The sequence below is a fragment of the Peijinzhouia sedimentorum genome (assembly GCF_049340005.1).
Lineage (GTDB): Bacteria > Bacteroidota > Bacteroidia > Cytophagales > Cyclobacteriaceae > CAXBDP01.
The window spans coordinates 1-57671 of record NZ_JBMPIY010000017.1; the positions used below are offsets into that span (position 1 = coordinate 1).

The 57671-nt window shown below is 38.4% G+C and carries 36 protein-coding genes (1 of these 36 running past the window's edge); 19 read left to right on the forward strand and 17 right to left on the reverse strand.

What is annotated here, in order from left to right:
• The 3 genes from ACOXY8_RS16555 to ACOXY8_RS16565 all read left to right on the forward strand — a co-directional run.
• A partial coding sequence (locus ACOXY8_RS16555) for a T9SS type A sorting domain-containing protein (protein WP_458332730.1) occupies positions 1–2178 on the forward strand: 2178 nt, incomplete at its 5' end.
• Positions 2179–2199: 21 nt separating this feature from the next.
• The gene (locus ACOXY8_RS16560; protein WP_458332731.1) at positions 2200–2469 is read left to right on the forward strand and encodes a PID-CTERM protein-sorting domain-containing protein; all 270 of its coding nucleotides are present in this window, start codon (positions 2200–2202) and stop codon (positions 2467–2469) included.
• A gap of 186 nt (positions 2470–2655) precedes the next feature.
• The gene (locus ACOXY8_RS16565) at positions 2656–2976 is read left to right on the forward strand and encodes a hypothetical protein (protein WP_458332732.1); all 321 of its coding nucleotides are present in this window, start codon (positions 2656–2658) and stop codon (positions 2974–2976) included.
• Here the strand turns inward: ACOXY8_RS16565 and ACOXY8_RS16570 are convergent, their stop codons facing one another.
• From ACOXY8_RS16570 to ACOXY8_RS16595, 6 genes are all read right to left on the reverse strand, one after another.
• Positions 2977–3537, reverse strand: a complete 561-nt coding sequence (locus ACOXY8_RS16570; protein WP_458332733.1) for a helix-turn-helix domain-containing protein — start codon at positions 3535–3537, stop codon at positions 2977–2979.
• Between the two features lie 386 nt (positions 3538–3923).
• On the reverse strand, positions 3924–5969 hold the full coding sequence (locus tag ACOXY8_RS16575; RefSeq protein ID WP_458332734.1) for an OmpA family protein: 2046 nt from the start codon (positions 5967–5969) through the stop codon (positions 3924–3926).
• A 5-nt stretch (positions 5970–5974) separates the two neighbouring features.
• Positions 5975–11710, reverse strand: a complete 5736-nt coding sequence (locus ACOXY8_RS16580; RefSeq protein WP_458332735.1) for an Ig-like domain-containing protein — start codon at positions 11708–11710, stop codon at positions 5975–5977.
• A gap of 439 nt (positions 11711–12149) precedes the next feature.
• Complete coding sequence (gene rluF / locus ACOXY8_RS16585) at positions 12150–12875, reverse strand: 23S rRNA pseudouridine(2604) synthase RluF (protein WP_458332736.1); 726 nt, start codon at positions 12873–12875, stop codon at positions 12150–12152.
• A 76-nt stretch (positions 12876–12951) separates the two neighbouring features.
• Positions 12952–15444 carry a heavy metal translocating P-type ATPase gene (locus ACOXY8_RS16590; protein WP_458332737.1) on the reverse strand — a complete coding sequence of 831 codons (2493 nt, stop codon included), beginning with the start codon at positions 15442–15444 and terminating at the stop codon, positions 12952–12954.
• Positions 15445–15538: 94 nt separating this feature from the next.
• Positions 15539–16099, reverse strand: coding sequence for an AraC family transcriptional regulator (locus ACOXY8_RS16595; RefSeq protein WP_458332738.1), 561 nt, complete (start codon positions 16097–16099; stop codon positions 15539–15541).
• Between the two features lie 405 nt (positions 16100–16504).
• Here ACOXY8_RS16595 and ACOXY8_RS16600 point away from each other — a divergent pair, with 405 nt between their 5' ends.
• The 5 genes from ACOXY8_RS16600 (at position 16505) to ACOXY8_RS16620 (ending at position 26202) form a co-directional block, all read left to right on the forward strand.
• A complete protein-coding gene (locus tag ACOXY8_RS16600; RefSeq protein ID WP_458332739.1) occupies positions 16505–21148 on the forward strand; it encodes a DUF7149 domain-containing protein in 4644 nt (1547 codons plus the stop codon).
• 825 nt (positions 21149–21973) lie between these two features.
• The gene (locus ACOXY8_RS16605) at positions 21974–22753 is read left to right on the forward strand and encodes a hypothetical protein (RefSeq protein WP_458332740.1); all 780 of its coding nucleotides are present in this window, start codon (positions 21974–21976) and stop codon (positions 22751–22753) included.
• An 81-nt stretch (positions 22754–22834) separates the two neighbouring features.
• Positions 22835–23107: a hypothetical protein gene (locus ACOXY8_RS16610; protein ID WP_458332741.1), complete on the forward strand. Its 273-nt coding sequence runs from the start codon at positions 22835–22837 to the stop codon at positions 23105–23107.
• A 537-nt stretch (positions 23108–23644) separates the two neighbouring features.
• Positions 23645–24661 (forward strand): hypothetical protein, encoded by a 1017-nt coding sequence (locus tag ACOXY8_RS16615; RefSeq protein ID WP_458332742.1) that lies wholly within the window; start codon positions 23645–23647, stop codon positions 24659–24661.
• Positions 24662–24813: 152 nt separating this feature from the next.
• Positions 24814–26202 carry a hypothetical protein gene (locus ACOXY8_RS16620; RefSeq protein ID WP_458332743.1) on the forward strand — a complete coding sequence of 463 codons (1389 nt, stop codon included), beginning with the start codon at positions 24814–24816 and terminating at the stop codon, positions 26200–26202.
• Between the two features lie 112 nt (positions 26203–26314).
• Here the strand turns inward: ACOXY8_RS16620 and ACOXY8_RS16625 are convergent, their stop codons facing one another.
• The gene (locus tag ACOXY8_RS16625; RefSeq protein ID WP_458332744.1) at positions 26315–28462 is read right to left on the reverse strand and encodes a DPP IV N-terminal domain-containing protein; all 2148 of its coding nucleotides are present in this window, start codon (positions 28460–28462) and stop codon (positions 26315–26317) included.
• 286 nt (positions 28463–28748) lie between these two features.
• Here ACOXY8_RS16625 and ACOXY8_RS16630 point away from each other — a divergent pair, with 286 nt between their 5' ends.
• The 7 genes from ACOXY8_RS16630 to mnhG are packed head-to-tail and all read left to right on the forward strand — an operon-like array spanning position 28749 to position 34471.
• Positions 28749–31073, forward strand: coding sequence for a putative monovalent cation/H+ antiporter subunit A (locus ACOXY8_RS16630; RefSeq protein ID WP_458332745.1), 2325 nt, complete (start codon positions 28749–28751; stop codon positions 31071–31073).
• Positions 31074–31090: 17 nt separating this feature from the next.
• Positions 31091–31501 (forward strand): Na+/H+ antiporter subunit B, encoded by a 411-nt coding sequence (locus tag ACOXY8_RS16635; protein ID WP_458332746.1) that lies wholly within the window; start codon positions 31091–31093, stop codon positions 31499–31501.
• A 1-nt stretch (position 31502) separates the two neighbouring features.
• Positions 31503–31856 (forward strand): Na+/H+ antiporter subunit C, encoded by a 354-nt coding sequence (locus ACOXY8_RS16640; protein WP_458332747.1) that lies wholly within the window; start codon positions 31503–31505, stop codon positions 31854–31856.
• Positions 31856–33379, forward strand: coding sequence for a proton-conducting transporter transmembrane domain-containing protein (locus ACOXY8_RS16645; protein WP_458332748.1), 1524 nt, complete (start codon positions 31856–31858; stop codon positions 33377–33379). The genes ACOXY8_RS16640 and ACOXY8_RS16645 overlap by 1 nt, the downstream gene beginning before the upstream one ends.
• Positions 33380–33381: 2 nt before the next feature.
• The gene (locus ACOXY8_RS16650) at positions 33382–33861 is read left to right on the forward strand and encodes a Na+/H+ antiporter subunit E (RefSeq protein WP_458332749.1); all 480 of its coding nucleotides are present in this window, start codon (positions 33382–33384) and stop codon (positions 33859–33861) included.
• Positions 33858–34133, forward strand: a complete 276-nt coding sequence (locus tag ACOXY8_RS16655; protein WP_458332750.1) for a cation:proton antiporter — start codon at positions 33858–33860, stop codon at positions 34131–34133. Before ACOXY8_RS16650 ends, ACOXY8_RS16655 begins: the two co-directional genes overlap by 4 nt.
• Complete coding sequence (mnhG, locus tag ACOXY8_RS16660; RefSeq protein ID WP_458332751.1) at positions 34130–34471, forward strand: monovalent cation/H(+) antiporter subunit G; 342 nt, start codon at positions 34130–34132, stop codon at positions 34469–34471. Before ACOXY8_RS16655 ends, mnhG begins: the two co-directional genes overlap by 4 nt.
• Before the next feature lie 295 nt (positions 34472–34766).
• Here mnhG and ACOXY8_RS16665 read toward each other — a convergent pair whose 3' ends face one another.
• Complete coding sequence (locus tag ACOXY8_RS16665; protein ID WP_458332752.1) at positions 34767–35663, reverse strand: IS982 family transposase; 897 nt, start codon at positions 35661–35663, stop codon at positions 34767–34769.
• A 331-nt stretch (positions 35664–35994) separates the two neighbouring features.
• On the opposite strand from ACOXY8_RS16665, the gene ACOXY8_RS16670 reads away from it, so the two are divergent.
• Complete coding sequence (locus tag ACOXY8_RS16670) at positions 35995–37935, forward strand: hypothetical protein (protein WP_458332753.1); 1941 nt, start codon at positions 35995–35997, stop codon at positions 37933–37935.
• A 66-nt stretch (positions 37936–38001) separates the two neighbouring features.
• Here ACOXY8_RS16670 and ACOXY8_RS16675 read toward each other — a convergent pair whose 3' ends face one another.
• From ACOXY8_RS16675 to ACOXY8_RS16700, 6 genes are read right to left on the reverse strand one after another with little or no spacing between them, the layout of a single operon-like run.
• Positions 38002–38502 carry a cupin domain-containing protein gene (locus ACOXY8_RS16675; RefSeq protein WP_458332754.1) on the reverse strand — a complete coding sequence of 167 codons (501 nt, stop codon included), beginning with the start codon at positions 38500–38502 and terminating at the stop codon, positions 38002–38004.
• A gap of 4 nt (positions 38503–38506) precedes the next feature.
• The gene (locus ACOXY8_RS16680; RefSeq protein WP_458332755.1) at positions 38507–39778 is read right to left on the reverse strand and encodes a M16 family metallopeptidase; all 1272 of its coding nucleotides are present in this window, start codon (positions 39776–39778) and stop codon (positions 38507–38509) included.
• Between the two features lie 2 nt (positions 39779–39780).
• Positions 39781–41022: a type IX secretion system outer membrane channel protein PorV gene (porV, locus tag ACOXY8_RS16685; RefSeq protein ID WP_458332756.1), complete on the reverse strand. Its 1242-nt coding sequence runs from the start codon at positions 41020–41022 to the stop codon at positions 39781–39783.
• A gap of 27 nt (positions 41023–41049) precedes the next feature.
• Positions 41050–44445, reverse strand: a complete 3396-nt coding sequence (porU, locus tag ACOXY8_RS16690; RefSeq protein WP_458332757.1) for a type IX secretion system sortase PorU — start codon at positions 44443–44445, stop codon at positions 41050–41052.
• A gap of 40 nt (positions 44446–44485) precedes the next feature.
• Entirely contained in the window at positions 44486–45199 is a 714-nt protein-coding gene (locus ACOXY8_RS16695; RefSeq protein ID WP_458332758.1) for a CDP-alcohol phosphatidyltransferase family protein, read from the reverse strand.
• Positions 45184–45828 (reverse strand): MBL fold metallo-hydrolase, encoded by a 645-nt coding sequence (locus tag ACOXY8_RS16700; RefSeq protein ID WP_458332759.1) that lies wholly within the window; start codon positions 45826–45828, stop codon positions 45184–45186. Before ACOXY8_RS16700 ends, ACOXY8_RS16695 begins: the two co-directional genes overlap by 16 nt.
• Before the next feature lie 121 nt (positions 45829–45949).
• Here ACOXY8_RS16700 and ACOXY8_RS16705 point away from each other — a divergent pair, with 121 nt between their 5' ends.
• The 3 genes from ACOXY8_RS16705 to ACOXY8_RS16715 are packed head-to-tail and all read left to right on the forward strand — an operon-like array spanning position 45950 to position 51154.
• Positions 45950–47035 (forward strand): NAD(P)/FAD-dependent oxidoreductase, encoded by a 1086-nt coding sequence (locus ACOXY8_RS16705; RefSeq protein ID WP_458332760.1) that lies wholly within the window; start codon positions 45950–45952, stop codon positions 47033–47035.
• The gene (locus ACOXY8_RS16710) at positions 47025–50240 is read left to right on the forward strand and encodes a hypothetical protein (protein ID WP_458332761.1); all 3216 of its coding nucleotides are present in this window, start codon (positions 47025–47027) and stop codon (positions 50238–50240) included. The genes ACOXY8_RS16705 and ACOXY8_RS16710 overlap by 11 nt, the downstream gene beginning before the upstream one ends.
• A gap of 32 nt (positions 50241–50272) precedes the next feature.
• The gene (locus ACOXY8_RS16715; RefSeq protein ID WP_458332762.1) at positions 50273–51154 is read left to right on the forward strand and encodes a YicC/YloC family endoribonuclease; all 882 of its coding nucleotides are present in this window, start codon (positions 50273–50275) and stop codon (positions 51152–51154) included.
• 77 nt (positions 51155–51231) lie between these two features.
• On the opposite strand, the gene ACOXY8_RS16720 is transcribed toward ACOXY8_RS16715, so the two are convergent.
• From ACOXY8_RS16720 to sov, 3 genes are all read right to left on the reverse strand, one after another.
• Complete coding sequence (locus tag ACOXY8_RS16720) at positions 51232–51912, reverse strand: energy transducer TonB (protein WP_458332763.1); 681 nt, start codon at positions 51910–51912, stop codon at positions 51232–51234.
• A gap of 221 nt (positions 51913–52133) precedes the next feature.
• A complete protein-coding gene (gene gcvH / locus ACOXY8_RS16725) occupies positions 52134–52514 on the reverse strand; it encodes a glycine cleavage system protein GcvH (protein ID WP_458332764.1) in 381 nt (126 codons plus the stop codon).
• 52 nt (positions 52515–52566) lie between these two features.
• Positions 52567–57671 carry the 3' portion of a T9SS outer membrane translocon Sov/SprA gene (gene sov / locus ACOXY8_RS16730; protein ID WP_458332765.1) on the reverse strand. 2011 nt of this gene lie beyond the right edge of the window, so only the last 5105 of its 7116 coding nucleotides appear in the window; its start codon lies beyond the right edge, outside the window; its stop codon occupies positions 52567–52569.

Below are 57671 nucleotides of genomic sequence, written 5' to 3' on the forward strand. Positions count from 1 at the left end.
TATCAATCGGCTGTACAGTCAATTTATGATTGTAATCCAGAGATAGTGGTGACCCATGAGGTAGATAAAACGGTAGCACAAGAGGGCGAAACGGTCACTTTTTCGATTTCCGTGAGGAATTTGGGTTTTGATCCCGTAACGAATATTGAAGTCAGCCAAAGTTTACCAGCCGGACTCACACTAGTAAGTGCCGTGCCTTCATTTGGCACATGGACAGCTCCTAACTGGACGATTGGTACTATGTTTAGTGGTGAGAACCATGTGCTTACGGTAACAGCTACGGTAGATGCAGTAGTGACAGAAGGTTTACTTACCAATACGGTAAGCATTACGCAAGATCAAGTGGATACGAATTCCATTCCAGATGTTCTTTCAGCTTCTGTGAATACAATATTTAATGCCATTAGCTGGACGGGCGTGAGTTCAGATGATGGAGAAGTAGGTGGAAATTGGAATGGCGGAAGTGTTCCCAACCCGGGTGATAATATATTGATTCCGGACTTAGGTCCAGGAGCTAATTACCCAGTATTTGAGCAGGATGTTTCTTTAGGAAGTGTAACCATAGAAGACAATGCAACTTTAACCATTGCTCCTGGTTATGGCTTAACCGTCTCCTCGGGCAGTACTATAACGATCGGTGAGGGAGGAAGATTGATATTAAAGAGTGATGCGACAGGCACCGCATATATTGGCACCTTAACGGGTGGCTGTACGATTACAGGTACTGTACGCCAAGAGCGCCACATTATAGGGAGCAATAGGACTTTCCGTTTTATGGGCCACCCGTTTAGCAGTGCTGTTCCATTGAGTGTGCTAGGCGACAAGATTGACATTACTGGTAGCGGAGCAGGCTTTACACCCACTTCTACAAACAATCCATCCGCCTTCTACTATGATCCAAGCACAGGCGATGCCGATGCAGAAGAAGATGGCGGCTGGAAAGCCTTTACAGGAATGGCAGATAATTGGAATCGCCATCAAGGGATTCGAGTATTAGTAAGAGGGCCAAAAGGACAGGAAAATAGTTTGCTTGATGTGGAGTATACGCCAGACCCGGTGACTTTTGAGTGGGAAGGAGAGGTAAACACTTGTGATCAAATCATTAATTTAGCCTATTACGAACCATTTGGGGGTGTCAGTGACTTCAATTTGGTGGGCAATCCATTTCCTGCGGCAATCAATCTGCGTAATATTGGTCGGACGGCTCAGGTCGGAACGAGCTATTGGGTATGGTTGCCTAGAGAAAGTAATGTAGGTGTTTCCGGAAGAGGAGGAAGGTATATAAATACGCCATTTACTGCTGGAACCGATGAAGCTATTTTACCAGTTGGCGGAGCCTTCTTTGTACGAGCCGGTGCGGCAGGTCAAAGTTTGACCATTAGAGAAACCGATAAGACCAATGCGAATGAGCCCTTACAATCTGTAGCTGGAACGACGTTGAGAAGAGATACGGATGTGAAAAGTCTATATGGTTCCAATTCACTACAATTATCACTAAGCTCAAGTGAAGATGAATGGGATAGAGTACTTGTGTTCTTTGATGAAAGTACCACCTCTACTGTAGAGCAAGCCGATGGAACCAAACTGGTAAATCCAGAGGTAAACTTATTCACGGTGAGTGAAGATGATTTTGCCTTAAGTATAGATAGCCGTCCCTACCAAGAAGCCGAAGGAGCAGAAACGAACACCAACCGTATTCCCTTGCATATCCTCAGTCCGGCGCGAGCCTACACACTTAGCTTACCAGACTTCGACCTTGAAGAAGGCCGAACGCTAAGACTGTATGATCGCTTTATGGAAGAATACATCACCCTCCAAAAAGGCACGACGTACGACTTTGAGGTAACGGATGATCCGAGCACCAAAGGCCACCGATTCGACATTGTAATGGGCATAGAAGTGATTAACAGCATCCACCCGAGCAACCATCGCTTCCAAGCGTACTTACTACCGAATCCGGCACAGGAGCAGGTGAGGATCAGCATCCAAAAGCCGGATAATGTAGCGGAGACCACCGTAAAAATAATCTCAATGGCTGGCGTAGAAGTAAGAAGCGAGCAGATCAATACAGCAACCACGGAACTAGATATCAACCTGAGCCAATTGAGCAAGGGGATCTACTTAGTAGAGATCACACATGGCACTGAGCGAATTGTAAAACGCCTGATTGTAAACTAAACGCCACAAAACTAAAAGACAGTGGGAGGCAAAGAGAACCTCCCGCTGATTTATTCAAAACACAAAGCAACTGAAGAATCGATGAAATATATCCTACTTACCAGCCTATTGTTTTTATCCGCAGTGAGCTATGCGCAAACCTTTGGCGGACCACCGAGCTTTACGCCTGACGTGTTGGACAACCCGATAGATGGCGGCTTAAGCTTACTTCTTGGTGCAGGAGCCGCTTATGGGGCTAAGAAGTTGCGGGATAGAAGGAGGAGAAGTGAAAAAAGAAATGATAAAGCGTAATCAAACTGTATAAGTATTAGATGTTTTTTTAAAGTATTTATAAAATTGTGATTAAATTTTATCCGTATTAAATAAAGATAAATTAAGTACTTCCAACTCATGAATATTTTGATAATTCCTGACAATTGTTAATATTTGGTAGAGTTAGATTTTACATTTAATTTTATAGGAAATAAGGATTGAATTTTGAATTTTTTAGCGAGAGTACTTTCATTTTTTAATAAGTCCAAATCGAAAAGAGTATCAAAAAGTACTCATTTCAAGCAGTTAATATCCAATGCAGAAAATGCTGAAAGGAAAGGTGAATTTAGTAAAGCCTTACAACTCTATGAAGATGCGATGAATGAACTAGAAACCTCACTTAAGCATAAGATGGATGGAAAATACTATAGGTCAAAGTATTCAGAAATTCGATTTAGCATAGATAAGCTCAAAAGGCAAATTGATGATTCAGCTGATCGAGCTATCAAATTACCATTCGATTCCAAAAACTCTGAAGCTAGTTAATTAAACCATTTCTAAATTCATTTTCCTTTTCTGATTCAATTTTTTATAAAAAGATGGGGACAAACCAGTTTCCTTTTTGAATTGGTTGGACAAATGAGAGACACTACTGTAGTGAAGTCGAAAGGCTATTTCGGTAAGATTTAGTTCCTTATATAGAATAAGTTCCTTTACCTTTTCAACCTTATGCTTAATTATAAACTGTTGAATGGTGATGCCTTGAGTCTCAGCAAAGATGTTTGCCAGATACGTGTAGTTGTATTTTATCTTCTGACTTAAATAATCAGAGTAATTTGTCTTTGGGAGTTCATCTTCATTATGAATCATTTCTATAATAGCGGTCTTCACTTTCTCTATTAGAATGCTTTTTTTATCATCTATAAGCTCAAGACCAGTTTTGAGCAAATGTCGTTGCAAAAGCTCAAGCTCTTGATCGTTTAAATCCTTTACGGTCTCAACACTACCTAAATCTAAGTAAGTATAATGCAAGCCGAGTCTTCTGAGAGTTTCAGCAACCATCATTTTGCATCTTTGACTTACCATATATTTAATATATAATGTCATAAGTTTTATTTAGGAATTGTAAATTGAATTGTGTATTAAATAATATACAAAATCAAAGCCAGTTCCAATGATTTTAGAAAGGGAATGTATTTACATTAAAAACGTTCAAAATATTTTAATAGTTTGAAAATCAGCTAAAAGGGCATTTTCAAGGTTATGGAAGTACTTTTGCAGGATTTTTTTACCAAGTAAAAATTGATACTATCTTATAGCTAATATGATTATTAACGTTATATAAGAAATATATAAAATTAAAAATGTTTGTGGCATGAAATAAGATTTTATATTGTCGCTATTTCGAATTTACAAAGGCGAATTCAAAAAAAAAGGCAGGATCGTGAAATCCTGCCTGATATTCTTAAAAAATGCTAATTGAGAGAGAACCTCTACTTGTTAGTCGGGAGAATATCGATTAAAACGGTTCTATTATAAAATCTTTCCTCGGGCAATACATTTGCAAAAGGAGTAAGGCTCTCATTTTCACCAAAGCCTTTTACTTCGAATTTCACGTTAGATATGCCTAACCTCGAAACTGCTGCAGAAAGAATATTTCTAACTTCATTAGCTCTAGCAGTAGATAGCTGTTGATTATTAGCTGTTTCGCCAATTACATCTGTATAGCCATGTACGATAACAGTTGCGTCTGATGAGATACTTGGAGCAACTACATCGGTCAAGTATTTCTCATACCTGTCAATTGCTTCAGAATCGTCAAATTCAAACAAAATGCTAAATCTCAATGCTTCGCTGGTAGTAGAAGGTTGCCAAAGCACCAATCGAGTAGTAGTTTCTTTTCTGATAATACCACCATCTTTAGTTTGGCCAATCATAGTTACTTTGTAATTACCTTCCTCAACATTACCCAAAATGGTTTTTCCTGGTATGTTCACAGATTCAGAGTAGTATGGTCCAAAGCTCTTTAGTGAGCCATTATCATCTCTAATTTCCATTCTCCAAGAATCTAAAGCTTTATTAGCTCCTGTATTGTTGAATGTAACATAGCTATCAACTGGAGCTTCATGATTAGTCATAAATTCTATTGATTTCAATGGGCCATCAGTGCCAGGCTGAAATTGTACTAGCATTGCGGGAGTGTTACTCTCAATAGAAACTCTTTGATCATCCTCGCGGAGTAACTCAAGTTCACGTGTACCTCCAGGCTGCTCTGAAGAAACTTTCGGTTTCTCACGACCTTCTGTTGCAATTCTAGATGGCGTTATAGAAAATACATCTACCAAATAGGTTTTCACCGACTCGGCCATCAATTTAGCATTTACTACACCGTCTTCAGAAGAACCTACAAGTGTAATATTAGCCGATGGATTCTTATTCATCCTATCACCTAAAATATTTAAGATGTTATGATAAATATACAGTGCACGGTCTGAGCGACTGCTTGTTGCATCTGGAGCCGTATCTTCAAGTTGATTTTCTTTAAAGTCAACAACCTCATCTTTGTCGATACGGACATATCGGTTAGGAATATCTGTTGACCCTTGGTTAAAGAAAATGTAATTACGAAGCGGGAAGATTTCTCTAACGACTCTGTTTGTTGGGATATTAGCTGGAGAAATAACGCTAAACCTTACATCCACTGGGTTAATAGCGGGAGGTGTTACATTATTGTCCGTTCTAGGCCTAGGTATTTTCGATCCTATTCCCAATTTAAGTGCCGCACCTACCCTTATTGTGGTTAAATTCCAATTTTCGGTTTTTCTTGGAGTCTGACCAAAATAAGGATGGAATGAAGCAAAAGGAGAAAGGATAAATTGTGCAGCATTGTTCTGAGATGACAATGGAATATCATAGCCAGCGCCAACTTGCATAGACAATTGCACCTTTTCTACTTCACTGAAATTGCTATTAACATCTCTTGGAGCCACTTGATCAGGAAAATTTGGATTAGTCCCTTGCTCAAAAGTGAAGCTTTTATTAGTGTTTACAGCTATTCTTGGTCCTACAAAAATATAGAATGGAGATCTGCCAGGAGCAATTCTCAAAGTAGGTTCAATAGTCAAATAGCTCAAGTTTGTTGATAAGTCTAAAGGACAATCACAAGGAGAGAATACTTGATCGAATGTGCCTTGACGATCATCCAGCCCTATTTGAAGAGCCACACCAAATATTGAGTTTGGATTGTGGTATTCCAGCATAGGTGCTAGAAAAAGTCCAACACCATCACCATGACGGAAAGCCGTTGGTGAAATCACTCTACTATTCAATTGCTGAGTCGTGCCTCTGAAATAGTTGAAATTTGCACCTGCAGCAACTCCAAATCTAAATGCTGGCTTAGTATATACCGCATCCTGTGCCATTGCTGGCAATTGCAGTCCAGCTATTACCAAAGTAAGCGTAAAGCCGACTTTCATAGCTTGATTAAATAGGAACCACGCTGAGCGTGATTCCTTATTGAATATGTTGTTCGTTTTCATTTTTCTTAAGGTTTATTGATGGTGTTAGTACCTGTAAGCACAACTGCACCGTTGAGTGCAATCATTCTACCTGTTGCAACTGCACCAGTGTTCATTGTAATGGAAGTGTAGGCTAATACATTGCCGTAGAAAATTGTGTTATTTCCAATAGTGGCAGATGTGCCAACTTGCCAGAAAATATTCTTAGCTTGTGCTCCACCAGTTAAGATGATATTTCCTCCTGTACCACCTACCGTTGTAAGAGTGCTTGCAATTTGGAAGATCCAAACTGCATTAGCATCGCCTTGAGCATCAAGAGTTAAATTTCCTCCCGCTACAGAAAGTGAAGATGTAGATTTGTATATACCTGGAGCTAGTGTTAAGCCTCCTTGGTCGCCTGATACTGTCGATGGAGCTGGATTAGTAGCACCTTCAGCTTGAAGGTATGCAGCTGTTGCCTCATTTTTGGCCAATAATAGCCTAGCATCAACTCCGGCTGGTGATAGATCCCCCATTGCAAAGATTGCTCCTCCAACTACAAGTCCCGGAGGGAAACCCGTTACTGATGAGCGGACACCTGGATAAATACCTACATCCAAATTATTGATTACACTTGGGCCTGCATTATTGCTAATTCCTGTAGCTGCAAATATTCCAAATTCATCCATACTACCTATGTCAATGAAATTTGGACCTAGTGGGCTTACTGTACTGAAAGTCCAAACATGGTTGTTTGCTAAGCTTGTTCCAGCAAGGTTCTTGGCACCAGTAGTAATAGTAGCCGTATATGTAGTTCCAGATTGCAATCCACCTATTGGGGTAAAAGTAGCTGTTGAACCTACTAAGCTTATACTACCAGGAACAATGTTAGCACCTACTTTTACAGTGAATGTAGTGCCATTAATGGTTAACATATCCATTGGTACGCTGAATGTCGCACTCACTAAAGTGTTAAGACTAACATTCATCGCATTATTCAAAGGATTGGTTAGGATCACTGTTGGAGCTACAGCTGAAGCTGTAGTGAATATCCATACGTGGTTGTTAACTAAACCTGTTCCAGCCAGATTCTTAGCTCCCGTTGTAATAGTAGCTGTATACGTAGTTCCAGCTTGCAATCCACCTGCTGGTGTGAAAGTAGCTGTAGAACCAACGTAGCTAATAGCACCAGCAACTGTATTAGCACCCACTTTCACAGTGAATGTAGTGCCATTAATGGTCAACATATCCATTGGTACGCTGAATGTTGCGTTCACTGAAGCGTTAATATTAACGTTCATGGCATTATTCAAAGGATTGGTTAGGATCACTGTGGGCGCAACAGCTGAAGCAGTGGTGAATGTCCACACATAATTGTTAGCTAGGTTTACTCCACTATTGCTTTTTGCACCTGTAGTAATAGAGGCAGTATAAGTAGTGCCTGGCAATAAATCGTTTATTGGATTTAGTGTTGCTTTATTACCACTATAACTTACTTGACCAAGGATAGTATTCGCTCCATTTTTCAAAGTAAAAGTGCTTGAAGTGATGGTAAGCGGATCCATAGTCATGTTGAAGTTTGCACTGATGGTTTTGTTAATTGCCACATTCAGAGCGTTATTCAAAGGATCTACTGATGTAACTAATGGTGCGCTTGAGGCAGTAGTGAATATCCAAACATAGTTATTTGCTAAGGCCACACCACCTGCATTTTTAGTACCCGTTGTAATGGTAGCAGTATAGGTTGTACCTGGCAACAAATCATTTATTGGATTTAACGTAGCAGTAGTTCCCAAGTAACTTACCAATGCCGAAACGGTGTTTGCACCATTTTTCAAAGTAAATGTACTTGTAGTAATGGTCGTAGGATCCATCACCATATTGAAGTCAGCTGTGAGCGTTTTGTCTATCGCCACATTCGTTGAATTGTTCAGAGGATCTACCGATGTAACTATAGGTGCCAGAATTACTCCAGTCTCGAAGGTCCATTCATAATCGTTCACCATGTTAATGCCAGCAGAGTTTTTCACATTACTCGTGATGGTAGCAGTGTAGGTAGTCGATGGTGTAAAATTCACTGTAGGGTTAAAGAAAGCTTTATTTCCTATAGTATAAATCGCTCCAGCAACTGATCCGCTACTACTAGCCAATGTAAACGAAGAAGGGTTAATACTTGCTCCATCCATTGCTACATCAAAGGTTGCTTCCAGCGTTTTATTTAATACAACATTCGTTGCACTAATGTCAGGATCAGTTGATGTTACAACTGGAGGCGCTACTGGTTTGGTTGTGAACGTCCATGAGTAATTACTTGCCATGGCAGTTCCAACAGAACTTCTTACGCCAGTGGTGATAGTCGCAGTGTAGGTTGTGCCAGGTTGTAGGCTTAATGTTGGATTAAATGAAGCGGTCTGCCCAAAGTAAGAAACTGCTCCAAGAATATTTACCGAACCTCTTTTTAGTGTAAAAGTGGAAGGGGAAATGGAAAGACCATTCATAGCTTGGTTGAAAGTTGCTGTTACAGTTTTATTTGTTTCAACATTTATTTCAGTATCCAAAGGATCTGTTAGAATAACTAATGGAAAATCTCCGCCACCTGTTCTGAATGTCCATACATAATTCTCTACCATAGATATACCTTCTGGGTTTCTAGCTCCAGTGGTAATAGTACCTGTGTAAAGTGTATTTGGTAATAGAGAGGCTGTTGGGTCGAATGAAGCAGTATTTCCACTGTAAGTAACTACACCAATAACTGGTATTGATCCATTTTTAAGGGTGAAAGTTAGGTTATTCAATGTCAATGAATTCATTGGCATATTGAAAGTCGCAGTGATTACCTTATCATGTAAAGTACCAGTTGTTTGATCTCCAGGATCTGTTGAAATTACCATTGGAGCTACAGCCGAACCTGTCATAAATGTCCATACATAGTCGCTTGCAAGGCCGTTGCCAGCCATATTGCTTGCGCCAGTAGTAATACGTCCTGTATACACTGAATTGGCTGATAAAGGCAAAAGAGGTGTAAAAGATGCCGTATTTCCAGAATATGTAACAATGCCTGCGATTGGAGTGCTTCCATTACTTAAGGTAAAGGTTGCATTGTTAAGGGTCGCAGGGTTCATAGGCACACTAAAGGTGGCACTAATTACCTTATTGATAACTACATTCATTGCCTGGTTGGCAGGGTCAGTAGAAACAACAAATGGCGAAACAAATGCCTGCGTAGTGAATGACCAAGAGAAATTACTAGCCATTGCAGTTCCTGCCACATTTTTTGCTCCGTTGGTAATTGTTGCCGTATAGGTCGTATTTGGCATTAAATCAACAGCAGGATCAAACGATACCGTAGAACCAGTGTAGCTTATTGCGCCTGCAACATTGGTCGCTCCATTTTTAAGCGTAAATGTACTTGCATTCAAAGTCAATGGATCCATTGGAACACTGAAAGTAGCTTTCACTATTTTGTTGAGCGTTACTCCAGTTGCATTATTGGTTGGGTCTGTTGATAATACAAATGGAACCGCCGGCCCAACCGTTGTAAATGACCAAACATAGTCTTCAGATAGGGAGGTCCCTTCTGTGTTCTTAGCATTAGTAGTTATCGTCGCAGTATATTCTGTACTAGGATTCAATAAGCTAGAAGGAGTAAATGTAGCAGTGGAAGTATTAGTATTGTAAGTTGTTGTGCCAGCTACAATCGTATTTCCTCTTTTCAATTTGAAGCTTGCTCCATTCAAAGTTGTCACATCCATTGGAACACTAAAAGTTGCAGTTATCGCCTTGTTGAGCGCTACATTTTCTTCCTCGTTCTCAGGACTAGTTGTGATAACTGTTGGCGTTGTTGGAGTAGCTGTGGTGAATGTCCAAATATAATTCGAAGCCAAGGCCGCTCCAGCAGTATTTCTTACCGTAGTCGAAATCATAGCTGTATAAGTGGTATTCGCAATCAGTTTGCCGGTTGGATTAAACACCGCAGTATTGTTACTGTATGATACAGTGCCAACTACTGGAGCATTTCCAGCCTTCAAGGTGAATGTTAAAGCATTGATCGTCAATGGATCCATTGCCATATTGAATGTTGCGCTTATGTCATTGTCAAGAGACACATTCACCGCATTATTTGCGGGTATTGTAGAAATTATACTTGGTGATTCGATCGTATTGAAAGTCCAAGTGTAATCTGCACCTAAAGCATAGCCCGAATTGTCGTTTGCTTCAGTAGTAATAGTGGCAGTATAAGTAGTATTAGGAGCTAATGCACTATTAGGATTAAATGTGGCCGTATTTCCACTATAAGTAATTGTTCCGGCAACAGATGTAGAACCACTTGAAAGCATGAATGAACTAGGGTTAATTGAGGATGGGTTCATCACTCTATCAAAAGTTGCAGTCAAGTTTGTATTCAAGGCCACACCAGTTTCACCGTTTGCAGGAGTAGTTTGAGTAACACTTGGTGCAGAAGCAGTACTAAATGTCCATACATAATCATTTGCCATTGAAATGCCAGCTGTATTTTTCACATTAGCACTTATCGTTGCAGTGTATGAAACATTTGCTTCTAATGGAGTTGCTGGCGTAAATGAAACTGTATTTCCATTCATGCTAATAAAGCCACCGATATTACTAGTGCCATTGTTTACCGTAAAGTTTGCTGCGATAATCGTAGAAGATTGTACAGCTTCGCTAAATGTGGCTGAGATCACTTGGTTTGGTAATACTCCAGATTGACCTTCAATTGGATTGGTTGAAATGACCGTTGGAGCACTTTGAGTGCTGAAACTCCAAACATAATTGCTGTTTAACGATGTGCCTAAAGTATTTTCAGCGCCAGTGTTAATAGATGCCGTGTAAGTGCTATTAGGCAACAAAGCAACACTTGGCGTAAATGAAGCCGTATTTCCAGAGTATGTAATGGTGCCAGAAATTGGGATAATACCATTACGAAGCGTAAATGTGGATCCATTAATTGTAGATGCTTCCATTGGAACACTGAAAGTGGCTGTGATCACTTTAGCTAAGTTTACATTGGTCGCATTATTAGTAGGATCGGTAGAAATTACCATGGGATAGGAATCCGTACTGAATGTCCAAACATAATTTGCAGCAATAGTCGACCCCGCAGTATTACTAGCTCCATTTGTAATAGTGCCAGTATAAGTTGTGTTAGCCATTAATGGACTTGTGGGAGTGAAAGTAGCTGTGAAACCAGAATATGTCACTGTACCTTCTACCGCGTTAAATCCATTCTTTACTGTAAATGTTGAATTATTTATTGTAGCTGGATTCATTCCAGTACTGAATGTAGCTGTAACTACTTTGTCTAAGTTTACACCAGTTGCATCATTCGCTGGGTCTACAGCAATAACGGTTGGTAATAAACCTGTAGTGAAAGTCCATACATAATCCTCAAGCATTGCATTGCCCATCAGATCTTTAACACCTCTTGTTACTCTGCCGGTGTAAGTTGTATTTGGTGACAATAAACTGCTTGGCGTGAAAGTAGCTGTTTTGCCACTATAAGTTACAGTGCCTCCAATAGTTGATGTGCCGCTTATGGTAAATGTAGCGCCATTCACTGTTTGTGGATCTACAGCTTCTTTGAATGTAGCAGTAATTGCTTGATCAAAGGGAACTCCAGTTTGTAAGTCGGTAGGGTTTGTAGATTCTATCTCTGGACAGGTGCCAATAATCCCGATGTCTTCGTCCTCACAGCTTGCTACAGCCATTGTCATAACAATAGCTATCAGGGCTGTTAGCCAGTATTTATTTTTTTTGGTTTTCATGTGGATAAAATTTTAATTAATTGAGTAAAGTGTTTCAGGATTATTGACGCGGTCAATTGTCAATATTGATCGAACTAATACCATATTGGGAAGGGAGAGTTAGGGTCGGTTCATATTATTAAAATATGTTCGGCATTTGCCATACCCTAAACGCATCTATCACAAAGTATAGAATTATTGTAGCAAAGGTGGAATTATTAAGACACCTTATCTTACATAATTATGTTCAAATGTTACATAAATCACACTTTGGTGATCTTGGTAAAAGGCGGGAGGAATTTGTAATCTTATAACTTGAGCAGACAGCCTTTTTAAGTAGATTTAACTGCTCTAATATTTGGAAAGGAAGCAGAGAAACAGGAAAAAAATATTGATTTAAATATTTGATATAAAGGTAATTATGAATCAGTATTTCCGAGCTATTTAGCAATCAACTCTATTATTTCAAGCCATCATAAGTTTTGCTAGATGAGGCAATTAGTTTAGAAATATCGACAAGTTCTTTTTCTGTAAGATAGCGCCATTGTCCAATAGGAACATCTAATTTAATATTCATTATTCGAGTACGCTTAAGCTTTGTTACTTCATAGCCTAGATATTCGCACATTCGTCTTATTTGCCTATTAAGGCCTTGAGTAAGAATTATTTTAAAAACGAATTTGCTCAATTGCTCAACTTCACATTTTCTTGTAACGGTATCCAATATGGGAACTCCCTTACTCATTTTAGTAATGAACTCTTGCGTGATGGGCTTATCTACAGTTACTATATATTCCTTCTCGTGATTATTTCGTGCGCGTAAAATCTTATTTACAATATCACCGTCACTGGTAAGCAATATTAAACCTTCACTTGGTTTGTCTAATCGCCCAATTGGAAATATCCGCTTCGGGTAGCCTATGTAATCGATAATATTGTCTTTCTCTACTTTTGTATCGGTAGTGCAAACAATACCAATAGGTTTATTGAAAGCAATGTATGTTGGCTTCTCTTTGGGTACTGAAATTAATCTGCCGTCAACTCTTACCTCATCATTATCATTGAGCTTAGTGCCCATCTCAGGCACTTTGCCATTGATGGTCACTCTTCTTTGCTCGATCAATTTATCGGCTGCTCGTCTCGAGCAATAGCCAACTTCACTGAGGTATTTATTTATTCTGGTCAACGGAATTTCTTTTTTTGATTTATCTGCTGCAAAATAAATGAAAAGCGAGCTAGAAAACGCATTAAATCAAAATTAGCTAAATCAATTTTGAGTTTCTAAGTCTTAGCGAATTGAAAATGACAGAAACAGAGCTAAAACTCATAGCCAAAGCTGCAATCATAGGAGAAAGTAACATACCAAATATTGGGTATAAAACCCCTGCAGCAATTGGAATTCCCAATGTATTATAGGCCAATGCGAAGAAAAGATTTTCCTTTATGTTTCGCATTACTTTATGGCTTAGCATTCGTGCTTTTACAATCCCTTGTAAGTCTCCTTTTACTAAGGTAATATCTGCACTTTCGATTGCTACATCAGTACCAGTACCCATGGCTATACCAATATCGGCCTGAGCAAGGGCAGGAGCGTCGTTAATCCCATCTCCGGCCATAGCTACTTTTTTGCCCTCTGATTGCAATCTTTTTACTTCATTGAGTTTGTCTTCGGGAAGCATTTGTGCTTTGAAGTTATCCAGATTGATGCTTTCGCTTACAGCCTTTGCTGTAGCTTCATTGTCGCCGGTAAGCATTATCACCTGCATTCCTTCCTCCCGCATTTTCTGAATTGCCTGCTTGCTCGATTCCTTAATTTTATCGGATAATACGATGTAGCCAATTACCTTTTCATTTTCCGCCAGATACGAAACCGTTTTACCTTGTAATTGTATCTGCTTCACTTCTTCAATCAACTCATCTTTGATTTTTGCATTTACGTGATCCATCAATTTGTCATTTCCCAATGCCATTAATTGTCCATCAGCTTGCGCTGTAACTCCTTTTCCAGTTATGGCTTCAAATTTTTCAAGCTTCTTTGCAGTAACATTTTTCTCATTACCATAGCGAATGGTTGCTTCGGCTAATGGATGCTCACTGCTACTATTTATAGAGATAATTTTTTGGAGAACCTCTTCTTCGCTCAATTCCTCCCTGACACTTTTCACCAATTCTACAGAGGGCTTTCCTTCGGTCACAGTACCTGTTTTATCAATGATTACCACGTCAATTTTATTCATGGTTTCAAGTGCGGAGGCATTTTTTATAAGTACTCCCGATTGTGCGCCTTTGCCTACACCCACCATCACCGACATAGGCGTGGCCAACCCCAAAGCGCATGGGCAGGCAATGATCAAAACAGCAATGGCATTTACAAGTGCAAATACATAGGCAGGCTCCGGCCCAAAAATGACCCAAGCGATAAAAGTGAGTACCGAAATTAGAACCACGATGGGCACAAAATACCCTGAAATTTTATCAGCTAGTTTTTGAATAGGTGCCTTGGAACGGCTAGCATTATTTACCATTTCAATGATCTGAGAAAGAAGCGTATCTGAACCAACTTTCTCTGCTTTCATGATGAAAGTTTTGTTCTTATTGATAGTGCCAGAGCTTACTTTATCACCAATTTCCTTCTCTACAGGAATAGGTTCACCAGTGATCATCGATTCATCGATATTGGCTTCACCTTCTTCGATTTTGCCATCTACAGGTACTTTCTCGCCGGGTTTCACACGAATCAAATCGCCAATTTGGATATCGTCTATGGCAACCACTGTTTCCTTGCCATCCTTTATTACGGTGGCTTTGTTTGGCGCCAGTTTGAGCAATTCCTTAATGGCTCCACTAGTTTTGCTATGTGCACGAGCTTCGAGCAATTGACCTAATAATACTAATGCAAGTATAACTGTAGCCGCCTCGAAATATACATGCACACTGCCCGAATCGGTCTTGAATTGATCTGGTAGTACGTCAGGGAATAAAATAGCAGCCAAACTAAAGAGCCATGCTACACCCGCACCAATTCCGATGAGGGTAAACATATTCAAATTCCATGTAGCAACAGAGCGCCAAGCCCGCTCAAAAAACATCCATGTGGCATAGAAAACCACAGGAATAGAAAGCGCTAATTGCACCCAATTCCAATATTCAATGTCCAGCCACTTATAAATGGGGTTGTTTGGAATCATCTCCGACATGGCGATGATGAAAATGGGCAGTGTAAAAGCAACAGCGATTTTGAATTTACGGAGTAGCTTTTTATAGCTTTTATCCTCTTCTTCAGTTTCGGGCTCCATTGGCACCAAGTCCATTCCGCATTTTGGGCAGGAACCTGGTTTATCTTCCACTACCTCGGGATGCATGGGGCAAGTATATTGGCTTGCTTTTTTGGCAGAAGGTTGCTCAACCAGATCCATACCACATACAGGGCAATCTCCGGCTTTGTCGTAAGTTTTGTCGCCTTCGCAGTGCATCGGGCAATAGAAAACGCCAGAGCCATTTTCTACTTTTTTGGCTTTTGGCTTCTCTTGCTTTTTTCCTTGGCCGGGCAAATCTATGCTATATGTGCCTCCCGCTTTTTCGAGTTCGGCTTTTAAGGTTTCAATGGAGATATGTTCGGCCATTTCAAGAATAGCCTCGGCTTTGTGTAAATCCACATAAGCACTTTCAACGCCATCAATATTTTCAAGGGTTTTTTCTACATGAGATCGACAGCCCATGCAAGTCATTCCAGAAATTTCGTATGTATGTTTCATTATCTATTCCGTTGATTTTCCTTAATATATATTTACAAAGGTAAAATCAGAACAGCTTAATGAGTTACATAATTCAGGCTACTACTTATAAGATTTAGAGGCTGTCAAGCGACTTTCTATTATTTCCAAATAGCTTCCTAAACTCTCGTGGAGCGAATCCAGTAACGCTTTTGAATTGAGCACTTAAATGCGGGAGGCTAGAATAATTAAGCAAAAAGGCAATTTCTTTAAGAGACAACTCATCGTACACTAATAGCTCTTTTACTCTTTCTATTTTGTGGAGGATAAAATATTTTTCGATGGTAATTCCCTCCAGTTCTGAGAACAGGTTACTGAGTGAATTATAATCATAATCTAATTTTTTGGAAAGGTAATCTGATAAATTGGTTGAGAGAGCTGCGTTTTGTTCTTGAACCAATTTAGTAATAATCGTTTTCGTTTTTTCAATAAGCTGGCTATTTCTATCGTCGAGTAATTCGAAGCCTAATTGATTAATCGCTTTTTGGAACTGCTTCAATTTCTCTTTGTCAATTTCCTCTTGTAATTGCACTTCGCCCAGCTCGACCGATTGTGGGTGGACTTCTATTTGGTCAAGTACAGTTACAATTGCCATTTTACATCTACTACAGACCATATTTTTAATATGCAATTTCATATTTTCCAGTGTTTTGTTTCAAATTTAGAAAGGAACTTGAATTTTTATTTAATTCTGTAGAGTTGAATCTATTATAAAGCGAAATTTAGCAAAAAGGTTTTATTTATTTTGAATTAATTGAAAATGAGATGATTGTGAGAGGCATTTGAACTGCTAAATTTCAAGCAGGCTAAGGTGTATTTGGGTCTGAACTTTGATTGAGATGATTTTCTGATGGGCAATGATTGTTTTTGAGGTTCCGATTAGCGCTTAATCCTAAACCATGGTAATCCTATAATTATTAAGAATCATTGTTCAGACAAAAAGTGAATCCCATTAATTTACCTACAGAAAAAAACCTTCAAAAACAGAAAAGCAATCAGAAAAATGTAAATTAACCGATTGAAAATATAAGTGATAGAGTAAATGAAGATAAACAGCTTGAAACCAAGGAAAGCGCTAAACAAAGCCTTTCTGAAAGTGAAACCGAATAGAACTGAAATTGAGCGTTTCAAAGCAAATCTTATCCAATTACTCGACCGCACTAATGACACAGAATCTGAAGAATTTCATAAGAATCTTGTCATTGATTTTCTGAAAAAAACCTATTACGATCCGAATCACTTCATTAATACCAAAGGGCGAAATGACCTTGTAATTTACAATGGTGAAAAAGCAAAAAGTACGGTAGGTGTAATCTTAGAAGCAAAAAAGCCGACCAATAAAGCTGAGATGGTTAGCATTGAAAAGCTAAATACAAAAGCCTTTCAAGAATTAATGCTTTATTATCTGCGAGAAAGAATTACACATAAAAATCTTGAAGTAAAGCATTTGGTCATTACCAATATCAATGAATGGTTCATCTTTGATGCGACTACATTTGATAGACTTTTTGCACAAAATAAAAATCTCGTAAAGCAATTCACTGATTTTGAAGGCGGGAGGTTGGCCGACAGCAAAACAGAATTTTTCTACAAGCAAATTGCTGAACCGTTTATAGCCGAGATCACTTCAGAAATAGAATTTGCCTACTTCAATATTCAGGATTATCAGAAGCCCTTACGCAATGCCGACAAGGCAGATGACAATAAACTGATTGCACTTTTCAAATTGCTTTCTCCAGAGCATTTGCTGAAACTTCCTTTCACCAATGATAGCAACAGTCTAGACAAGCGATTTTATAGCGAGTTGCTTCACATAATTGGGCTTACAGAAACTAAAGAAGGAGGCAAAAAGCTAATTGGGCGAAATAAGGAAAGCGAGCGAAATTCAGGGAGTATTTTAGAAGATGCCATCATTCAGCTTGATAGTTTGGATAAACTGAGCAGACTCGACAAACCAAGTCAATTTGGAAACACCCAGCAGGAACGGCTATTCAATGTTGCTCTTGAACTGTCCATCACTTGGGTCAACCGTATTCTGTTTTTAAAGCTGCTAGAAGCCCAGCTCATTACTTATCATAAGGGAGATAAATCTTATTCATTTCTCAACTTTGACAAAATCAAAAACTATGATGATCTGAACAGCTTGTTTTTTCAAGTATTAGCAAGAAAATACGAGGATCGAAATCCGGATGTAAAGCAGATTTTTGAGAAAGTGCCTTATCTCAACTCATCACTTTTCGAGCCAACGGAAATCGAACAAGTTACATTGTTCATCAGTAATCTACGAGACGATAAATCTATTCCCATCATATCGACCACAGTACTGAAAAACGACCAAGGTAAGAAGCGAACTGGCAAGTTATCAACTTTAGAATACCTATTTGAGTTTTTGAATGCCTACGATTTCAGTAGCGAAGGTTCTGAGGAAATTCAAGAAGACAACAAAACACTTATCAATGCCTCCGTACTTGGGTTGATATTCGAGAAAATAAATGGCTACAAAGACGGCTCCTTCTTCACACCCGGCTTCATCACCATGTACATGTGCCGCGAAACCATCCGCAAAGCCGTCATCCAAAAATTCAACCAAGCCTCATCATCCCATTCCAGTGGAGCCGAAGGCACCACAAAAACTCCCCTCTTGAGAGGGGTCGGGGGTGTGTCTTCTTCAAATAGAATATCTTCTTCAAACAGCGTGTCCTCTTCCAAAACTGAATCCTCTTCAAACAGAAAACCCAGCTCCGTACCAAAACGCCAGATAATACCCTACAACCCAAAACTAAAAGAACTTGCCCGCAAGCTTCGCAACGAAAGCACAAAATCAGAAATCCAGCTTTGGGGAGCCTTAAAAGGAAAATTCGAGGACAAATACGATTTCCACAGACAAAAACCTTTGGATAACTATATCGCAGATTTCTTCTGCCATGAATTGAGCTTAGTGGTAGAAATTGATGGGGATACGCACAATTGGCAAGAATCACAGCAAAGGGATTATGAAAAAGAGGCACGCTTCAATGAATTGGGATTGAATGTGCTGAGATTTCTAGATTCTGATGTGTTCAATCATTTTGAAAGCACTGTGGAGACAATAAGAGAATATGTGAAGGCTTTTGAAAAAGATGATTTCTCTTCATTGGTATATGAAGATTCGCCTTTGAATAGTTTGACAGGGGATTTGGTGGAGGGGATGAGGCTTCATTCTTATTCGGGGGAAGACATACCCCTAAATCCTCTTTCTAGAGAGGACTTTCAGGAAGAGGACACACCCCTAAATCCCCTCTCGAGAGGGGACTTTCAGGAGAAATCCCTCTCAATCGGTGACTTTCAGGAAAGAGGGGAGTTTAAGACATTGGATGATGTGTATGATCAGATTGGGGAGGGGCGGATGTTTACTAGGAAACAAGCCAATGAGATTGTAAACAGCATTAAAATTTGTGATCCGGCAGTGGGTTCTGGGCATTTTTTGGTTTCCGCGCTTAATGAAATGATTGCGGTGAAAAATGACTTGAAGATTCTTGAAGACCGAGAAGGCAAATCTTTGCATCGCTATGAAGTGGAAGTGGTGAACGACGAGCTGATTGTTACCGATGTGGAGGGTGAATTGTTTGAATATAATCCCAACAATATGGAAAGCCAACGCATACAAGAAACGCTATTTCACGAAAAGCAGAATATTATTGAGAATTGTCTTTTCGGCGTGGATATCAATCCCAATTCGGTGAAGATTTGTCGATTGAGGTTGTGGATTGAGCTGTTGAAGAATGCTTATTATTTGAATTTGCATGATGGGAGTGGAAGAGGACACACCCCCGGCCCCTCTCAAGAGGGGAGTATGGGAGAAGCCTTGGGCTCCTCGCGGGAAGGGAGTAAAGGTAATGCCTCTGCCAATACTTGGGTGGGGAGTAAGGGTATAAGGATGGCTGGTGGTTTTAGGGAGTTGCAGACTTTGCCGAATATTGATATCAATATCAAGTGTGGGAATTCTTTGGTGAGTCGTTTTGCGATTGATGCGGATTTAAGTCAGGCTTTGAAGAAGAGTAAGTTCTCTATAGATGGCTATAGGATTGCTGTGGATAGATACCGAAATGCGGAGAATAAGGAAGAGAAGCGGGAAATGGAGCGACTGATTGCTGAAATCAAATCGGATTTTCGCTCGGAGATTGCCAATAATGATCCTAAACTAAAAAGAAAAGCTAAGCTAGGCGGGGAGCTGTATAATCTCACCATGCAGACTGGCCTCTTCGAAGAATCTGCTAAAGAGAAAAAGGAGCGGAAGAAGCGGGTGGAAAAAATAGAAACCGAACTCGAAAAACTTAGCCAAGAAATTGAGGAGATCAAAAGCAATAAGATCTTTGAAAATGCCTTTGAATGGAGATTTGAATTCCCTGAAGTACTCAACGAACAAGGCGATTTTGTAGGCTTTGATGTGGTGATTGGGAATCCGCCGTATATCAGGCAGGAAGAATTTTCTGAAATTAAGAGTTATTTGAATTCCTCATTTCAAACTTTCATGGGTACTGCTGATATCTATGTCTATTTTGTTGAATTGGGGATGAAACTGTTGAAGAACCATGGGCAGTTTACTTATATCATCCCAAACAAGTGGATGAAGGCGGGATATGGTCAAAAACTAAGACAATTTTTAAAAGAAAAGGAACTTCAACGAATTATTGATTTTGGCGATTTGCCAGTTTTTGAAGAGGCAACCACTTACCCAATGATTATTCAAGTAAATAATAATCAGCCATCTACAACTTTCAAGGGTATTACTGTTGATACACTGAATTTTGAATTCAGCTTAGAAAATTACATTTCAAAAAATGAGATAGAAATTTTTGTAGAGGGACTTCAAAGTGATACTTGGAATCTCATCGATGGCAATATTCAAATGCTTTTGTTAAAGTTAAAATCAAAAGGAATCACCTTAGCTGAATACGTAAATGGAAAAATTTATTATGGAGTTAAAACGGGCTTTAATGAGGCATTTATTATTGATAAGGAAACGAGGAGTCGCCTGATAAAAGAAGATGCTAGAAGTGAAGAAGTTATCAAACCCTTTTTAGCGGGTAGAGATATAAAAAGGTATCAAACACCAATAGCAGACAGGTATTTAATATTTACTAGAAGAGGCATTGAAATAGAAAGCTATCCCGCCATTTATAATTATCTATTTCATTATAAAGAAAAATTAGAGCCGAAACCTAAAGACTTTAAAGGAGAATGGAATGGAAGAAAACCCGGTTCATACAAATGGTATGAAATTCAAGATGCCGTTGATTATTACGATGAGTTTGAAAAGCCTAAAGTAATGTTGCCAGATATTTCATTGAAATGTGAAGCATTAATAGATGAATCGAAAGGACTTTATTCAGTAAACACAGCATATATAATTCCAGAGCTTTCTAAGTCAGATTTAGGTATTCTGAATTCTAAACTAACATTGTTTTTCTACTCAAATTTGTCTCAAACAATAAGAGGTGGATATTATAGATTTATAAGGCAATATTTAGCTCAGATTCCTATGATATCAACCAATATACTTGAAGAAATTGTAGGTCAAGTTATTGAAGCAAAAAAACAAAACCCCAAAGCAGACACCACCGAGTTAGAAAACCAAATTGACCAATTAGTTTATGAACTTTATGGATTGACAGAGGAGGAGATTAAGATTGTGGAGGGTATCTGAACTATTGTTTTTTTGATTTAAGGAATACTATGATTTTTAACCAAGAATTTGGGTTCTCCCAGACTTATTGGTACTATAAATAATCATTTCTCCTTTAATGTAATCTGCGTCTTTTTTAGACAGGTAATGTACAGAAAGAATGCTACTTCCAATAGTTTTAATATATAGATCAGCGCCAAAGATGTGTTTGTCTATGTAAACCTGTCTAATAAAACGAAAAGCAATTGTATTTCTATCTTGACTTATTAGGTACCAGTTTCTTTTCGTTACAGTAATAGTTTGATTGTTTAGGTCAACACTAATTTTCCAAGGAGTCAAAAGATGCTGAATTTGACCATTTAAGAGCAGGGCAATAATTGACGATTTTGCAAATAGCATAAGAATTTACCTGTTAAAGGCAGCATTGAAGCAAACATGTGAACAATATGTACCTTGAAAGCCCATGGCTCTTAGTAAAGTGCCTCCAGGTTTTATAAATGCTTTTTTCTTAAATAAATCTTTTCCGCATTTAGCACACTTCTCATTGTGATAGCCTTGTCTGATATTAGGTTGAATTTTAGGTTTCATTTCGTCTTGTTAATATTTTAGTGTTAATTTTTATAAATTATTATCTGACTATTCTAATTTTTGAAAGCCAAAAGCGATGTCTGATAATCTCTTGGTATTTTAATTCAGCACTCAATTTTTTGAAACTAGTTAGATAAGTGGGAGCAATTTAGATAAATGTAAAATGCGGTCAATGATTATGAGTCAAGATGAAATAAGATGAAATAATAATTTTCTGAGTTTGTATCTATAATTGTTCAACCAATCCAAAAAACTGGTATGAATACTATAGATAGCTTTATTCAAGTAAAACAGCAATTCATAAACGATTGGGCTAAAAACCCTAACTATGTTTTTGAAGAATCTGTCTTTTCTAGGTCGGAAAGTCTGAAAAGGCAGTTAATTCCTTATATTAATTATTTACCCGAACCCTATATAGGGTGTATTAAAAACCCATCTGCAGTGTTTTTAAATTATAACCCTGGGCCAGTACTTGAAGGTCTCCAAGAAAGAGAAATTGGGAAGTTTATAATCAATTATGATGCAGTTGAATCGTATGTAGACTTTGCTAGAACTGTTCCTTATTTTGAGCCAAAAGGAAGGTCTTTTTGGTATCCTCGAAAAAGGTTTGTAGCACGTTTGTTGGGGAAAGAAAATGACGATTTTCATATTTTGGGGTTGGAAATCTGTCCGTGGCATTCTCAATCTTTTAAATTAACAAATTCTGAGCTCGAAAGTCTTAAGGAATATGTAATGAAGGAGGTTTTGCCGGTAGCTGAGGCAGTGGCTAAGAATGCTCCTCTTTCTACTATTTTTTCAGTTGGTAAAAGCTACTATGATTTATTTAGACTGCTTGACTTTAAGAAGGTAAAGGAATTTAAGGCTGGTACAAATATTATTAAATGGCCGAAAAATGCTCATGGTAAACCTGTAGCACGTTCGTTTTCCCTTTGGGAAAGTAAATCCGGTTTCCAATATTTTAATACCTATGCACAGGGCGGAAACACCATGTCAAGTCAGGAATTTAATGAAATTATTAAGCATCTATTGGGTATTTAGTAATCAAAAAATGAAATGTACCTATTTGAGAATTCGGTTAGCTGAATAGCTAAATTATAAATAGAAATAAAATTAATAACTATGTCAAATTTCAATTACAAAATAACTTATAGTTATTTACAATCTTTTCCAAAAATAAAAGGTAGTAAAACAAAACTGATTAAGCAAACTGTCAATCTTGGATTCGATTTCGAGCCAACAGATGATGATATTGAAAGAAAAGTGAAAGAATGGGTTGACGTAGTACAAAGAAAAGTAATGAATGATCTTGAAGCTAAAATTGAATTTCATGAGATATTAAATTCCAAAAAGTTAAAGGTAGTAAAGGGAATTGTCCATATTAATCTGGATTAGTTCTGAAATAAATAATTATTGCTGAATTGTTTCCATACATACGGCAGCCATTACTTCAACTTCATATTAGCTAAACAATAATCAAATTTTAAAATTGTTAAAAATTTAGTTTTGGGTGGTTCTGAGAATAATTATGGGCAAAATAACACTATCTGATTTCTTTTTATTATTTTTATTTTTCTTAATTTAATAATACTAATGAAGCGTCTATACAATACTCATAATTTCTTTTTTTTATCAATATTTTGAATTTCCCTGCTTTTCAAGCAATAATAGTATTTATAGTATAAATTAAATATAGTATATTTAAAAGTGGTTTTTAAATTTTTTAATGCAAAAAATTTAATATTTTCGTAAATAGCGATATTTAAGAATAGTATGAGAACAAATCTTGACCCCTCGGACATATTCTTGGTTATTGAATCATCCTTCCGGATTGCAAGCATCTATGGCAGGAAGATTAATAATTGTGCATCACTAAGTGATCTGATAGTACAGAAGGTAGGTGTTAGAATTTCTCCTACAACCATTTACCGGATGGTAAATATTGAAAAGTATAAAATTATTCCATACGATTTTACGATTAAAGCTTTTTTAGATTTTCTTGAAGTAGAAAATATAAATGAGTTAAGGAAACCTATTGCCAATTCTTTTGATACTCCTATCTCCGCTACACATAGCCCATTAGGGATGTTGTTGATGAATCAATTACAAAAGGATCGTTACAGTGAAATCAAAGAATTTCTATCTCAGCTACCTAACCAACATTTTAGTTTAGGTTTTGATCAGTTGGTGATTGCAGCGACTTTCGGCAACTATTTTAGGTGCATGGCAGATTCAAAAAAGCGTTTGGATTTAATAAATTTTTTTTCTGATTCAGAGCAATTTCATCTTTACTTCTTTCAATCTTTTCCTGATTTAGATTTTAGAAACGAATACTTTTATGAAGCTCTCAAGTTGTCTATTCAGCTTAATAAGTTAGAATCTGTAAATGCATTGCTAGTGAATAAGGATTTAAAGTCATTAAGCCGAATGGTTTATGATATTAGTCTGTTTATCTTTTTAGCTTATATTTCTAATAGAACCAAGGATATTTTAGATGCTGGAAGTGTTTTATTCGATAACAAATTCAACCTCAATCTTCTTAGTGAATTTTTTGAAGAGGAACCGACAATTAGATGCAGGTTACTAAATGCAAAACTTATCTATTTGAAAGTTTTAGGTAAAAAAATGGATGTCGAAATTGTTTTGAGGGATCTTGTAGAAGATATTAGTAAAAAATACGAGGCTAAAATATTTAAAACTACTATTTTAGCAGATAATCTTGTAATGTTAAATGAGTCTTTGGAGGTGTTGAGTCCACTCCTTCACGATAGCCATCTTATTAATGAAGCCACGAAAAATAGCCACTATGAACCTAATTTTTATCGATTTCTTGTATATTCAGGATACATTCCTGAGGAAAAAATTTTCCCTCTACCGCTTAAGTTTACATATGGTCAATACGAATTGAATACCACCAATCAGCTAATTAATCGATACATCAATATGTAGTACTCTTTTCTTCACTTGAATTGAAAGAATTAATCCTTTTTGCTTTCGCCTACCTTTTCATCACGTTTTTAATTCAAAAACTATTTCGGCCATCATTTTTCTTTAAGGTTGCATCCACCTCATCTTCCCTTAGTATTTTCAATAGTCTTTTCTTGAGCTTCTTTAGTCTTCCATTTATTGGGATGGCTGCAAGCATGCTTATAGAGCAAGGGGAAATTGGCTTTTGGTACACAATTTCATTTTTTCTTGGATTCGGTATTTTACTCTTCGTTTTTGTGCCCGTTTGGGCTGGTTTTAAATTCGAGAATGAGAATGATTTTATTTTCATAAGGTATCAAGGCAAATGGGCTCATATTCTTCATCGCTTTAGAGGCTACTATGTAGGCTTAGTCGTAATTTCGGCATTAGTTGCAATGAGCATTTTGGCTTTTGCAGATATTGCTGCGTCACTTACAGGAATTTCTAAAACTCACTTGATTCTGTTTGCTGGACTATTTGTTTCCATTAATATCTTCAGCAATACACTTCAAAATAAGCTCAAGAGCGATTATTTACATGGGATAATTTTGACAGTAATCCTTATTACAGGGCTTTACCAGAGTGGTTTTGAGCATGTTTCTCTTGAGAATTTCGGTGAAATTCAAAAAAATAGTTTTGGAGCGTTTCCATATTTTGGCCATGAATATTTTCTTCATTTTCTCGCTTATGTAGGCCTTTTATGGTGGTCGTCCACGCTTTTTGATGGTAGTGGCACTATTGCACAGCGAGTGATGGGATTGGAGAAAGCTAAGGCTCAGCGAATATTTTTGGCTTACATCATTATTGTTGGTTTAGCTGTAGTATTGCTTTGTTATTTGATTTTGAAAGCTTGGGAAACTAATGCTGTAGATGTGCCTGTCGATCAAGTATTTTATGTATGGCTCTCCAATGGTTGGCCTCAATTTTCAAAAATCATAGGTTTATTTCTGGTTTTCAGTCTGTTCGTTTCCATTTCCGAAACGCAACTGAACTGGGCGGGTAGCTTAATCGACTCCACAGCTGAATCTAAGAAATCGAAAGGACGGCGATATATTTTTATGTTAATTCCAGCTCTCTTAAGTATGGTGATTGCACTATATTTTGAACGGATTCAAGGTGTTATCTATTTTTTCTTGGGAATAAGCGGAGGCACAAGTCTTATCTTTATTCTGCGATGGTTTACTCCAAGAGTCAATGCCCAAGTGCAGTTCAGTGCCATGCTTGGTGCCATTCTGCTAACCTTAATCTGCAATTTGCTTATTGATTACGGCTTTTTTTCAGTCTTTCCGGAACATAGATTTATCCTATCTCTTATTTTCATCACAGTGGCAAATCTTCTGTTAGCATTCTTGGTTTCAATATTTACCTACAATCCAATTTCCGATAAGCAAGCTTTCAATAAGTTTCAATCTGCAACAATTCCATCCATTACCTTACTAAGAAAATTGCCTATCGCACTATTGTTTGGGCTAGGATTTACCGCAATTGTATATTGTCTATTTTGGTCGATTATTTCAGTGTAGGAGGTTAAACTATCCTACCTTCAGCACTTACTATAGTTCTGCCAAAAACCCTCCCGCAAAAAAAGCCGATTCAAATTAATGAACCGGCTTTTAAATTTTCTCAGAAGATTGCTTAATCTTCTACTCCAAAAAAGTGTTTTTTCCAGAACTTATCGCGCATCATGGCATGGTGGCGGCCATAGGCTCCGCCGTATCCGTGGCGAGCATTTGGATAGAACATCACATCAAACTCTTTTCCTTCTTGCTGCATAGCTTCGAGGAATTGTACGGTATTCTGCATGTGTACATTGTCATCCATCAATCCATGAGTGATCAATAATTTGCCTTTGAAATTTTTCACATGCTTTAATACAGAGCCATAATCATAACCTTCGGCATTGTCCTGCGGCGTATCCATATAGCGTTCGGTATATACATTGTCGTATAGTCTCCAGTCTGTTACAGAGTAGTTTGCAATAGCATGGGTGAAATGATCCGGAGCCAATGTTAAAGCTAAGGCACTCATGTAGCCACCATAGCTTCCGCCTGTGATGCCCATTTTGCTAGGATCAACAAATGGCTGCTCACGAAGCCACTCCACTGCGGTAACATAATCTATAATTTCCCATTTGCCTAGACTTCGATGCATATAGTCTAAGCCTTCTCTACCGAATTTACCAGATGCTCTGTGATCTACAGTAAACTGGATAATATCCATTTGAGTGAGATTGGTGCCGCCATATCCCCTCCATGAGTCACGTACCCCTTGTGAATCCGGGCCGCCATAAATTGAGAATACGACAGGGTATTTTTTAGTCTTATCGAAATTTGCTGGAAGCACCCAGATTACTGGTAAATCAAATTTGCCATCATCCGTTTTGATAGTAAACATTTCTACTTTGTGATGCTTAGCCGGGTCAAATTCTGGTGTTTCTTCTTTTTGTATCGTGCGGATCAATTTGCCATCAGCATCATATAGATTGGTAATTGGTGCTTGGTTTATATGGCTGTAGATATCTACGAAATAGCTTCCGTTTGGCGAAATACTTGTGTTGTGGGTTCCTTTTCCAGCAGTAAGCTGCTTGAAATTAGTGCCATCAAGATTTACACTGTAAAGGTGATTATCCGTATTTACTTCACCCGGGCCGGTAAAAAATGCTTTTCCTTTGTCTTCAAGTACTTTGGATAAGCTATTTACTCTCCAGTCAGTATCAGAAAGTCGAGCAATTAATTCGCCATCCATTGAGTAGTAATACAAGTCTTCCCAATCTGTGCGATAGGAGCGGAGGATAAATCCACTTTCATTTTCGAAGAAATAGATATCCGTGAAAAATTCCACCCAAGTAGGTCTTTTCTCTTCGTACACTACCTTTTTGCTGCCATTTTTAGGGTTGCCCATGTATAGTACAATGTGGTCTTGGTCTCGATTTAGGATTTGGAACAGCAAGCTGCTAGAATCCTTCGTCCAAAAAGGCCAAGCGATGTATTGATCTTGTGTGTAATCAATATCCATCCAAGTGGTCTGTGCATTGGAAGTTTTCACTACGCCCAATTTCACATCAGGATTTGGGTCACCGGCTTTTGGATAGCGTGTTTGCTCTAAATCGCCATGTGTACCTTCGCTGCGGTAGATTGGAAACATAGGTACGGTGGCATCATCAAATCTCAAATAAGCAATTTGCTCACTATCCGGCGCCCACCAAAATGCACGATAGCGCGAACCACGACCTAGGATTTCCTCATAGTAAACCCAAGATGCCCAGCCATTATAAATCAAGTCGGTGCCATCAGTTGTAAGCCTTTTTTCTTGGCCGCTTACCAGGTCGATCATATACAAATCGTTATCGCGAGTGAAGGCGATTTTTTTGCCATCAGGCGAAAAAGTAGGATTACGTTCTTCTGAAGCATTATTGGTGATTTGCTTGATGGCACTCGTCGCTTTCACAAAATGGAACAGATTATTGTCTTTTGATAAAATTACATCTGCATATCCATCAGTAAATGGATCGGTATTGCTAAGCGAATAGCCTTCTGGTAAAGCGTCTATTACTTCTTGGCGTGGATTAGCTGAGCCTACATACACTTCGGCATTTCCTGATGTTACATTTACTGAGTAAGTCACTAATTCGCCAGATTCCATGCGACGCTCTAAATAATGATTGTCGTCGAGCCAACCAGCAAAGCCCGCTCTTTGGAATTGAGCTTGTAAGCTGTTGGCAGCTAAAATGATAAAGCAAAAGCTTAGAAGCGCTGCTGCTTTTATGAAATTTGTATTTCGCATTTGAATATTGAGGGTTAAATGAATGTCAATAAAAAGCCTAAGATAATAGCCTTTTTTGAATTGATTTAATCGAACAGCGATAAGCGTAATTTTGGTTGTTCAAAAATGCCTATAGATTTATTCATTGAATCATAATTCTATATCCTCCCGCTTTTCCAATCGAATTAGAATGAGCATTTAAGTCAATCATTTGAGCGTTAGTCAATTAATTTCTAATACCTTTTTTTGTCTTTCAGCCTGACTCAGTTTTGATTATCTTAGCAAAAATCGCATTCAATTTCAGCCAATGCTCCTAATAGTTTTAGCAGGTTTTATTCTCCCACTTTTACTTTTGATCATTGCTAGTAAGCAGCTCAAAAGTATTTACAATTGGCTGTTTTTATTGCCGGCAGGACTATTTGTGTATTTCATTTTGCAGATAGGAAACTTGGGCGATGCCGGTCAATATTTCAGCTATGAGTGGGTTCCTAGTTTGGGAATCAATGTCGATTTTAAGCTTGATGGCCTGTCGATGCTCTTTAGTTTGTTGATTACCGGCGTGGGTATATTGGTATTTATTTACACTTCATCTTACCTCAAAGGCCACAAATATCTAGATCGATTTTATGCCTATCTCAGCATTTTTATGGCTTCCATGCTGGGTTTGGTGCTGTCTGACAATCTGTTGAGCTTATTTATATTTTGGGAGCTTACGAGTATTAGTTCGTTCTTTTTGATTGGCTTCAATAACGATGATCCAGCCTCCCGCAAATCTTCCTTGGTGGCTTTGGGCATTACAGGTGGCGGTGGATTGTTTTTATTAGCTGGCTTCCTGCTTATGGGATCCATTTCAGGCACCTATTCTATACAGGAAATGCTTTCATCTACCGAAGTATTTCAATCTCATGGAATGTATGGCTGGATTTTGTTTTTCGTATTTATGGGCGCATTTACCAAATCAGCTCAATTCCCATTTCATTTTTGGTTGCCAGGCGCAATGAAGGCGCCAACGCCGGTTTCTACTTATTTGCACTCTGCCACTATGGTGAAGGCTGGTATTTATCTTCTCGCTCGCTTTACACCCTTGCTTGGTGGCGATCCATACTGGAATTACACCTTGTTGATTGTAGGTGGATTTACCATGCTTTTCGCTGCATTTCATTCATTATTCCGCACCGATCTTAAAGGGATTTTGGCTTATTCCACCATATCCGCATTAGGCATTTTAGTGTTTTTATTGGGCTTGGGAAATAAATATGCTTTGCTGGCCGCCTCAGTTTTCATATTGGTACATGCATTATATAAGGCTTCATTATTCTTGATAACGGGGATAATAGATCATGAAACTGGCACAAGGGATGTGACCCAATTGGCAGGACTAAGAAAAGTGCTCCTCCCAGTAGGAATAGCGGGAGGTTTGGCGGCTTTGTCGAGTGCAGGTTTGCCGCCATTCTTTGGTTTTGTAGGCAAAGATCTGATTTACGAAGCCACACTTTCGGCAGATAATTCCGTGGTTCTTTGGACGGGATTAGCCATTCTCACCAATGTATTTTTGCTTTATGCAGGTTTTCAAGCAGGTATTCGGCCATTTATTGGAGTATTACCTGCTAAATTCGAAAAACTCCACCTCCCGCATTTTACCATGTGGGTGCCGCCACTTTTGTTGGCGACTTTAGGTTTGCTGTTTGGCATTGCGCCAGCACTTATTGATCAAGACTTGGTACAGCCAATGTTTGCTTCGATGTATGGAAACATTTCTGCTACACCACTAAAACTATGGCACGGATTCAATACAGTACTGGCATTGAGTGGGCTTACATTGGCTTTGGGTTTCGCGCTTCATTTTACTTTGAAGCCTAGCCAAAAATTGGAAAAGCAAATTGCCAAATTAGATTTTATCGCTCCGCTTAAGCTGGCTCTAGATTCGAGTCGGCTATTAATGCGCTTTGCAAAAGGATATACTGGCACTTTGCAAAATGGACTTCTGCGTAATTATGTGTTAATCACCATTGGCTTTTTGATACTCATATTTGGATACAAAATCTACAATGGTATTTCCATCAATATAGATTTTGCTACGCTTACAGAAGTGACCATTTATGAGTTTATGATATTTGGGATTATGGTTACTGCCATATTTATCGCAGTATTTTCTAACTCGCGCGTGGGAGCTATTGCATCTATGGGCGTGGTAGGATTCTCCATTTGTCTCATGTTTGTGTTTTTTAGCGCACCCGATTTGGCAATGACTCAGTTTGCTATCGAAACGCTTACTGTTATACTATTTCTATTAATCATATTCCGTTTGCCAAAGTATCTCCAATACTCAAACCCGCCTATGCGAATAAGGGATGGAGTGTTTGCTATAGTATTTGGAGCATTGATTACCATCGTGGCTTTGGAAGTGCTTACTGTAAATGTAGATAATGAAACCTCGCGCTATTATGCAGAAAATGCTTATGTGCTTGCCAAAGGCAAAAATGTGGTGAACGTGATTTTGGTGGATTTTAGAGGATTTGATACACTGGTAGAAATTACCGTTTTGTCCATTGCCGCAATAGGCGTATTTAGTTTGCTCAAATTCAGGAAAGAAGATGAAACGGATTTGGGTGGTACTGGAGATTTGAATTGACGATCAAAAGAAATTAAATGAAAACAGTAATCTTACAAACTGCAACAAGATACCTGCTGCCGCTTTTGCTGCTTTTTTCCATATTTATATTGCTACGAGGGCATTATTTGCCGGGCGGAGGATTTGTAGGTGGTTTGGTTGCTTCGATTGCTTTTATTCTTCATTCATTCGCTTATGGGCGGGAGGATACGCAAGACTTTATGCGTTTTCACCCTGGTTATTTGATTCCGATTGGACTTACATTAGCCGTTTTGAGTGGTCTATTGCCATTTATTTGGGGCGAGCCATTTCTTACTGGATTGTGGTTCAAAGAGCCGGTTCCAGTAGTAGGGATGATTGGTACGGCCTTGTTTTTTGATATCGGCGTTTATTTGGTGGTAATTGGCGTTTCGCTTACCATCATTTTCACTATTTCTGAGGAAATCTGATATGGAGTTATTATTAGCCATAGTAATCGGGATATTATATGCAGCAGGCATTTATATGATGCTGCGTAGGAGTTTGGTCAAATTGATCATCGGCCTTATTCTGCTTGGCAATGGCGCTAATATGCTCATATTCCTGCTAGGAAGAATTACAAAGGGCAGTCCACCCATTATTCCGGATAGTTCTAGCGTATTTGTAGAAGCCTATGCCGATCCCATTCCACAGGCCTTAATTCTTACAGCTATTGTGATAAGCTTTGGTTTACAGGCATTTGCCATAGTGCTGATGAAGCGTGTCTATCATGTTGTTGGCACCGACGATCTGGATAAAATAAATAATATGGAGGAGACCTTATAATGGATATTAGCATTGTATTGCCCGTATTATTGCCTTTGATGATTGCCATTCTCTTGCTGTTTTTCTGGGGGAGAATTCAGAGCCAAAAATGGATAAGCATTTTGGGAAGTCTTGCGGTATTGGGCTACAATATTTGGCTATTTGCCAAAGTGTATAGTGGAGGCCTACTCACTATGCAAGCAGGCAATTGGGAAGCTCCTTTTGGGATTACACTGGTGGCAGATGTATTTAGTGTTACCATGATTATGCTTACGAGCATTGCAGGCTTGGCGGTAAGTATATTTTCTGCGGCGAGTATTAGTTCCTCCCGCATTCGTTTTGGCTATTTCCCTATTTTGCACTTGCTGCTTATGGGTTTAAATGGAGCTTTCCTTACTGGCGATATATTCAATTTGTACGTTTGGTTCGAGATTATCATTATTGCCTCTTTTGTGCTGATGACGCTTGGAAGTGAGAAATCTCAATTGGAATCTGCCGTAAATTATGTGGTGATGAATCTTCTTGCATCGGTTATTTTCCTTACAGCAATAGCGATTTTATATGGCATTGCAGGCACATTGAATATGGCGGATTTGTCCATCAAAGTTGCTCAAATTGAGAATAGAGGCTTGGTGAACGTAACAGCACTCTTGTTTTTTGTAGGCTTTGGAATCAAATCAGCGGTGTTTCCGCTTTACTTTTGGTTGCCATCATCCTATCATACTCCGCCTTCAGCGGTGGCGGCAATATTTGGCGGTTTGTTGACTAAAGTGGGCGTCTATGCTCTTTTAAGAGTATTCACATTGATTTTCATTCCGGATTCATTTCTATCCGCATTATTGCTTGCAGTGGCGGCGCTTACCTTGATTACAGGTGCATTTGGCGCACTTATCCAAAGCAATGCAAGGAAAATGCTTTCTTATCTTATTGTCTGCCATATTGGATTTATGATGGCAGGCTTGGCTATGTACACGGACACTGCATTAACGGGTGCTGCCTTTTATCTTATCCATGATGTGATCGTCAAAACAAATGTATTCATCCTACTAGGAATCGTTTTTATCATGTATGGCAGTTTCAAATTGCCGGAGCTGGGCGGATTATATGCGGACTATCCCAAATTGGCAATCGTGATGGCCCTGGTTTTATTCTCCTTAGTGGGTATTCCGCCTCTTTCAGGGTTTTGGCCAAAACTATTTCTGTTTGAAGCCGCCTTTGATACTGAATCTTATGTAATGATAGGTGCATTGATATTCGCCAGTTTTATCACTTTGGTAGTGATAGCCAAATTATGGTCGCAGATATTTTGGAAGCCTAACCCTAAACTAGTCGATGTGACGAGGCAGCTACCATCCTTTATGGATTTGAGTTGGCGTAAGCGTGCGTTATTGATTACTCCGCTGCTTCTTTTGACGGCCGTGTCATTGTATATTGGTCTAGGTGCAGAGAATATCGTAAAGCTGTCGAGCCAAATTGCCAATGACTTGATGGATCCAAGCGCATATATCGAGGCAGTATTGGGCACTAAACCACAAACACCTTAGCTATGGTTAGGCATTTATTAATGAACATATTGCTTACGATTGTTTGGGTTGCTCTGAATGGGGAATTTACGGCAGGCAATTTTCTATTTGGCTTCATTCTTAGCTTAGTGATTATGTGGGTAATAAGCCGTAGTGCTGGTTCTGATAGAAGCTACTTTACTAAGCTACCTAAATTCGTTTCCTTCTTATTCTTTTTTTTATACGAGCTTATCAAAGCTAATATTCAAGTAGCCTACGAGGTAGTCACTCCCAAGCTGCAAATGACTCCTGGTATTGTAAAATTTCCACTGAGTGCCGAAACAGATATGGAAATTACGCTTCTTGCCAATTTAATTTCCCTCACGCCGGGTACGCTAAGTTTGGATGTGACGGACGATAGAAAATACCTCTACGTGCACTCCATGTACATTGAAAACAAGGAAACTTTCATTGCTGATATAAAAAATGGATTTGAAAGAAAGCTATTGGAGGTGATGCGATGAGTTTATACGATTTTCTATATTACATTATTCTGCCCATTTTAAGCGTATCAGCACTGTTGGTTTTTATCCGATTTATAAAAGGGCCTCATGTGGCCGATCGAGTGCTTTCCTTAGATTTGCTCATTACCATTGGTTTGGGCATTATCACTGTTGTGAGTGTAATCACCAATCAATCTACCTTTCTAGATATAGCACTCATTTTTGCGCTGATAGCTTTTCTTAGCACGGTTGCTTTTTCATATTATTTGGAACAAAAAAGCAAGAAAAAATGACAGATGTATTAATAATGATATTGAGTGGATTAGGAGCTATTTTTATCCTTTTGGCATCGATAGGGATGCTAAGGATGCCCGATTTTTATTTGCGGGTGTCAGTTACCACAAAAGCTGTTACACTCGGCTCGGGCCTGATTTTAATTGCTGCTACTATATATTTTCAAGAAATAGGAGTAACTTCTAGAGTCCTAGCCATTATATTATTTCTCTTGCTCACAGCGCCAGTGGCAGCCCATTTGATAGGCCGTGCTGCCTATATCAGTGGCGTAAAGCTCTGGGACAAATCTGTAATGGACGAGATGAAGGATGAAGAGCGGGGGGAGGAACAGCCCTAAAGAAAAAATTGCCAATTATTGAATTATCCTTTTGTCAATTTCTCAATCAACTTACTCTCTTGTGGGAATTTCTCTAACAGCTCAGCTCTTTTCGCCAATTCAAAATCTCTAAAATCGAAGTCTGAATTCACTTTTCAAGGTAGTGGTGCGCAGATAATTAGTGCTCAACTCCTTCCAAAAACTTAAAAATAGCTCTAAAATACTGCATTAAGCTTTATCTCAGCTTAATACACTATGGTGAATAGTGAAAATACACGTATCATGAATTTTGATTCCTAATAACCTGAGTTCGATTTTAAAAAAAGGTCAACTGGTTTGATTCCACCGCTTGGTATTTGATGGCAGGCTTTTTATCAAAGAAAGAGTAAGCGATGAGTCCTGCAATTAGGTTTGTTATAAAATTGTCAAAGGATCGGTGTCTGGAATGTTCTATCTGACAGATGTTTTTGAGTTCGTCGTTGATGGTCTCGATAACGGATCGTTTACGTAGGAGTATTTTGTCCTTAAGTTCCATAAGTACATTCTTCATGTTGTTTCTGATACTCGTGATCAGGTGGAGTCCGTCTAGAAAAAGTACCTCAGCGAGTGTCTGTGAAATATACCCTTTATCGGCAAAGAGCTTGCCTCTGAGGGATTTGACAAACGACTGGTTTTTAAGAGGTTCCCTGTCATCTACATTACCAGGTGTGATCATCACACTTAACAGCTCACCTTTGTCATTAACTACCAGGTGAAGCTTGAACCCGTGAAAATAGCCGATGGTAGACTTCCCTGTGGCAGCGATTCCTTTGAAGACTTTGTTGCGTTTGATGCGTTTGTTTTTGCAGACCATGATTGGTGTGGAGTCAATGAAGGCTATACCGGTTGCTTCACCAAAACACTGTGTTTTAAGAAACAATACCATTGGGATAGCGGCTTGCTGCATGAGTTCCACGAAACGGTTGTAGGAAACAAGGTTTGGAAAAAGTCCCCCTAAATGCATGCTTACATAATGTAGATAGAAGTGCTTCATGTTTCGAAAACTACCATAATGGAACAGCACCATCAGGGTGATCACCTCACTGGAGCTCATTCTAGGCTTTCTCTTGGGCTTATTTCCGACGATATACCCCCTAATTGTTTTGTCAAATTCAAGACAGAATTCATCGATTAAATAGAAAATATCAGTAATTTTATCAGCAGATAGAGTCATGAATAAGTAGTTAAATATTTGATCGTCAGATAATTAAATATAACTATAATTCTTGGCTTTATCTACTTCTTTTACCGAATATCATATGCTTTTTTCCCCTTATTATTAATCGAACTCAGGTTAATAATTATTGAAATGAAATATTCAAGCTTTATTTCAGAAAGTTACTTTTGATTAATAATTTATATAGTAGTATATTATAGCAATTATCAAAGGTTTAAGTGAAAGGTCTACCTTATTTATGAGCTATTTTAAAATATTCAGTCGAACTGTTAGTCTAATTTTACTCGTCCAATTGAGTTTAGTAGTTACAGCTCAAAATCGCCTTCTGTTGGATAGACAATTTGTTTACCCCAGCGAGCAGCTTGGATATACATATATCAACGAGCATCAAGATAATACCAACTTGGTCTACCTAGCTATTGTCGATTTGCAAAGTCAGGAAATAGTAGATTTTGTATTCCATGGTGTTGTGGATAAAATAGTAGAAGGAGAAATTAATCTTGCCAAAAACTTAGTACCTGGGTATTATGCCATGATTGCAGCCAAATATGGCGATCAGGAAATTCACTACGAGCAATTTTGGATACGCGATAAGAATTGGCAAGCATTAGGTGGGCGTGAAATAGTGGTAAGAGAAGATGGCGATTACCTTCGCTTAAGAGGTAGAGTGACGAATGTCAATACTCAATTGAGTGTTTATTTAACCACAAATCCAACACTAATCGAAAATCCTATAGAGCGAAATGGAAATGGTGAATTTGAATTTTTAATCCTGAAAGATTCCGGGATAAATGGAGATACTAATTTGCCAGTATGGGCAATGTTGGAATTGGTCGATGAGACGGAACAAATGGCCATCCATCGTTTTCCGATCCATTGGCCAAATGAAAGTGAAAAAACGAATGGAGAAAATATTGACAAGTCTTGGTTAAGCTTAGCAGATGATCAGGTTTTAATTCATGCACCTGAAGTTGGAGAATTTAGCATTGAATCGATGGATGAAATAATTATACTTGAAGATCCCATATTTCCAGAAGACACGCTAAGCTATTACAGATCGGACTTGCCTACCGGAAAATTAAAGCTGCACTATAAGTCCATAAATGCAGATGAATTTCTGATAGAGGAACTATGGAATTATCCTCAAATGGCAGAGGTAAAAAGTTCTCAAAAGATGGTCGTTCAAAGTGGAGAAGAATTAGCCTTAGAATTGCCTGAACTTATAAATCCATGGGTTTTGGAGGGAAATCATTTTCTATCCATGAAGCTGGACAGCGAAGCCAGGTTACTGGAGGAGAGATATACTGGAAAACTAGACCTTCGTGATACCTTAGATCGGAGTATTGATGTAATAAGCATGCGCTCCAATGACCCTACCAACCCAAGAGCAAATCGTGATGTAATGTTTACCAATGGAACATACTTGCTAGAATTTACCACAGATGAAAATGGAGAATTTAGCATCGGCCAATCTGAAGTGAATATTTTCGGATTTGAAGAAGGTAGACTACGGTATAGAGTTGAAGAGAGGGATGTTCGATTGGAGCCAACATACCCTGCCATTGAGAAAATAAAAGCTCAGATGAATATAATTCTTGGTACCATGCAGCCAAAAATTATAGAGCAGGACGTATTACTTTCCAATCGAGCTATTGAAATGGAAGAAGCTTACGGAACAGATGAAAGGATCACAGATTTGGATGCGGTAGTTATACGAGGGCAAACTATTCAGGATAAGATTGAAGAAGTACTCAACGACCCTTTTGCTGTCGATTGGTTAAATGAGGATTGGGTATGCCAGCATGGCGTTTTAAATGGTGCTGACGGGTTTTCTGCATGTATTCCTATAATAGGAAACCACCCTGAATCGGAAGAGAGGGTTCCTCTACACTTAATTTATGATTATACTAGGTTACGACGACAAAGTGCCATAAGTGTTTACTCTCGGGTAAGGAGACTTGTTAATTATAGAGAAAATGAAAAAGTTTTACTCCATCTTTCAAAAGCTTGGAGACCCTATTCATGGGATCCAGATGATTACAAAGATCAGATTGGCAGCGTAAAACTCCCTAAACAAAATAAACTCTTAGTGGCTGAGGGTGGATTAAATATTAGTAATGGACAGAAAGTATGGATTCCATATTCAGAAAACCTTTTACTTAAACTCAAGGCACCCAGTTTACCGGGAACCTATACCTTGGAAGTTAGCTATTGGGATTTAAATCATGAAATCAGCAGTTCTATGAGCTATGAAGTGTTGGTTCGGTAAGCAATTAACACTGAGATAAAGTTTTGAGGGTTGGTTTAAATCCTTATTTCTAATTTAAATCTCTTCCTATTTCGTTAACCTCTCAATCAGCTCATCATCTTGTGGGAAGTTTGAGATAATCTCTTTTCGTTTCGCTAATTCAAAATCCCTAAAATCGAAGCCCGGACTCACAGTGCAGGATATAAGCGTGTAGCTATTTGGAGCCAAAACTTCAGCAGCAAACCATGTGTCTTTCGGAATGATCACTTGTAAGGATTGCTTTTTCTCAAGCTCCATTCCCAAGTCTTGTTGCCAAGATTCTTCTCCTTCTTTGAGTCCATATACTCTCAAAGGATCGCCGGCATGAAAAAACCAAAGCTCATCAGATAAGAGCCTGTGAAAATTGGAAGGTGCTTTTGAGGTAATCAAAAAATAAATAGCTGTACCAAATGACCTCCCGCCTTCATAGCGTTGAGGTAGCGCATCCGCTTCAATAGCTTCATTCGATCGATACGTTTCTTTATAATATCCACCTTCCGGATGTGGCTGCAAACCCAAATGTTCAATCCAGTATTCAGCAGTTTTCATAGTCCTAATTTTTTCCTCCCGCTATCACGGTCTGCATTTTTTCTATATTGAAATACTGATTTGCCATCAGCACTATTTCTTCGGCAGTGGTTTGATTCAAGGCATGTAAGTAATCATTGTAATAGCCATAATCCAAGCCATGCAAATGAGCTTCTTTAAATTTATCAGATAAGGCAAAAGCATTGTTGAAGGACATCACAAATGAGCCTGACATATAATTCTTCACTTTTTGCAGCTCATCATCTGACACTCTTTCGGTTTGAAGGATATTAATTTCACGGATTATCTCATCCTCTACCAATTGCGTATTTTCTCTCTTCACATCCGATCCAATCATCAAATAATCGCCATTGATCATATTGATCAAAGCAGAGAAAATACCATAAGTCAAGCCTTTTTCTTCGCGAATATTTTTCATCAATCTCGAACCGAAATAGCCGCCCAAGATTTCATTAGCCAAAGCAAGTTTTGGATAATCGGGATGGCTTTTTGAAATGCTATGCTGCCCCATACGGATAGTCGATTGCAAGCTTTCTGGCTTTTCGATAAGCATATTTTGTTTTGGAAGTCCCGGCTCCACAGCATCGATCAATGCATTGTCTCTCAACTGCAAATTGCCGATGGAGTTGTTAATGAGATCTAAGGTTTCCATTGAGGGATTTCCGCATACAAGCACATCATGTAGCCTATTGAGAAATGCTTGGTGAAATGCTTTTAAGTGTTCCGTATCAATCGCATCTATGTTTTCAGGATTCACCATTCGACCATAGGGATGATTGTCACCAAAAAGTGCATTTCTGAAATGGATGCCAGCTAGAAAAGAGGTTTTCTCCATATTCACACGCAGATTTTGCTTGCGAATGAATTTCATTTTTTCAAGTTCTTCAGCAGGGAAAATGGGGTTTTGCCAAACGTCGATTAGCAGTTGAAGGAGCTTGCCAGCAAATTTGTCCAAGCAATAAAGCGCCACAAATGAGTAATCCTTGCCCGGATTAATTTCCAATTCGGCTCCATAATAATCCAGCATCGAAGCGATTGATTTCGCATCCTGATTTGTGGTGCCTTCGGAAAGCATTTTCAAGGTAAACCAAGCGGCTTCGGCTTGTTGCTCATTCCAAGAACCCGCTTTGAAAATCAATTCTATTTTGACGACGGCAGGAGTGCCAGAAGTAATTAAATGAAGTGGAATTCCATTCGCTAAACTTTGATGGATAGCGGGAGGAATAGAAATACTATCCACCTTAGTAAAAGGTGGAGCGATAGTACGATCAAGCATGATTAATTATTTGGTAAAGCTGTAGCTACCGGCTTCATAAAGTCGAAGTGGAGCGTAAAGCGTAAAGTCTCCGCAAGCGGATGGTTTTGAATAATAGGCACCAAATAGGCGAAATCAACTCCAAAGGAATTGTATTTCAGACCTGTGCCTAAGGTTACATATCTTCTGTTTCCTTTGTCTTTATTTTCGTGGTAATAGCCAGTTCTCAAGGCGAATAACTCACGGTACCAATACTCTGCACCAACAGAAATAATAACCTCTTGAAGTTCTTCACTGAAACCATCAGGAGCATCGCTAAAGGAACCAAACATACCACTTAATAGCGGTCTATAAGGATCGCGACCACGTGCTATAATCGGATCGCCATTTGCGTCGCGTTCTAAGTTACCGTCTTCATCAAACTGATAAACTGGAGGAGTAGGTACTAAAAGCTTATTGAAATCAAGCGCAAAAGTGATGGTGTTAGAAGCATCGAGTGCTTTCGTGAAGGCTGTTCCTAATCTTAAATTGGTTGGAATAAAATCTTTGTCTTCAGCACTGTTATAAGTGATCTTTGATCCGATATTGGAAATCACAGCTGCTAAGGCAAATTCAGACCCATCACCCATTTGGAAAAGATCATTTCTCCAATATACACCCACATCCGCAGCAACACTAACACCAGGGCGGCCTTCATTATTGATTGACGATGTGATGTTTCCAGATAAATTGGAATGAATAAATCTACCTGTAACACCAAGTGATAATCCTTCGCTCAGCTTTCTAGAATAGGATGCGTCAATAGCAATTTCTCTAGGATTAAAAATCCCTAAGCTTATAGGTTGGTTGTTCGGGCCAACATCGGTAAGTTCAATATCACCCAAATCGAAATAGCGAATAGAAGCTGAAACCGTTTGGTTTTGATCTAGCTTTTTGAAACCAGACAAGTAGCTAATAGACATGTCATTAATAAGATTGCCCAACCATGGTGTGTAGGAAAGCGAAAAGCCCATGTCAGGCTCAATAAAGGCCATTTTTGCTGGATTCCAATGTACTGAATTTGCATCGGCACTGATGGCAGCACCTACATCGCCCATACCGCCACTACGTGCGTCTGGTGTGAAATTCAAAAATGGAACACCTGTAGTAATAACTCTACGACTGGTATCTTGGCCAAGTATTACGCCTGAGTTTTGAGCTGCTAAGTCAGCAACTGCAAATAATAACACGACTATGATTAAGCTGCCTTTAGCTAAAATTCTCATATTTTATCAATTTCAAGTCAAATATAGTTAATTAGAAACAATCAGTTTTTTCTTAGCAGTGAATTTCGATCCATCGCGAACGGAGATAGCTGTAAGATGATAAATATATATACCTGGAGAAAGTTTAGCTCCAAATTTATTATTACCATCCCATTCCAATCCATCCACCCTTGTTGGACTTATTGATTCACTAAAATTCATCGTTCTGATCGGCTGACCCTGTACCGAATAGATAGTGATAAATATTTCAAGAGCTTCACCAGATTTATTATGTTCGAAGCTAAACCTAGTATCCGATCTCATTGGATTCGGATAATTGATAACGTTGCTTAATTGCAACTTGGTATTCTCACCCACTTCAAAATTTATCGTAGCGCTAGAAATATTATCGTGATTATCCCAAGCGAATAATTCAAGACTATGTTTCCCTATTTCTAATTCAAAAAGTGGAAAGGATAGTCTTCCTTTTGTGAAATCGTCTTTTGCTGCTGTGTAAAACTCAGCTAGCGAATATTGCTTTGTTCCATCAAGGATGGCAATCATTTCTGTTTCAGTATCATACTTAGAAATATTAATGCCTTGTTCATCTTCGAAGTAGGCTAGTAGCGTAGGGTTTTGGTTGGTAAGTCCGCCATCTTTGAATGTGCTATCATTCATAAAAAGGCTTATAACAGGGCCATTACTATCTAAGGAAATATTTTCCCTCCCGCCTATTTTCACATCCAAGTTTACTCCGCTGGCGTCGATTACTCCAGTAGTAGAATTTGCATACATAAAAATTGCACCTTCTTTTATAGCTTCAGGAATACCATTAGGACTTACAAACTCAATTTCAAACTTTCCATCACTTACCGTTGCCTTGCCTTTGAAAATCGAATTTCGACGAGCTTTATAACTAAATGGTCCCGCAGATTGTCCTAAAGTCTGATAAGAATCTTCTTCATTCATCACATTCACTTCTACCACTCCATCAAAATCAGCGATCAAGCTATTCGAATAATTTCTGATTTCGCCTTGTAATTTTACATTACTCAATGCTTTAATTTCTTGATTTTCAGAAGTAATGACACTTTCATTAATGTGGGTAATGGCAATTGTTTGTTTTGGAAAAGCGGGGGTTAAAGCCGGGTCACCCAAAAGGATGAAATTTCTATTGAGCACTCCATTTTGGCTGGTGTTTTTGGTTCGTTTGAAGATTTCGCCAAGACTTAGATATTGGCCATTTTCTCTTGTGAAAAGATGATTGTAAAAGGCCAAGTTGAGTTGATAATTGGTGCTGGAAAAAACAGGGCGGGAGGTGGTAACCATTGCTATAGCTCCGGCATTTGGGTTGAGCACCATTTGTTCTGCTGCGGAAATCAAGGTTGGGTCATCGTTTCGCCCAAACTCACAAGTAGCAGTCACGAAAATCGGATATTTATTTGCGTTTCGTAGAGTTCTGAGCTTTTCCTCATCGAACATGCGTTCAGCAGCTAATTGCCTTTCCGAACCATGACCAGTATAATTGACGATAAATGCACCTTTTTCAAACTGTTCCAATATTGCTTGAGCAGCATCTGGAGAAACCTTGGATGAACCATCGCCATCAATTATTTCATAATCGTCTAAATATATTTTCTGCGTTTGGATGGAGCGCTGCGTGGTATCAACTAATTGCGCAAGTCGATTCGCATCTCTTTGGTGGATATTTACATCGCCATCATCAGCAGCAAATACAATTCTAGTTCGCCAATCACCAAGTCCATCAGGGTTTGTTTCGTAGTCGATGATTTTGGAAACTGCTGCTCTTGCTTCAGCAAGGAATTTTATGGGAATTCTGCCCACTGCAATATCCAAGTCATGATTGCCATTTTCATCTTCAGCCCAAGTGCCTTTATTATTAGTCAAAAATCCGAAATAATCATCTGATGCATAAGTCAATATAGGATGAAGCGAATTTCTTGATTGGTAGTTTGGGACGATATTGGAGTTTTCCTCGATGCGTGACTTATAATCGTAGGAAGCACGTCCAAACATTAATGCATATTTCAGATTTCCTTGTTCGTATGCATATTTCAAGTAATTACGGATAGCACTAACATCTTGTCGCCCAGCCGAAAATTCATTGTAGATTTCATCGACTGTTACCACTTTTACATCAAATCCATTGAAACTTTGTCGATGACTTGCCAATCTTTCTGCTTCAGTCCTAAAAGTAGCCGAAGTGATAATAACCATGTCTGGCGCACTCCCATCTTTCAAATGCTGATTACTGATTTTACTAGCTGAGTTTGGACTTGGCAATTGACTTTTATTAAATAATGTCCATTTTCCTCCCGCTTGATTTTGAATGCCAATTTTGAGATTGCCAGAGGTTAAAGTGCCAGCCAATTGCTTTGCATTAAAGCTGTCGCTTAAATCCCAAAGCTGAGTTTCAGCGTTTGCTTCTTTTATGTTTAATGTAAGTGATTGCGGATTTTCGAGGCCAAATGTAATTGCTTCATCATATGGCTTTAATTCTCTATCCGCTTCTAAGATTAAGTAATTTAAAAAGACATTTGAGCCACCACCAGTAAAGCGCTTGAATTGCAAATTGGACCTTACAGCAGTATTCAAATCTTGAATTACTGAGCTAGAAAAATCAAAGCTTTCTAAGACCTCAATTCCCTTGAGCGAATATGTACCAGTTGGAATGGAGGGAAGATTTATCTCGCCTAAATTTTGCCCAGCTGCATTTACCACCATACTGGATGCTCCAAAGGATTGAGTCATCAAAGCAACTGTGAGTTTGAGAATGCTATTCGGAGCGATTCCCTCCAAATCCAAATCAAAATTACGGTTAGGATTTACATCGAATCGCTCGCTGTACCAGTTACGGCCTGAGAATAAAATATTGTTGGTTGGGTTAGTGTAAACTACTGCATCTCGAACGGTATTAATTTCATTCCCAATAGGGTTAGCTTGCTGCGATTCAATTCTTTTGCCTCTTGTGTTTCCGATATTTAGCAAATAATAAATCTCGTCAGTATATGGGTTATGCTCGTATTCAAATCGATTTTCAGTGGAATTGAATGTGAGTGAATGTGGACTTTCTGCAAAAAAGTAAAGCTTGTCGCTGGCGCCAAAATCACCATCATTTTCGCCATCAATTGATATTGCTAGCTCAGTAAGATAGCTTGGCCATTGGGCATTATTTGCTTGTGGTAGGGTACCGCCTGGGTAGCCAAATAGTCGAATATTTCGAGAATCCTTGCCTTGTAGGCTAATGCCATTGCTAGCAAGAAATTGGTTGTCAATTACAAATACACCTGATTTTGGAACTGCTATTTTGTACCATTCCCCTTCAGAAAGCAAGCCTTCTTGTGCCGTAGAAAATGGCTGTGATTGCTCCTGTGGAATTAGCCAAAGCGAAAGAATAATACTAATGAGCCATCTTAAATGCATTCAACGAAAATTATAGATGAGTATGAAACGCAAATTAGCACTAATTGATTGCAGGTTTTTCACGGTAAAACAAAACAGACAATAATATATATAATACTACAACCAATGGAATAGCACTGTAGCTAAAAATAGCGAAAAGTATTAAAGCTGATGCAAAGTATAAATAGATCAACCAATTGTCTTTGATGGAAGTGCTTTTGAACTTGAAAGCCATTAGTCGAAGAGGACTTACCAATAAATTTGCCAGTATTACAGCAGACATGGCAATGCCATATGGGTTGGTGAAAATGCTGTGGAGTATACTTTCTTCTACCATAATAAATGGAATGCCACTCACAAAAAAAGCACTTGCAGGTGTGGGCAATCCCGAGAAACTATAAGTTTGTGTTGTGTCCACATTAAACTTCGCTAAACGATAAGCCGAAAGAGGGGCGATTATTAAGGCGGCAACAGCTAAATAATTTTCTCCACCCAGGCTGTTAATTATGTGAAAACAAAGAAAAGCAGGCAGTACGCCAAAAGTAATCACGTCTGCAAGGGAGTCAAGCTGAGCACCGATAGGAGATTGTACTTTTAATAAGCGAGCGACAAAGCCATCAAAAAAATCTAATACTGCGGCAATCCAGATGCAATAAGAAGCTGTGATAAACTCTCCTCCAAAGGCAAAGTAAATTCCTGCCAAGCCAAAGCATAGGTTGCCTAAAGTGATCAAATTTGGTATTTGCCGAATTATCATCATTAGCGGATTGCGCAAAAAGGATTACTTTTCATTTCTTTTCCAACGGTTGTTGTGGGTCCATGACCTGGGTACACAACCATATCTTCCCCAAGAGGAAAAATCTTATTGTGAATGCTGTCAATTAAGGTGTTGAAATCTCCACCCGGCAAATCAGTTCTACCAATTGAGCCATCGAAAAGTACATCTCCGCCAATACAAATATTTTGATCCTTATTAACAAAAGCGATATGACCTGGCGCATGTCCTGGAACGAATAAAATTTCTAGTTCGCTATTTCCAAATCCGATGGTATCACCCTCATCTACAAATTTATTTGCAGTGCTTGACTGATAGTTGGCGAAACCGTAGCTGCCTGCATACACTTCTACTGAAGCAAGAGTAGCTTCATCGGTTTTGTGCATTACCAAGTCAACGCCATACTTTCGTTTTACAAATGCATTGCCAAGCACATGATCTATATGGCAGTGGGTGTTTAGTAATTGAACAACCTTTAAATCGTTGTCTTCAATGAATTTGCTAAGTATTTCTTCCTCATGTTTCTCGTAACAACCTGGATCGATGATGACACATTCTTTGGTTTCATCAAATAGAACCAAAGTGTTTTCTTGAAAAGGATTGAAAGTGAAATTTTTAATTTGAATCATATTTTCAAAGATATGGACAAAATTGAAGCTATGATACCAAAATATCCAATTGCATCAGCCTAATTTGTGTATTCAATGGTATTTTTGACTAAGATTTTATTTCTAGGGATAAATTAGATCGATGCAGGTAGATTATTTGATAGTGGGACATGGGTTGGCGGGGGCTTGTTTGGCTTTTGAATTGCGATCGAGAGGCCAAAAAATAGCGGTGATGGATTTGCCAGCCGAGAATCATTCCTCCCGTGTGGCTGCTGGTCTTTACAATCCTGTAACTGGACGCAAAATGGTGAAAACTTGGAATGCAGATAAACTTTTTCCTGCATTAGAATCATTTTATCAGCGGGTGGAAAAAGAATTTGAGACGAAAATTTTATATCAATTACCGATTTACAGACCATTTTTTTCCATTGAGGAGCAAAACGAATGGATGGGTAAAATGGCCGATGAGAAATTCACTTCGATTATAGAGAAGGTGAGTGCTAAAAGCGAATTTGGAGATTCGATTAACGATCCATTTGGAGGTATTTGGTTGAAGAACTGTGGTTATTTAGATATACCTACCCTATTAGATACTTCAAAGAATAGATTGCAAAAGGAAGGATGTTACTTTGAAGAAGAATTCGATGAAGATAAATTAGTCCTTAGCGAAAGAGGTAATTACAAGGATATCGATTTCGGGAAAATAATTTTCGCAAATGGACTTTCAGCTCATAATAGCAAGTATTTCAATTGGTTGCCATTTCATCATTTGAAAGGTGAAATATTAGATTTGGAAACAAGCCTTCCCGATGCCGAAGTCGTATATAATAGAGGTGTGTTTATTTTCAATAATGCACAAAATGAGATTCGCTGTGGTAGCACATACGAATGGCGGGAGGTAAATTTGACGCCAACTGAAAAAGGTAAGAGCGAAATTTTAGAAAAGTTGAGTAATCTCTTCAGAAATTCCGTAGAAGTAAAAAGACAACGGGTAGGTATCCGACCTTCCACTAAGGATCGAAGGCCATTAATAGGAATTCATCCAGAACAAAAACTTTTGGGAATTTTTAATGGTTTGGGAACAAAAGGTGTATCCATTGCACCCTATTTTGTCGTTCAGTTTTGTGAACACTTACTTGGTGGTAGGAATTTAGACAATGAAGTAGATATTAATCGCTATTTTTCTATATATTGGAATGATAAAGAAGTAGGCTTAGATGCAGAGTAAAAACATATTTTCGATTGGGTTTATAGTACTTTTTACAGTGCTTAATTTTGGTGCGATCGCACAAATCAATCAAGAAACATTTGGGAAAAGCAGAATTCAAAATCGGCAATTCGATTGGAAATTCTATGCTGGAGATAATTTTGAAGTTCATTTTTATGAAGGTGGAGAGAGAACAGCCAGAATGGCGATAGATTACCTTGAGGATGAATTTAACAGAATCACCGATTTGGTTGGTTACCCGCCTGCAAACAAAACCAGAATATTGCTTTACAATAATTTCTCTGATATGCAGCAGAGTAATATTGGGATCAACGGGACTGAATTTGATCTTACTGGAGAAATAATTAGCAACAGCAGTTATGTAGAAATAGCCTATACGGGAGAAAGTGAAACCTTTAAAAAATCTCTGAGCTACCAAACGGCAAGAAGTTTTATTTATGAAATGCTTTTTTCAGGTTCTTCAACCGATTTTTTTGAATCCGCTTATTTATTGTCATTGCCCGAATGGTTTGTTGAAGGAGCCTCCTTGTATGTTGCCAATGGTTGGGACTTAGAAATGGACGATTACTTGCGAGATTTAGTGGGTAGAGAAAAGAATCTCAAGCTAAGTAAACTCAAAGGTGATGAAGCGGCAATTGCTGGACAGTCTGTTTGGAATTATGTAGTTACACGCTATGGAGTCAGGAATTTCGCAAATATCCTCAACCTGACTAGAATCATCCGCAATGAAGAAAATAGCGTTGAAAACACACTAGGCGTTAATTTCAAGAAATTTACTAGTGATTGGCAGCTTTTCTATTCTGGTGGAGCCGAAATTGTAAATAATTCTTATATCGCTCATGATGAAGAGTCTATTGTAGGCAAAGCAACGAATAGAGAGACAATTGGGAATGAAGTGAAAATGAATCCAGAAGGAAGTAAAATTGCTTACGTCACCTTCAATAACGGAAAATATGCAGTCAATGTAAGAGATATTGCTAGCCAGAAAACCACAACAATATATAATGGTGGAATTAATGTATTGGAGCAACGCTTCGATTCCTCACTTCCTGTCTTGGCATGGCAAAGTAATGAGATTGTGGCCGTAGTGGCAAGATCCAAAACGGGCTTGGTTTTGAACTTACTTTCATTAAGTGGTAAGTCAGAGGGAAGTATTGAATTGCCGCAATTTGAGCATATATCAGAATTTAGTTTCGCGCCAGATGGATTGCGAATGGTCATGTCTGCATCGGTAAATGGTCAAAATGATTTATACTTATTTACACCCTCCCGCAATTTCTTAAGAAGAATTACCAACGATATTTTTGATGATAGGAGTCCGCGTTTTATTCCAGGAAGCAATAGCATTGTTTTTTCCTCGAATAGATTGAATGATAGTTTGCAAACGACAGCGAGAACAATGGATGAGATTTCTGATTTTTCTAGTCTGTATATATATAGTCTGGATTCGACTGAAGATGTTCTTACAAGAATTACTTCCACTCTAACAGTTGATAGGAATCCTGTCCCAATCAACGCGAATGAGATTATTTATGCGAGTGATCAAAGAGGTATTGCCAATTTGTACAAATTAAATATTGAGAACAAGACGTTTTCGCAGATATCAAATTATAACACGAGTATAGTTTCATTTGACGTAAGCGGGAGGAGGAATATATATTCGTATTTAGCACTTTATGAGGGCAATACTGTGGCTTTTGTTGAGGATTTTAAGCCTGATGAAACATTTTTCTCACCCTTAACTTATCGTCAGCAAGCACTTCAGGCTAGGATGATTCAGGATAGAAGGTCAGAGTTTATGGATACTGAACAAGAAGTAGCTGTTGTAGAGGAGAAACCTATTGTAAACTTGGAAGCTCGTGAGGGTGAAATTGTCATCAATACAGAAAATTATATTTTCGATAAACAGGAGACAAGACAAAGTGAAAGACCAACAGGAGGTAACTCAATTCTAAGTAATCTGCGGGATCGGAGTCAAAGTTCATCTAGAATTTTAGGGCCAATCGATTTTGAATCCAAATTTGCTGTTAATCATTTTCAAGTAAGTTTTATTGTTGACCCGCTTCGTGGGTTTGGGCCAAATGCCAATGTAAGACTTAGTGACGTTTTGGAGAATCATACCTTCAATGCTGGTTTTTATACTTCACTTGATTTTTCTAAAGGAGGGGAGTTATTTGCCGAATATGTTTATAGAAAATACCGTCCAGACTTTAGAGTTAAGTACAATAGACGAAATATAAGACGAGATGATAATGAAATACAGCATAAATATGTTCTTGATCAAATCGAGCTAATAGGTTCTTATCCGATCAATAATAGTTTAAGTATTGGTGCTGGGCCATTTGTAACACAAACCTTCTTCTTCGATCAGGATCCGCGTTTGCTTTCACCTACTTTGCCTCCAAATTTGCCAAATTCAGAGTCCAATAATCAGTATTATGGATTGAAAGCTGAATTGATTTTTGATAATGCAATTTCAAAAAGCGTGAATATTTTCCATGGCACCAGAGCAAAAGCTACATATTCTCAATATGAATCCTTCGATTCTGAGAGCTTGTCTTTTGCCAAACTCAAAGTTGATATTAGGCATTATCAAGAAATTCATCGGGATATAATTTTTGCGGGCCGTTTAAACTATGGTCGATTTATGGGAAATGCTGCTAAGCAATTCCTATTAGGAGGCACAAATAATTGGATATTCAATACCATAAATAATACAGACCCAGATGGTAACTCTGATCCGCTTGCAAATGTGCCGTTGCAAGATAATAGCGACATATTATTCCATGAATTTGCGACAAGTATAAGAGGGTACGATTTGAATACATTTAATGGAACAGACTTTCTGTCATTTAATGCTGAGATTAGAATGCCAGTTTTCTCTTATTTATCTAAAGGTCCGATAGCTTCCAATTTCTTGCGAAACTTCCAATTGGTTGGTTTCTATGATGTAGGCTCAGCTTGGAGTGATGGGAAATCTCCATTCACTGGCGAAAGCAGTCAAAATATTGAAATTATAAGACCGGTTGGCAGTCCATTTCAGGCTGTAATAAATAATTTTGACAGTCCATGGTTGCAATCCTATGGTTTAGGTGCTAGAACTGTGTTACTTGGTTATTTCCTCCGTTTCGATTTAGCTTATCCAGTTGAACAATACAGTACTCCTAAACCAAGACTATTCGTATCTCTTGGATTAGATTTTTAAGAAATCAATCAAGAAAATTACTTCTTCCTATTATGATAAAATCAATGACTGGCTATGGAAAGGCCTCAAATGGAAGCGATGGGATATCAATTAATGTTGAAATTCGGTCGCTCAATTCCAAGTATCTAGACCTATCTTTAAAGCTGCCTCGTATTTTCTCTGATAAGGAATTGGACATAAGAAATCTGGTGAGTAAGGTTTTGGTTAGAGGCAAGGTTTCTTTAGTTGTGGACTATGAGGATACCAATTCAACCATAGAGAAGGTAACTGTAAATGAGGATCTTTTCATGGCTTATCATTCAAAGTTAACTACACTCTCTAAAAAGGTTGGTTATAGTGGTCAAGATATTTTCAGAATGGCCATACAAATGCCGGACGTGATCATTTATAAAAATGATGATAATGAAATTCCCGATGAAGTTTGGAATGAAGTATTGCGAACTATAGAAGAAGGATTAGCAAAATGTGATGAGTTTAGGTTGAAGGAAGGAACTGCTTTAGGAGACTCCTTCAAAAGCAATATTGAAAGAATCCGTGGAAGCTTGAATGGTGTAATTGAACGTGACCCACAGCGGGTGGATGATATCAAATTACGACTTCGGAATGCATTTCGCGACTGGGAAATGGCCGAAAATTTGGACGAGAATAGATTTGAGCAAGAACTTCTTTACTATATGGACAAGCTCGATATCAATGAAGAGAAAGTTAGACTAAGCAATCATCTTGATCATTTTTTGGAAGCAATGGATGCTTCAGATTCTCAAGGGAAAAAATTAAATTTTATTTCGCAGGAGATAGGAAGGGAAATCAATACTATCGGTTCTAAATCTTATGATTCGCAAATACAAAGACATGTAGTGAATATGAAAGATGAGTTGGAGCAAATAAAGGAACAGCTTTCCAATATTTTATAAGAAGGAGTTCAAACTTTGAAATATAAAAAAAGCCATCTAATCTAGATGGCTTTTTCATTTATTGTATTATTATATGATTAACCTAACTGGAATGTGATAGGCAATCTCATTCTTACTTTTACAGCACGTCCACGTTGTTTGCCTGGCTTCCATTTAGGAGCGCCACTTACAACTCTTACTGCTTCTGCATCACAATCAGCACTAATGCCTTTAAGCACTTCTACATTGCTAATTGATCCATCGGTGTCGATAATAAATACGAGGAAAACTTTTCCTTCAATACCCATTCTTCTTGCAGATGCTGGATATTTCATATTTTTACTTACATAATCGTAAAATGCAGATAGACCACCTTCAGGTTCTGGTTGAACTTCAAGAGCGAATGAGTCAAAAATTTCATCAATTTCCTCTTCTTCTTCTTCAACTTCAAATACCTGCTGTTCAATTACCTTTTCCTCGGTAAATTCGATGTCAAGTTCAATCTCAATTTCTTGTTCGATTTCCTCTTCATCTGGTACCTCAACAATCTCTGGTTGTACCACCTTTGGTGGTGGTGGAGGTGGTTGTTCTGTTGGTGGGATCTCAAGGATCTCATCCATTTCCATGTCAAGCGTACCTAAATCAAGCATGTCACCTTCATCGTAGTTTTTCCACTCGAAGGCAGCTGTTACTATCAGAATGCTTAATGCAAGTCCAATATTGAAAAACAAGCCAGCTTTTTTGTTCAGGTCCGCTTTGGGGTGTTTTTTACTTTCCATAGCTATTCCTTTTGTTTTGAATTTTCTAATGCAACGTGTCCAAAGATAAAAAATTAAATTTCTTATCCAAAGCCTAATTCTACTAACGAAAAGTAGTAATTAGTAAATTATTTGAAAGGCAAAATTTTGACCTTTTTAATGTCTTTTACCTCTCGCTCTCTTAACTAACATCTAAGTTATTTAAATAATTCCTTAAAACATAGTTAATAGCAAAAATAATGTTAAACTCCTGTTACTTCTCTGTATGAATCTGTAGAAAGAAGGCCATCAAGTTGAGAAGGATTACTCATTTTTATTTTGATCATCCAACCTTTGCCGTAAGGATCTTCATTTACTAGTTCAGGAGCATTTTCTAGTTCTTCATTAAACTCCAAAACTGTGCCATCAATCGGCATGAAAAGGTCTGATACTGTTTTTACGGCTTCTACCGTACCGAAAACCTCGCCAGCACCAATTTCGTCTCCTACAGTTTCAATTTCTACATAAACGATATCGCCAAGTTCGCTTTGAGCAAATTCAGTAATACCAATTGTAGCGATATCACCATCTACACGAATCCACTCATGGTCTTCGGTATATTTAAGTTCTTCTGGAAAATTCATGAATTATATTTTTTAGACTCTTAAAGGTATAATGAAATTTTTGTTTTTCGAATTACTGTGACAAATCAAATCGAACATTTACTCCAAATGAAGTGGTAGCTCTTTTGAATGAATTAGAGATTCTAGGTTCATTTACAATTCTATTGAAATAGAATTGTAGATTCAGTTTCTGATTAACTACATAGCCAATATTTGGTCTAATTTGAAAGTTAAGATTTCCATTGGTAATGGTGCTGATATTATCGATTTGTCTTTGATAGGTTCTTGTATCACCGATAGAAGCACTTACATTAAATGTTAAATCATTGTCCAGAGTGCCCGTTTCACCACCAATTCCAAAAGGCAAACGAACGCCTGCTTTGGTATAGCCGAGGTCAAAAACGAAGTCTTTACGATTTATTTCAGTGATCTGGGTATTAGAAAGGCTCAAAGCTAAATTCCTTTCTTGCCTGTATTCCACATTTATGTTGAATTGCGATTTGGTACGAATGTCTATCCCAATAAGCGGAGAAAATCTTTCCGAAATCACGACTTGGTTCATCACATACAAAGGAATAAGGAAATTCTCTTCATTCGTAAGGCTTGGCAAGGCTGAGTTGGAAAGTCGGTTGTTCAATCTCAAGTCTTCTTGGTAAATCAATGAGCTGTTGAAGTTTCCCACTTCATATCTAGATTCATAACGATGACTAATATTGATAGACGAGAATTTTTCTCCCAAAGCTGGAATTCTAGTGAGGCCACGGAAATCTAAGCTCCAATTTGGAAGTGGAATTGCAGGGAATGGATTTAATTTTACGTTGTTTGGAGATTTGCCTCTAACAGCTGCAAGGAATGCTGGAATCAATACATCTTGTGAGTTTTGCCCCAATTCTCCTCCTGGTACTTCACCTTCTAGTCTATTTAGAATATTGTTTCTATAAGCCTCAAAATTTCTAAAAACACCTGAAACATTGTCCTCATCATTGCTTGAGAAAGCAGTTTTGATGGCTATAATTGAAATTCCATAACTACCGAATCGATTGGGACTGAATGTTCGGAACTGCTGATCGTCACGTCTAAATATTTCTCGATAATTATCGTCATATCTTTTGGAAGCAGTAAGTGTAATTCTAAAATCACGCGCTGGCTCTAAATCAGCAGTAAAATTCATATTCACTCGTCTATACTGTGAAACAGGGTTTGTCAAAGCGCTACTTTCTCCCAGCCATCCATTATCTACTGCTTTATTCAATATACTTAAATTTTGACTGCCCATCACAAAGCCAAGTCCTGGGGCAGAAAGTGATCTATCTAAGCCAAAATAGGAGGGCTTTGGAAGAAAGCCCGGCAATACAGTGCCCTGATCCAAACTTATATTCATGGTAATAGTACGTAATGACATCAGAGCTCTTAGCAATGCATTACTAGAATTACCTCCCGCGTTTTCCTCTTCTTCATTATCAGCACCTCCTCTAGTTGGCAATCCACGTTGTGGAGTTGGAGAGTTTATAGATCGCAATCGTGCATTTTTATTATAGAGTCTTACAAAATCAAACTTTCCTGTCAATGTTTGTTCTTGCTTATTACTTGCAATATTTCCTAAACTATCTGCTTGTAATACTGACCCAGCAGTCCAATTGTAACCCACCGAATATCTTGCTGTTCCTGATATCCAGTCTGTTGCGGGTATTTTGTCTAATGGCAATTGATAAGTCAAGTTTACTTGCTGCAAGAAGTTAGCAACACGACCAAAGTTTTTGAGATTATTCCAAATCGAATCTTTTTTTGCTTGTGTATCGATCAATCCTTCTGGCTCATCCACAATTGCATTTGTCAATGCAGTATAATCTAATTGTAAACTTTTGGTCAAATTCCACTGCACATCATAATTACGATTAAATAAAAATTGCTTCTCAAAATTTGCATCCACATTTTCTATTTCCAGGTTGGAGTTTCTAAATTGTGTACGCATATAATTTCTTACTAATGCGCCTCTTACTGTAATAGAAGTTGGGGTTGGAGAGAAATTGAAATCGCGTAAAATTGCGAGCCAAGGAGAATCTGGATTTATATTTTTGAATGGCTCAATACTTTTTTCAGGGAAAGTGTAATTGTACAATGCTGATCCGCCCCAGGTCACCATTTCACGTGCTTCGGTATTTGGGCTGGTAAATAATTGGTCTGAATAGTTGAAGGCAAAGGTTAGATTTTCCACATCATAAAATCTGGAAATGGCGCCTTCCTTTGTTTTCACTTTGCCAACATTGGTGAAATTGATACTTCTTCGTTTGTATCGATCTTGAACTTGCCGTCTATAGCTTGCTCGGTCTTGGTTGGGCGGGAGGGAATTTAGTGAAACGCTTAATGGAACGTCGGGATCCAGTGGGTCGTAGAATGGATTATTGAAGCCTTCCTCAAAACTCATAAATACGGGAATTCTTATTCCAGTATTGCCAGGTAAGAAACGGTCTAAAGCAAGACTTGCTGAAATGTCATATTGCGTATTACCTTCTAATGCTCTATCATTTATTCTATCTTGTACTCCACCAAAACCGAATGTGGAATGACTGATTGAAGCTGAGACATTACCCACATCGGCAAGCTGTACATTCATTCTAGCATTGGCAGCCATTCCAGAGGTTTCGTCAAAATCCGTCACTCGCAACTCGTTTGCCCAAATACAAACTGAGCGAGGTCGTCCATCTGGTGTATCAGGATTTCGAATACCAATCATCAATGTTTGTACATCACCCAATTCTGGTCTGCCGGAAATTGTCACTGTATATTTTTCGAATTGCTCGGTATATGGTAATACTAAATCTACATTATTGCGATTTCTATTGCTCTTTATTGTGTAGAGCATATCCAGTGGGAAATCTATTTCATTGGCTTCTGGCCAAACATCTCTAGGACTTCTAGCTCCGGGCGGAGTCATATTTAGCGGTAGCTCAATTTCATAATAGTTCTGGTCGAAGTCTGTTCCCAGCCTTATAAAAGCAGTAACTTCTCCATCTCGAGTATCTTGGCTTTCTGCATGCAGGAACATTTTGATCCGGCCATACTGAATCATGTTTTGGTTGATGTTTTTATAAACAGCACGCGCATCCTTGTTCTGAAGATCCTCTACACACAATTCTATCGATTGCTCATTCAATCTTCTTTCAATAATGGAAGTATTATCTCTATCGCGCTGGAAACCTGGAGGGAGGACATATGGACTTCTATTTGCGCCACCTTCACCATTCTCTTCAATATTCACAGCTCTCAAAGTGAATTTTGTATTCGCATTCTCAGGAATTTCGAAAAGACCTCTGTCAAATAAACTTCCTTGGAATATTCGGTATTGGCTACCTACCAATTGCATTTTTGCCATTCTTAAAACAACAGGCTGTTCCCATCCGGTTAAGTAGGTACGCATAAATCGGATGCTTTTGAAGCCTTGAATATTTCCTTGAACTCTATCTGGGTTCCGAACAGGAATTCTAAACAAGTACCAACTTACCTGATCACCATTAATTTCACTTGTAACTTGATCTACGACGTAGTTCGACCCAACCTGCAACTGACCAGGCTTCAAGTCAATTTTATATTCATAGTAATCTTCCGCATCACTTATAGAGTTGTCACCATTCATATCCTCATTGTCCGGCAGGTTGGTGCCAGAAGGAGTATATGGCTGATTACTTTCTGTAATAGCTGGGCTGTTGCCCTCCATTCCATTAAACTGCTTGTATCGTTCGATTATTTTAACGTCCTCCGCATCTAAATCTTCACCTAGGTAATAGCGAAACTTATCAGCAGATGGATCATCTAGAATATCTTCTAAGGCTTCTCCACTAAGGTTGAGCCTATTGATAAAAATATCTCTAAAATACTCAGCCTCGTCTTCAGATTTGAGACCGTCCAAGCCTACATCTTGATTCGCCCTTGCAGCTGGATCATTATCAAATGCAGGTGTCAGAAATAATTGATCAGTAACTCTGCCCCATTCGTTAGTGATTACTCCTCTATCAGAGTAATCAGGCGAAAGGCCATTTTCAAAAGCATGTCGCCCATCCTTCATTACATCTTCAGAAACATTTCCAAGATTAAAATACAATTGACCACCTGTTCGATTATTATCATCAACTGTATTTGGGTTGTTATCTCGATCGTAGCCAGCAATTACTTTCCCGTTTTCTCCATTGATGAACGGATCCATCATCCAGAATTCTAAGTACTCAATATTTGTTCTGTCAAAATCAACCTCTGTCATAATTGCTCTTGAAATGCCTGCCCAATTAGATTTGGGATCAGTGAGCAAACCATTTTGGTCAAGGTTGGGATTGTAATTGTACATACCTCTTTCGCGCGGGAAAAAGGCTAAATCAAATATTGGTAAATTCGGATTTAATTGATCACGATCTTGTTCCTTGAATATCTCTTGAGGTCGGATGGCACGAACATAATGATTTTCTAAGTCAGCCTGTGTGATGTTTGCAGGTTTAGTATTACCGCCACTTCTGTAGAAAATATTGTCAATAGTATACCAAGCTAGCTTAGCTCTTTTATACCCAAAGCCTAGTCTACTACCAAAGGCATCACTTAAGTCAAACTTGTTATTTTCAACTCTAGGGGTAGATGCCAACTTCCAACTTTGCAGATTGAAGCCAATATTAAATGGCGTAATTACAGATTCAAAATCGTCAATATAGGATGCGCTTTCGCCATTTACTTGATTGGAAGTACCAGGCACTAATTGAGCAAATTCAGCACTGAAATCGACTAAGGATTTTTCTCGCGTACTGATAGTCGGCCATGCATCTAAGATTTTAGTCACAAAATTGCTTTCTTCTCGGATGTTCACGTCCATCCCCCATTGAGTATTTCCTATGGTTTCGTTGCCTGCACTAATTCTGGTAATTAGCGGTCTTTCGAAAATACGCAGGACTGATGCTCCAATATTTATATTGTCGCTCAATCGGTAATCGAACCTCCCGCCGAATAGCGTTTTGCTTTGGAAATTTATGACATCAGACTTTTCATAAGTAACTCTAAGAGGTTTGCCAGATTGTAGAATTCCTTCATTTAGGATGGTAACCCTGCCTTGGAAATAATCTACCGTGTAATCAGTTCCTTCAGTTAGTGGAGTGCTTCCAGCCATTACTCTTACTGAGCCTTCAGCTATATTCAATCCAG

Coding starts and splice junctions, on each gene's coding strand:
- ACOXY8_RS16570 (WP_458332733.1), bottom strand. CDS start 3,537: ATGACATTATATATTAAATATATGGTAAGTCAAAGATGCAAAATGATG.
- ACOXY8_RS16575 (WP_458332734.1), bottom strand. CDS start 5,969: ATGAAAACGAACAACATATTCAATAAGGAATCACGCTCAGCGTGGTTC.
- ACOXY8_RS16580 (WP_458332735.1), bottom strand. CDS start 11,710: ATGAAAACCAAAAAAAATAAATACTGGCTAACAGCCCTGATAGCTATT.
- ACOXY8_RS16590 (WP_458332737.1), bottom strand. CDS start 15,444: ATGAAACATACATACGAAATTTCTGGAATGACTTGCATGGGCTGTCGA.
- ACOXY8_RS16595 (WP_458332738.1), bottom strand. CDS start 16,099: ATGAAATTGCATATTAAAAATATGGTCTGTAGTAGATGTAAAATGGCA.
- ACOXY8_RS16600 (WP_458332739.1), top strand. CDS start 16,505: ATGAAGATAAACAGCTTGAAACCAAGGAAAGCGCTAAACAAAGCCTTT.
- ACOXY8_RS16605 (WP_458332740.1), top strand. CDS start 21,974: ATGAATACTATAGATAGCTTTATTCAAGTAAAACAGCAATTCATAAAC.
- ACOXY8_RS16610 (WP_458332741.1), top strand. CDS start 22,835: ATGTCAAATTTCAATTACAAAATAACTTATAGTTATTTACAATCTTTT.
- ACOXY8_RS16615 (WP_458332742.1), top strand. CDS start 23,645: ATGGTAAATATTGAAAAGTATAAAATTATTCCATACGATTTTACGATT.
- ACOXY8_RS16625 (WP_458332744.1), bottom strand. CDS start 28,462: ATGCGAAATACAAATTTCATAAAAGCAGCAGCGCTTCTAAGCTTTTGC.
- ACOXY8_RS16630 (WP_458332745.1), top strand. CDS start 28,749: ATGCTCCTAATAGTTTTAGCAGGTTTTATTCTCCCACTTTTACTTTTG.
- ACOXY8_RS16635 (WP_458332746.1), top strand. CDS start 31,091: ATGAAAACAGTAATCTTACAAACTGCAACAAGATACCTGCTGCCGCTT.
- ACOXY8_RS16640 (WP_458332747.1), top strand. CDS start 31,503: ATGGAGTTATTATTAGCCATAGTAATCGGGATATTATATGCAGCAGGC.
- ACOXY8_RS16645 (WP_458332748.1), top strand. CDS start 31,856: ATGGATATTAGCATTGTATTGCCCGTATTATTGCCTTTGATGATTGCC.
- ACOXY8_RS16650 (WP_458332749.1), top strand. CDS start 33,382: ATGGTTAGGCATTTATTAATGAACATATTGCTTACGATTGTTTGGGTT.
- ACOXY8_RS16655 (WP_458332750.1), top strand. CDS start 33,858: ATGAGTTTATACGATTTTCTATATTACATTATTCTGCCCATTTTAAGC.
- mnhG (WP_458332751.1), top strand. CDS start 34,130: ATGACAGATGTATTAATAATGATATTGAGTGGATTAGGAGCTATTTTT.
- ACOXY8_RS16665 (WP_458332752.1), bottom strand. CDS start 35,663: ATGACTCTATCTGCTGATAAAATTACTGATATTTTCTATTTAATCGAT.
- ACOXY8_RS16675 (WP_458332754.1), bottom strand. CDS start 38,502: ATGAAAACTGCTGAATACTGGATTGAACATTTGGGTTTGCAGCCACAT.
- ACOXY8_RS16680 (WP_458332755.1), bottom strand. CDS start 39,778: ATGCTTGATCGTACTATCGCTCCACCTTTTACTAAGGTGGATAGTATT.
- porV (WP_458332756.1), bottom strand. CDS start 41,022: ATGAGAATTTTAGCTAAAGGCAGCTTAATCATAGTCGTGTTATTATTT.
- porU (WP_458332757.1), bottom strand. CDS start 44,445: ATGCATTTAAGATGGCTCATTAGTATTATTCTTTCGCTTTGGCTAATT.
- ACOXY8_RS16700 (WP_458332759.1), bottom strand. CDS start 45,828: ATGATTCAAATTAAAAATTTCACTTTCAATCCTTTTCAAGAAAACACT.
- ACOXY8_RS16705 (WP_458332760.1), top strand. CDS start 45,950: ATGCAGGTAGATTATTTGATAGTGGGACATGGGTTGGCGGGGGCTTGT.
- ACOXY8_RS16710 (WP_458332761.1), top strand. CDS start 47,025: ATGCAGAGTAAAAACATATTTTCGATTGGGTTTATAGTACTTTTTACA.
- ACOXY8_RS16715 (WP_458332762.1), top strand. CDS start 50,273: ATGATAAAATCAATGACTGGCTATGGAAAGGCCTCAAATGGAAGCGAT.
- ACOXY8_RS16720 (WP_458332763.1), bottom strand. CDS start 51,912: ATGGAAAGTAAAAAACACCCCAAAGCGGACCTGAACAAAAAAGCTGGC.
- gcvH (WP_458332764.1), bottom strand. CDS start 52,514: ATGAATTTTCCAGAAGAACTTAAATATACCGAAGACCATGAGTGGATT.